Origin of the sequence: Granulicella paludicola (genome assembly GCF_025685545.1) — a bacterium.
GTDB classification, from domain to species: domain Bacteria; phylum Acidobacteriota; class Terriglobia; order Terriglobales; family Acidobacteriaceae; genus Granulicella; species Granulicella paludicola.
Window position 1 is genome coordinate 115,344 of the sequence record NZ_JAGSYC010000019.1, and the last position, 57,441, is coordinate 172,784.

The window sequence follows — 57,441 nt, forward strand, 5'->3', positions numbered from 1 at the left end:
ACGGACTCACTGTATGCGCTGGCCGATCCTCGCATGAGGCGCTAGACGACTGTGGTCGCATGAAACGCTCGTCCTTGGTACTCAAGACAACGCATTTGAGTTCCCGTATTCTTCGATCAACGTACGTTGAATCCGCGTCCAAACTCCGAGACTTATTCCATGAAACCTGCCTATCTTGTACTGCTTGCTCTTGTATCCGCTGCCGGCGTCGCCCAGAAGGCGTCGAAGCCAGTTCCTGTTCCTGAGGCCGAACCGGCGGAATCCAAAACGCAGGCGTTTGTAGACAAGCACTATCAGGTAAGCTTCACAGTGCCGCGCGGGTGGGAGGTCGCCCGCAAGGATTACCAGGTGAGCACCTTCCATCTTGACGCGCGTTCGGCTCCTCAGAAGTCGCAGCTGCGCGGGCTGGCGATGCTGGACTTCAACCCATTCGCTCGCTCGACGCTCTCGGGGGCGATCTTCTACTTCAGTGTCGAACCCAAGACGACGGACGTGGAATGTGCCGCGCAGGCGACGATACCGAGCGGAGGGGCAGCGATCGACCCGGCCGAGTTCGCCTCGACCGCTCCGGTGTCGTCAAAGGTGGAGACACCGCAAAACCATAAAGACGTTCAGGATGTTGCGGGGATCACCTTCGCCCACGGACACGACGAGCATGGGCGCGTCTGCATCGAGGCCCGCGACGAGGTCTATACCGCCTGGCACAAGCACGCGTGCTATCGATTCGACCTGGCGATCAATACCTTTTGTCCTGAAGGTAGTGGTGCTGAGCCCATCAGCCTGGAACAGGTGCGAGCGGTGGATCAGCGCATGGTCGATATTCTCTCTACCGTCACGTTTGGATGGGAGAAGTCCGCACCCCATCCCATCGCCGCGCCCCCTTTGCCAGCGCCTGAACCTGCGAAGAAAGATGCGCCGACGAGAGTCATCCCCGCGACGGCTCTTTGATGGTTACGGCGTTGCCAGTTCGACGATCCGAGCTTGTGGCAGGCCTTGTTCGATCGAGACAATCGCTATTGTAACGGGGAGCTTGAAGCGTCTCGGTCCTGCGCTGCCTGGATTCAGAAAGAGGACTTCGTCGCGCAACGCGATATCCGGTTTGTGCGAGTGTCCGCTTACGACCAGCTTCACCCCTGCGACCCGGGGCAGGATGTCGATCCAGTCCAGGGAGTGGACAAGGTACACGAAGCAACCGGCGAGTTCGACCATCTCGGTCGCAGGCAGGAGAGCGCAGTCCCCATGGATATCCACGTTGCCGCGAATGGCCGTAACGGGTGCAAGCTCCCGAAGGCGATCCAGGATCTCTGGGTTGCCGACGTCGCCGGCATGAAGAATGTGATCGACATCTGCCAAGGCAGCAAGGGCCTCAGGTCGGAGCATTCCATGAGTGTCGGAGATGACTCCTATGCGCATTAGAGGCCACCATCGTGGTTTGCGGATCGGCTGCGAGGATCGAGATAATCACGCAGGCCATCGCCAACGAAGTTGAAGGCGAGCACACAGAGAGCGACGGCGACAGCCGGGAAGAAGACGAGATAGGGAGACTCGAAGAGATGTGAGCGGGCGTCATTGAGCATCGCGCCCCAGGTTGCGGTGGGCGGTTGAACGCCGAGACCAAGGAAGCTGAGGGTAGCTTCAGCGAGCACAGCAGTAGCCATGCCGACGGCGGCCTGAACCAGCAGGGGCTGCACGATGTTGGGCAGGATATGCCGGGTCATCAGCCGCAGGTCGGAAGCGCCGAGTGAACGCGCTGCCTGCACGTACTCTCTCTCTTTCACGCTGAGAACCTGTGCGCGAACGAGCCTGGCGTAGTTCACCCAGCCTGCGAGAGCCAGGGCGAGAATGAGGTTGACAAGGCTCGGACCGAGGAACGCCACGAATGCCACGGCAAGCAGGATACCGGGCAACGCGAGGAATGCATTGGTGAGGTAAACGTTCACAACGGTATCTATCCAGCCACCGTAAAAGCCTGCGGCCATGCCGAAGGCAAGACCGAGCGCGAGCGAGAGGGCGACAACGGCGACAGCCACAGAGAGAGAGACGCGCGCGCCATAGAGTGTGCGCGAGAAGACATCGCGACCGAGCTCATCCGTGCCGAACCAATGCGACGCGGAGGGCCCAATGAGTCGTGCAGAGAGGTTAAGCTTCGCGGGATCATGCGGAGCGATCCAAGGTGCAAGCAGAGCGCACAATGTGAAGAAAAACAGCAGCGTTACTCCTGCCGCTGCAAGGCGATTATGGGACATCCATGCCTTCACGCGGGCCTGGTCTCTGGTTTGAAGGTACAGATTCGGGTTATCTTCATCTAAAGCCTGCTTTCTGTCGATCTTATTCTTGCAGGTCACGCTTCACTAACGGTAGCAAGTTTTCCATGGAGTCTGGCGGGCATGAGTTTTGAGGGTAAGCGCGTTGTGGTTTGCGGGGCGGGTGGCTTTATCGGTGGGCACCTGGTGCAACATCTGCTGGCGAACGGCGCTGCTTCGGTCCGCGCCGTCGATGTGAAGCCGCTCGGCGGGTGGTACCAGACCGCTAAGGATGCCGAGAATCTGTCGCTCGATCTGAAGGACCTGAACCACTGCCTGCGCGCCACCAAAGACACAGAGCTGGTGTTTCAGCTGGCTGCGGATATGGGTGGGATGGGTTTTATCGAGAACAACAAGGCCCTGTGCATGTTGAGCGTGTTGACGAATACGCACATGTTGATGGCGGCGCGTCAGCAGGGTGTGGAGCGGTTCTTTTATTCGTCTTCCGCATGCGTCTATAACGGCGACAAACAGACAAGCGCAGACGTGATTGCGTTGAAGGAGTCTGACGCGTACCCAGCGCTGCCGGAGGATGGCTATGGATGGGAGAAGCTTTTCTCCGAACGGATGTGTCGGCACTTCGAGGAGGACTTCGGGCTGGTAGCGCGGGTGGCTCGCTACCATAATGTGTACGGTCCGTTGGGTACCTGGGACGGCGGTCGCGAGAAAGCGCCGGCGGCGATCTGTCGCAAGGTGCTGGAGGCGAAGCACTCCGGCAGGCACGAGATCGAGATCTGGGGCGATGGACGTCAGACACGCAGCTTCATGTACATCGACGACTGCGTGAAGGGTACGATCGATATCGCGGCGAGCGAGATAGACGAACCGATCAACCTGGGTTCGAACGAGCTGGTGACGATCAACGGGCTCGTCGATATGGTGGAAGAGATCGCGGGTGTCAAGCTCGTGCGCAGCTATAACCTGAGTGCTCCGAAGGGAGTGAACGGTCGTAACTCTGATAACACCTTGATCCTGGAGAAGCTGGGTTGGGAGCCTTCCATTCGGCTGCGCGAAGGCATGGAAAAGACCTACCACTGGATCGAGCAGCAGATGCTCTCTGGAGCAAAGGGGAAGTAGCAGGGCGTTACCGCTCTAAAGCATCATGACAACCCTCTCTCTCGATCCCGGGCAGCGCACGATTCTTGGAGTGCGTTTTTTTCTCGGCACGGCAGCTGAAGCGGTAGAACGCTCTGCCGCGGGTGGGCTGGTGCTGATACCGGCTGCGCCAGCTCTGGTGGAGATTGCAACGAACCGCGTATATCGCGAGGCGCTCCTGGCCGGGGACATCGTCCTCACCGACTCGGCGTTCATGGTGCTGCTGTGGAACCGGTTTGAGCAGGACCGGATCCGAAGAGTGTCGGGGCTTACGTATATGCGCGAACTACTGCAGCTGGAGTGCTTTCGCGTAGCAGGGCAGACGCTATGGATCATGCCCAGCGAACGTTCGGTGTCGCGGACGTCGCGCTGGTTGGGAAGACAGGGCATCGAGGTGCCATCGACGCACCTGTACGTCGCGCCGATGTATCCCTCCGGGGAATCAGTCGTTGTGGCCGATCCAGCGCTGCTGGCACGGATCGAGCAGCTGCGTCCGCGACATATTCTTCTGGGCATTGGTGGCGGCACACAGGAGCCGCTCGGAGCCTATCTGAAGAAAAATCTAAGCTATCTGCCAGCTATCCACTGCGTGGGCGCGGCGATCGGCTTCCTGACTGGCGAGCAGGTTGCTATTCCGGTTTGGGCGGATCGCTTCTATTTGGGCTGGCTGCTACGAACGCTGCATCAGCCGAGACGCTTTGCTCCGCGCTACTGGGAGGCGCGGAAGCTGTACGGTCTGTTGAAGCGATGGCGCGATCGGCTGCCAGAGCTGCGAAGTTGAGCCTAGAGCGGAGAAGTTATATCGGCACCGCATCATCTTTCCCTGATCGGTGTCTACACACATATGAAACCTAGCTGGGTGATCTGCCTCTTCTTCGCGTTGTTGTCGCTGGGGTCGACCTTGCCGGTGGCGCGGGGTCAGCAGACCTCAGTGGCCGAGCAGTATCTATTCAATGCATTGAACGCAGAGCGGGTGCAGCGACATCTGAAGCCGGTGCGCTGGGATGCAGCGCTGTATCGCGCTGCTACGTACCATGCGGACGAGATGGCGGAGCGCGGCACGATCTCGCACCAGTTCAGCGGCGAACCGGAGTTGTCAGCTCGCGGTGCCCGAGCGGGCGCGCACTTCAGCGTCATCTCGGAGAATGTGGCGATGGCGCCGAACGCGGTGGAGATCCACGATATGTGGATGAAGTCGCCGCATCATCGGGACAACATCCTGGACGGAACGGTCAACCGGGCGGCCATCCGCGTGGTGCGACGGGATGGCGAGTTGTTTGCGGTGGAGGACTTCGATCACGTGGTTGTGGAACTGTCACTTGCGGAGCAGGAGGAGCGCGTCGCGCTGCTGGTTCAGGACGCAGCGACGATTGAGATCCTGCCAACGAGCGAGGACGCACGCCGCACCTGTGAGATGGACAGTGGGTACGCTGGCAGACGGCGACCCTGGTTTGTGATGCGGTTCACCGCAGGCGAACTGGACCACCTGCCGAATGCACTGGTGGACAAGCTGGGCTCCGGTAAATATCGGGAGGCCATTGTGGGGGCATGTCCGGCAAGTGGGACGAAGAACTTCTCGGCGTACAACGTGGCGGTGCTGCTGTATCCGTAGAGGCCGCCCGGCGTTCTCGGATCAGGCCGTGACGGGAGTGACGCCCGCTTCGGCAAGCTCTTCGGCGCTGGCTGGCCTGGTGGGTTCCATCTGCAACATATTGTTGAAGCGGTTGAAGTAGTTGAAGAGCCCGACAGCGGCCATGAGCTCGATGACTTCGCCTTCGGAATAGAAGCGCTTGAGGTCAGAGAGGTCTTCTTCGGAGTAGTGCAGGGAATCCGAGGTCATGATTTCGGCCATGTGCAGCGCGACCCTTTCGGCCTCGCTGAAAAGGCTGCTGTCGCGCCACTTGGTGAGGGCTTCGATCTGCTCCGGGGTTGTGCCGAGGCGAAGGCTGATGGCCGTATGACTCGCAAGGCAGTAGGACGTGCAGTTGAGCTGCGAGGTGCGAACGACCAAGAGCTCCTTCAGGCGAGGGGGGAGCGTGCCGGTGTTGAGCACTGCGTGCATATGCGCTGTAGCGGTCTTGAAGATCTCTGGACGATGCGCGAGGGTGCGGAAGAAGTAAGGTACATTGCCGCGGTCCTGTAGAAACTGGTCGTAGACATCGCGAAGTTCGGGTGCGACCTCGGAGCGGTTTAGGCGGCTAATGCGTGGCATCGTGTGCTTCCTCCCTGTGTGCTGGTAATGATAAACGCTAGCGTGTTCCACAGAGGAACTGCGAGGGCCTTTGACCCATGGGCGATGGTTTGGTATAAAAGATCAAGAGCGAAGTCGTGCGGCCCTAGAAGAAGTCGATACGGGCGGCCACTTTAATCGAAAGCGTTTCCCACGCGATCCTGAGTAGCTCAATGGCAGAGCATTCGGCTGTTAACCGAAGGGTTGTAGGTTCGAGTCCTACCTCAGGAGCCATAAACACCATAGAAATGAATAAGTTGCAGGAGCCACCCGAGAGGCGGCTTTTTTCGTTTTGGTCAGGTGGCTGTTTTGGTGGCTGTTGAGGAAATTGGGTGGCTGCGCTTTGCCGATCTGTTCAATTTGGATAATCTTGCTCGCGCGTGGGGTCGCGCACAGGTAGGGATTGGATTTTCACCCATCTCGCCAACCGCGCTGCCTGTTTAGAGTGTCTCTCGATGTTCGTCCGCTGGATAGCAGCTAATTGCTTTTGCGAGATTCAATATCCCAGTCCAATGGATCACGATCTAGCCAGTCAGTCCTTAATCTTCTAGATTTGACCACGTTCAAATAGTTATTGACGTCCATGACTCGAACGCGCATGATTTGACCATGGTCAAAAACGAGTTGGCAACGGACAAAGGCGAGCAAACCCGCAAACAAATTTTTTCGAGCGCTCTCGAGCTCTTCCGGGAGCGCGGATTTGATGCCACCACCATGCAAGCCATCGCAGCTCATGCCGGCGTCGTGAAGAGCGCCGCCTACTACTACTTCCCCAGCAAAGAAGCTTTGATCCAGGCTTATTACGAGAATGTTCAGACCGCGCAGGAGCGTCTTTGCGGCGAACTCTTCAATACGACCAGAGATCTGAAGACTCGTTTGGTCACAGCTCTGCATTCAAAGTTTGACTTGACCAAGGATGATCGCAACCTGCTCGGAGTGGTTTTCAGGTATACCGGGGAGCCCCACCATCCACTCTCCTGCCTCGGTCCTGGCACCGCCGAGATTCGCCGTCGTAGCACCCAGGTGTTCCAGGACGCCATCGCAGAGGAAAAGCTCCCTCAGGACCTTCGTGTCCTGCTTCCGCTTGCACTCTGGGCGTTGCAGATGGGACTGCTGGTGATGTTTCTCTACGACGACTCCGAAAACCAGCAACGAACACGCCGAATGGCGGATGGTGCCCTGAACCTGACATTGAAGCTGCTTGGGCTCGCAAAACTTGCCATCCTGAAGCCCATCCGGAAGGCGGTTCTCGAGTTGTTGCAACAAGCTGAACTGCTCCCAGGTGATGCCCTATGATCCGAATCGACGAAACCACCCTCATCCATGCCCCGATTGAGCGCTGCTTCGATCTCTCCCGAAGTGTTGAAGTTCACTTACTCGCAAACGTTCACTCCGGAGAACAAGCCATGGCCCTCGGCGGTATTACGTCCGGCCTTGTGGGGCTATCACAGGAGGTGACGTGGCGGGCGAAACACTTCGGCGTCTGGCAGACCCTGACCAGCAAGACGACCGCTATGGAGCCGCCTCGATATTTTCAGGTAACGATGGTCCGAGGGATCTTCCGCTTCATGCAGGCCGACCACCTTTTCCGCTCCGTCGAGCCTGGTATCACCGAGATGACCGATCGCTTCTGTATCGCGGCCCCTCTTCCGGTGCTTGGTCCGATTGCCGAGGCTATCTTCCTGCGCCGCTACATGCTTGCTCTTCTGCGTGAGCGAAACGCTGTCATCAGGCAGGTGGCCGAATCCTCAGACTGGCAGCGGTATCTGCAGAGCGAGCCGGATCAGGAAAGGTGCTCATCCTTATGAAAATCGTCATTGCAGGTGGAAGCGGACAGGTTGGCACCATTCTTGCTCGACACTTTCACAACGAGGGCAACCGAGTCTTAGTCCTGAGCCGGCACGTACAGAAAACGCCATGGCAAACGCTTCACTGGGACGGTGCAACACTGGGGCCTTGGCTTGCGGACGTAGACGATAGCGATGTCTGGATCAATCTTGCAGGCAGAAGTGTGAATTGCCGCTATAACAAGCGGAACCGTAGCGACATTTTAAACTCACGCGTTCTGTCCACGGCGGTTCTCCATGAAGCGATCACGCGGCTTGAGAGGCCGCCTGAAGTCTGGCTCAACGCCAGCACCGCGACTATTTATCGTCATGCGCTTGATCTCTCGATGGATGAAGCCAGTGGAGAATTGGGAGGAAACGAGCCGGGAGCACCGGATACGTGGAACTTCTCCATCGGAGTCGCAAAAGCCTGGGAAGAGGCGTTCTTCTCCATCAAGACTCCAGGGACGCGTCAGGTGGCTCTGCGAAGTGCCATGACCTTCAGTCCCGACCGCGGGGGCGTCTTCGATGTCTTCTCGAAACTGGTTCGTCACGGCCTAGGTGGTACGAATCTACCCGGAACACAGTTTGTTTCCTGGATCCATGAGGTCGACTTTATCCGGACAGTCGAATTCTTGATCGCCAATCCGGCCATTTCAGGACCTGTAAACGTTGCGTCTCCTCTTCCACTTCCAAACTCGCAGTTTCTCCGTATTCTGCGCGAAGCGTGGGGGGCTCGCTTCGGTGTGCCGACGCTACCGTGGATGCTCGAGATCGGTACGTTCCTGCTCCGCACCGAATCCGAGTTAGTTCTGAAGAGCCGCCGCGTTGTGCCGGGTCGACTACTTGATGCAGGGTTTACATTCCGCTATCCAACATGGCACCAGGCTGCGCTGGACCTCGTTGCCCGCTCGCGGAGGTATGCCCTGTGACCGCAACGTCTGGTCTATACATTGAGATCGACATCCAAGCTGACATCGATCTAGTTTGGCGCCTCAGCCAGGATCCGGCTTCGCATTAGCGCTGGGACCTGCGCTTCAGCGAGATTGAGTACCTCCCGCGACCGAATCCTAACGAACCGCAACGTTTTCTCTATCAGACACGCATAGGCTTCGGTCTTGCTGTCGCCGGCACCGGCGAGAGCATGGGGCAGCGGGACTCTCCAGGAGGAGCTCGAACATCTTCGCTGCGATTTGCGTCGGACGATTGGAAGTCGCTCATCACAACTGGGTCCGGTTATTGGCGCTACCTTCCTAACACGCGTGGCGTACGTTTCCTTACCTGGTACGACTACGAGGTGCGCTTTGGCACTCTGGGGCGCTGGGTCGACCGCCTGCTCTTCCGGCCCCTGATGGGCTGGGCAACTGCCTGGAGCTTCGACCGGCTTCGCCTTTGGGCTGAAACCGGACAGACACCCGAGTCCACGCTCAGGCTCTCCCTTATCCATGGTGTGGCCCGCATCAGCCTGGCGGCCATCTGGTTCTGGCATGGGCTTGTGCCAAAGCTTCTGTTTCACCACGTTGACGAACAGGCAATGCTCGTTCAGGCTGGTTTGTCGATCAGGCTTCTGCCTTGGCTGGGGGCACTTGAGATCGTGTTTGCCTTGATCATCTTGGGCGGTTGGCGTTGGCGCTACATCTTCCCAGGCAATATCGTGATCATGGCTTTAGCCACACTCGGTGTAGCTCATTATTCCCCGGAGTACATCCAGGCAGCTTTCAATCCTGTAACGCTAAACCTCTCCGTCATCTCGCTCTCCATTGCGGGCTGGCTTTCTTCACCCATGCTGGCCTCAGCGAGTCGCTGCCGTCGCAAGCCGGCCAAGGAGCAACCATGATCTCCATCTACGAACGCGCTCTTGGTGCCGATTTCTTCAAGCTTCATCCCCAGATTCAACGCCGGTTCTCCCTCCATTCACAGTCGGGGGTCGGTGCAGTGGGCACCGGAACGATGGAACGGATATGGCACGGAGCTCCCTATACGTTGCCTTTTTTGTACGTCGGCACTTGGCGGAGCATCATGTTCCCCGAACATGGAAAAGATGTTCCATTCACGATCGAGAACTACGCCTACATTGATCCGCTCGGTCGAGAAACTGTTAGTTGGGTGCGGACCTTCTCCACTAAACGCAAGCGCCGCTTCGACGCCTACATGATCTTCAGTGAAGAACGCGGCTGCATCATCGACTACCTCGGCACACACCAGCACTTGGCGGTGGATATACAGGTAAGCGTTGCTGACAATGGCGGCCTTAGGCTCCGCTCTGGAGAGCAACGCTTCTACGAAGGACCAATCGCCTTTCGCTTTCCTTGGCTCTTCACTGGTGTAGCAGATGTTTGTGAGTGGTATGACAACGATCAGGAATGCTTCTGCATCGACGTGAGTGCCAGGAACCGGATCTGGGGAGGGCTCTTCGGGTACCGTGGTCGGTTCACGGTTGATTGGGTCAAGATGGCTCCAGAGCAAGTCCCGAGCGCGATCCTGCCCAAGCGCCTCGAAGCGAGAGTGTAACGCTTCAACCCGGCCTCGAGCTTGCAAGTCCTGTTCAGGTCTTACCCATTTTTAGCCAAGACATCGAAGCGATAAGCCTTCCGAGCATGGAGGGTGAGATGTCGGCGGGAGAGCCGAAGCGGGTCGAGGAAGATAGTAAAGCGGATGGAGCCTCATCAGGATTTTGTTGCATTTTCCTGACATCTGAATATACTAAAAAGTAAGAACTTTGCTACATTTATCTGACACACTCCTATCCATGTCTACTCCAGCATTCAGCATTCCAGCCGCCATCAGGGACCGCATCTCCGCCCCGCACCCGCGCGTCTGGACTCCGGAGGACTTCGCCGACCTGGGACCCCGCACGGCGGTCGATCAGGCCCTCCATCGGCTGGTTGCTTCCCGCAGCCTGCGGCGGATTGCGCGCGGCTTCTATGACACTCCCCAAGACAATCGGCTTACCGGAAAGCCTACCTATCCAAACCCTCGCGACGTGATCGACGCGCTGGCTCGCAAGGGCAAAGTTCGGATCGTGGTCGATGGCCTCACCGCCGCCAACGATCTTGGCCTCACCGATGCAGTTCCGACGCGCATCGGTGTCCTCACTGATGGACGCTTGCGGCCCATCACCCTCGGCAACCTCACTCTCGACTTCCAGTCAGCCGCTCCCAGCCGCCTCTACTGGGCGGGCCGCCCCGCTATGCGCTTTGTGCAGGCGCTGCATTGGCTGCGCGATATGCTTCCCTCCGATGATGGAACCCTTCGCAAGCGCCTTGCCTCTATCCTCAAAGACGCGGATCATGGACAGGCCATTCAGAACGATTTGCGCGGCGGAATGTCGGCAATGCCGGAGTGGATGCGGGTCATCGTGCGCGATCTACTCCAGGAGGTTAGTGGCGGAGTACCGCAGTCTGCAAAGAAAGGGAAGCTCGCCAGACGCGCACCAGCACCGCCCCCTATCATTCAGAAGAAGAGGGTTTCACTTAACCGATGATCGAGGCTATGCAAACCGTACTAGCCGCGAGCGACGAAGAGTGCCGCGACCTTTTCGTGGGCGCCGCCGACCGGCTCCGCACAAACGAGCAGAACATCGAGAAAGACTTCTGCGTTTGCTGGACACTTGACGCGCTCTTCAATGAATTGGAGGCCGGTGGCCCACGCCTGCTCTTCAAAGGGGGCACGTCGCTTTCCAAAGGCTACGGCTTGATTGAACGCTTCTCCAAAGACATCGACATCACCGTCTTCCGGGAAGACATTGGATAGCCCACGACCTTCGAGGAACTGGAGGCTATGAGCGGGAAGAAGCGTAATGCCCGCCTGGAGGCCATCAAAGCTGCGTGTCAAGAGTACATCCTAGGCCCGATGCTAGAGCAGTTGAGCGTGCTTTTGCAGGAGACCCTAAATGCAGCAAACATGAATCCAGATCGGGCGCGAGTGGAACGCGATCCCGATGACCCCGACGGTCAAAGCTTGCTGCTCTGGTATCCCACCGTGAACTCGCCCACGAGATGCTCCATAAGGCCGAGCGGCGTACCGCGACGACCAAGACAGTGAGAGAGACAGAGGCCGAGGCTATCGCGTTTGTCGTGGGGACGACCATCGGACTCAGCACGGGCCGGGCGTCAGCCGATTACATCCACCTGTACCACGGCAACGCAGCTCTTCTCACCGAGAGCCTTGAGGTCATCCAGAGGACATCGGCGGTCATCCTGTCGGCTCTGGAATCGGCCGCGTCAGCCTCCTCGCGTGAGTCTTCATTGGCGGAGGCCAGTTGATTCATGGGCCGCCGAGCCCGCCTTTGGCGGGCTCGGCACTTCTTTAAGAGGCCCGTCTTCCCACACTGAAAGCTGCTCTCACCAAGTGAGAGCGGTCTTTTTTCTGCCCACCCGACGGTCTGAATGCACTCCATATCCGTCAGAGTTACCGAACGGGAATGAAGCCTCAGCTTACAGACAATTTCAGCCGAAAGTTCCCGTTCGGGGTATTCTTGCCCTTAACGCATTCTGTTCATGCTAAGATTCCCGTACGGGAATCTTAGAGGTGCCATGAAAATAACAGTTGAGCAAATTGGGGCACTAATTCGAGCGACTCGGAAGGGGCTCGGGGTTACTCAGAGGGAGTTGGCGTTGACCTCGGGTACGGGGTTGCGTTTCGTCGTGGACCTCGAACGGGGTAAAGAAACGTGCGAGATCGGGAAGGCTCTGACCATCCTCCAAACGCTGGGAATCAAGCTGACGCTCGTTCCGCCTTCAGCGGCAGGGAAAGGAGAATAGCGCATGGCTAAGACCCTAGATGTTTACCTGCACAGCGAGTTCGTTGGCCACCTCACTCAGGACAATGGCGGCCAGATGATCTTCCAGTACGCGGAGAGTTGGCTGGAAAGACCAGGGGCGGCTCCTCTGTCACAGTCGTTGCCACTGCGTAAAGAACGCTTCTCCCGGAACGAGTGCCGAGGATACTTTGGCGGCATCCTGCCGGAAGAGAGCAAGCGCGAGATCATCGCCCGCAATCTCGGCATCAGCGCCCGCAATGACTACGCCATGCTGGAGCAGATCGGCGGTGAGTGCGCCGGAGCCGTCACCTTCGTTTCTGTAGGCGAACCGTTGCCGGAGAGCGACTACCGTTACCGAACGCTTTCCAGCGAAGAACTCGCCGCCGTCCTCAGAGAGCTTCCCAAGCGTCCGCTGCTCGCCGGCGAAGAGGGAATCCGGCTTTCGCTTGCTGGGGCGCAAGATAAGGTTGCAGTGCGCGTTGATGGCGGCGAGATCTCGCTCCCCCTGGGTGGAGCGCCAAGCACCCATATTTTGAAACCAGGCGGAGATCGATTCGAGGGAGTGGTCGCCAACGAGGCGCTCTGTATGAAGCTCGCTGCCGCTATCGGGATTCCGACAGCGAAGGTAGAGGCGCGCAGTGTCGAAGGCATGGAGTACCTGCTGGTGGAGCGTTACGACCGCATCTACCGTGCGGACCTTGGACAAGAGCCGGTTCTTGAGCGACTGCATCAGGAGGACTTCTGTCAGGCGTTGGGGATTGTCTCGGAGATGAAGTATCAGAAGGAGGGCGGGCCGTCGCTCAAGCAATGCTTTGCTTTGCTGCGCGAGGTTTCGAGTACCCCTGTCATCGACCTCTCTCGGTTGCTCGACGAGGTGATATTCAACTATCTCGTCGGAAACAACGATGCCCACGGCAAGAACTTCTCCCTGCTCTACCGAGGCATTGGAACCGGCGATATGCGGGTCAGTTTGTCGCCTCTGTATGACAGCCTCAGTACCGTCTACTATCCCGAGGTCAGCCGGTCCATGGCGATGAAACTTGGCGGTCAATACTCATCCGAGAAGGTGATGCCACCCAACTTCGAGCAGTTTGCAGAAGAAGCGGGGCTTGCGAAACCGATGGTACGGCGTCGCGTACTGGAGGTCATGGAAAAGATACTTTCCGCGCTTCCGGCATTGGAACAAGTGGATAACACCACTGAAGCAATAGCGCGTCTCATAGTCGGGCGGTGCGATCATGCCAAGCGACTTTTACTAGGCTAGAGCTCGCAATCAAGCATCAATATGGATCATGAGCTATCCGAAAGATGAACACGACTTCAATTAGAGAGAGCAAGGTTTCTGCAAATACGGCGTTATGGCTGACACTTGGTTTACGTCCGACTTTCATCTGGGGCACTTCAATATCATTCGCTACTGCAACCGTCCGTTCGCAGACACGCGGGAGATGAACGCGGCCATCTTGGAACGTCTGAATGCGTTGGTAAAGCCAGCTGACGTGCTCTATTTCCTCGGTGACTTCTGCATGGGCGGTCCGGAGGCTGTTGCCTTCTATCGCGATCAGATCGCCTGCAAGACAATCCACTTCATAGACGGAAACCACGACAGGACGGCGCGGAAGGTACAGCAAATCTTCACTTCTTGGAGTTCTCTGGCCGAGATCAAGGTGTGCAACCAAGGAATCGTTCTCTGCCACTATGCCATGAAGGTGTGGGCGCAACACTCGCGCGGGACGTGGCAGCTCTATGGACATTCACATGGCAACCTGCCGGATGATCCGCTGTCGCTTTCGATGGACGTTGGAGTGGATAGCCACGACTTTCGCCCTTGGCACTTCGATGAGATTCAAGCGGTCATGAAGGTCAAGGCAGAAGCGAAAGCGAAGCATATTGAGGTAGGGAAGACGATGGCGGGAAAGTACGAAATGTAGGGGGCTACCGACGATGGCGAAAGTGCGAATTATCTGTATCAGCGATACACACGGACAACACGCCGGTCTCCGCTTGCCCGAGGGTGACATCCTGATTCATGCGGGTGATTTCATGACCTATGGCAATGCGCCGGGCGAGATCATCGACTTCAATGCATGGCTCGGCCGGCAACCTCATACGCACAAGATTCTCATCGCGGGAAACCATGATCGCTTGTTCGAGTCGCACTCGATGCCAGCTCGCGCCCTCATCACAAATGGCGTCTATCTGGAGGACTCTGGGGTCGAAGTGGAAGGTCTGAAGTTCTGGGGATCACCCGTGCAGCCGCCCTTCAACAACTGGGCTTTCAACGTACAGCGTGGGGCGCCGATACGCCGACATTGGGACAAAATCCCGATGGGGACAGATGTCCTGGTGACTCATGGACCGCCCTTCGGAATTCTCGATCAATCTCGCCCGATGACCGACCATTTGGGTTGCGAAGAATTGGCAGAAGTCGTTGAAAAGGTCGCGCCCAGGTTGCATCTCTTTGGGCATATCCATGGAGGACACGGGCGTGTGCGTGGTAGCAATGGATGCGAATTCGTGAATGGTTCTGTGCTGAATGAACACTACATGCTGGTGTATGAGCCGCAGGTCGTTGATTTGGAGATTCTTGGCCGATAACGGCTGTAGCGGGCTCGATTATCCATGCAAAATGAAAACTTCCCTTTCGATTTGCATGGTTTACGCGTCCATACAGAGCGATTGGTGTGCTTCCGTCTCAGAGCAAGACTTCTGTGCTGCTGCGCAGCGGGTGCAATGCCGACACGTCACCCCCCGAATGGGAACTATAGGGGAACCTGCGATTCCCCTGCGGAAACGCTTCTGGAATGAGCGGGCTACGGCCCACTACCAGCGAAAGGGCTGGTGTCTACGGGTTGCTGTGGGTGAATGTGAGTGGAATGAACGACGAAGGGGAAGAACCGGCGTTAGGTGATTGCTCTACGTAAATGCGGCGGTTACTGTGCGGGAACGTATTCAAAACACAGGGGCAGGCTTCGTTGGCCGCAGTACTCTACGCTCCAGCGTCCGTCAAGGCTCTGAGCTGCGCTTCGACCGCTGGCGCGGCACTGCGTGGCCTTGACCGACGCCTCCGCTGCGGGTGTCGCTAATTATGAGGAACATGGCTGCTCCTCGGCTCTCAAGAGAACCGAAGTGCGACTGGGGAGCCATCGAGCGGCATGGGCGGGGCCAGCGGCAGCGCAGTGAGAGGTAGACACCATCCCTAAGCCTGTCGGCTTAGGAGTGCAGATACAAAATCAAAACACGAACAGTTATCGAACAGGCTCGAACATAATCCGAAAACGTTCGAGGTCCGTTTGAGAATCGTCCGAAGAGCACCCCAAAAGGCGACCTGCCGTGCGAACACAAAACTGCACTCCGCACAGACGTTCCAAAAGACCTCTCTCTTAGCATCTTGCTTGCCCGTGACCTTCGAGCCGTCAGCAGGACTTTTGGAGATCGAGTGTCGAGGGGATCATTTGTTGAATGGGGCCGCTCTTGCCATCCCAAGGCTACGTTCTCGATAAATCGTAACCTTATAGACTCGGTCGCCAGACTTTCAATTGAAACGTTCTGAAGTGAGAGCCCTGCGACTTGTTTGCCGTGGTCGATGAAGGCTTACTTGAATTAGTGAGGACTTGTGTAGCAGGCGGGGTCATCAATAATACAGATCCACCCGTTAGTACCGAGGAGTACAGATCCAAATGATATGTCGACTCAGCGAGCCTACTAGGAAGCTCGCTGAGTCGCCACATCATGAGGGAAGGATGGCAGCTAGAAGGTCAACCTTACTGCGGCCTGCAACTGACGCTGCGTACCGGCGGACGTGATCGTGCCGAAAGCTGTTGATCCGAGAGTAAGGTTTGGAGTGCTGAACTGCGGGTGGTTCAGTACATTGAAGCCTTCCAAACGGAAATTTAGGTTCGAGTCTTTCCAGTGGGGCACTGGGAAGTTGCGTTGAATGTTGGCGTTTAGCTGGTTCTGGCCAGGAGCGTAGACCGAGCCCTTGCGCGAGTTTCCGAAGGTGAATTGCGGCTGGCCCACGAAGCACTGCGTATTGAACCACTTCGCGATGGTACGGGGAGCGCCCGCGTTGGCATCGCAGGTACGGTTAGGACGGTTCGTTTGGCCTGAGTTCGCCAGATCGCTTTCGCCGGGAGTTACAGGCGCACCACTCTGCCAGGTGTAGATAGGAGACACGACCCAGCCACCCAGGACGGCAGACGCAATTCCGTTGTTGGCGAGCAACGCATGGTTGTGACCGAAGGGTGACTCGAAAGCACCGGTTAGCGCATAACGAAGGTGGATATCGTAGTCGCTCGGGCCCCAGTTGCTGGCGTGGTCGTAGGAGTTCTGGAGAGCATCGCTGTTGCCGCAGGTGTCGCAGGTATCGAGCGAGTTGCCGAGAAGGTTGAAGCTGCGACCGTAGGTGAGCGAGTTGCGAAACTCAACTCCATGCGAGAAGCGCTTCTCCAGCTTCGCCGAAACGCCTTCATACTGCGAGGCGTTCCAATCGCCGATCTGGTTGACTGCCGACTGCGTTACTGCGGAGAGCGGTCGACGAGACTGAACGGTCGTCGCGTTTAGGACGAGCGGCTGATTGACGTTCGAGGCGCCGAGCAGATGGATAGCGTGATTGCCAACGTAGTTGACCTCTACGAGCATGTTGCTTGGAAGCTGCTTCTGCACGGAGAGACTCCACTCCTGCACATAGCCTGTGCGCATATGCGTATTCCAGCTCGTAAGGCCACCTGTGTAGGTGGGTAGCAGTACAAACGAGGCCGGAGTAACCGGAACAGGACGAGGGATTGTCTGCGTGGCGGACAGATAGAACGCGGTGCTGGTGTTGATCTGATCGCTCGACTGGTTGATGGCTCCGTAGTTATTGTAGGGCGGATTGTTGGAGAGGCGGCTCGTAATGCCGGAGCCTTGATCCTGGGCGTAGAAGATGCCATACGACGAACGGACGGTCATGTCCTTCACGTGAGGCACTCGATACGCGAGACCCACGCGGGGAGCAATGTTATTCGTGTCGGTGTAGATAAGGGCTCGCGGCAGCCGCGTGTCGAGACCCGCCTTGATGTACTGCAGGTACAGCGGCGAGTTGACGTCTGTGACGAAGTTCCCCAAGCCGTTATTGGTGTCGTAGAAAGGCGTGAAGACCTCGTACCGAAGACCGTAGTTCAGCGTCAGGTTTGGAGTGACGGTCCATTGATCATTTGCGTAACCACCGTAATACCAGCCGCGCTCCTGGCTATGGAGAGTGGTCCCAGTCCCTACGCTGTTGGCATAGCCGAGCAGAAAATCGGCGACGGCACTGCCCGATGTCGTCCTCGTAGCCGATGTGGTGGGTAATTGGGTGAAGGCGCCGGTAAAGGTGAGAGAGCCCCTTCCGTTGGAGGCTGCCGACGTGTTGGGGCGAATCCAGAGAACCTCACCACCAAACTTCCAGAGATGCGAGCCATGGGACCAACTGACGTTATCTGCCCAATCCCATACGCCAGACGTCTTGCTGAGAGGCGAGTTGCCGACAGCCTCCGAGCCGAGGGAGCCAAAGTTAGTCACGTTGAAGATCGGAATTCCTTCCGTGATGGCCGCGTCGAGCAGGCCCGGGATGTACGAATTCAACGGTAGCGTACCCTGCCCATGGTCATTGACCGTGGTCCAGGAGAAGCGCAGATCGTTGAGCAGGTTTGAGGTGATGATGCGGGTGTAACCCAGCCCCAGCCCCTTTGAATCGACGCGGCTGTTGCCTGGATCCTGCGCACCCGGAAGGCCAACGCCAGTAAACGTGTTATTCAGCGTTTCTCCGTAGCGCACAAAAGCGCTATTCCTGGCATTGAGCACCCAATCGAGACGACCGATGCCGTTCTTCGTATCGGCGAGGCTGGGGATGTTGTAGTCGTAGTAATGGGTGAAGCCGTCTGCACTGACGTCGTTCGCATGGGGATACAGATTTACCAGTTGCTGACCAAGCGCGTTGATGCTGGTCGGTAGTATTTTGTTCCCGGCAAATTGAGCGCGCGTGTACGTCGTGCCGACCAGCGTCGTTGTGCTCGGATCGTAGATCGGATATTTGGATTGCGAGAAGTCTCCCGTGCGCTCAAGGTCCGAGGGCACAACACCTTTGTTGAAGGTCGAGGCTTTAGTGTGGACGCCTTCATATGCGGCGAAGTAAAAAAGCTTGTCCTTGATGATGTGGCCGCCGAGACTGCCACCGTACTGATTCTGCACGAGCTGAGGCTTACGCGGAGCGGACACGGGGTTGTAGAAGTATGTCTTGGCGTCGGCTGCGTCATTACGGATGAAGTCGTAGGCGGAGCCGTGATATTTGTTCGTGCCGCTCTTGGTGATCGCGTTGACTACAGCGCCAGCGGAGGCACCGAACTCAGCCGAGTAGTTCGAGGTCTGGACGGTGAACTCCTGCAGGGCGTCAAGCGGTGGTCGCACCATGTCTCTCTGCTCGTTATCGAGGCCACGGAGATAGTTCACGTTGCGTGCACCGTCAAGAAGAAAGGCGTTTTGCAGGCCGTTGTTTCCGTAGGCCACAAAGCTATTGTCGCGTCCTCCATTCTCCGGCACGACGCCGGGGATGTAGTTGGCGGCCTGGATATAATTGCGGCCGTTGAGGGGAATGTCCGTAAGTTCCTTGGCTTCGATGACCTGCTGCACGGTCTGTGACTTGTCTTCGATCAGCGGCGTCTCGCCGGTGATGGTCACCGAGTCAGTAGACGCACCAATCTGCAACGCAGGGGTAAGGGTGACGGTAGCGCCCACCTGCACATCGACGGCAACCTGCTGGAAGGTCTTGAACCCTTGCAGACTGACCTCTATGTTGTATCGGCCTGGAGGCACTTGGGGAACATTCGCAATGCCGTCCGTGTTGCTCTTCAGCTGGCGGATCTGTGCGCCTGTGTCTGTGCCGGTGACGGTTACAACGACATCGGGAAGGACCGCGCCCGTGGTGTCTGTGACGCGGATGCTGATTGAACCCGTCGAGTTCTGGGCGTAGCTGGTGCTGGCGCTGATCGTAATCATTCCGACAAACATGAGAAGTTCAACGCTGATTCGTAGGATCAATTTTATATTTTTCATGGGTTTTCCTTGCGAAACGTATGCGGCCTGAAAGTTGAATCAATTGACTGATTGGGAGCTAGTAGTTATTTCCCGGCCCGACTTTGGGAGGGTTGTTGAGGGAGATGGGATCGCCGAGGGCACGCTGCATCTTCGTGAGTCGTGAGACCATGTCGCTCTTGACTGTGGCATAGGCCGGGTCATCCACGAGGTCGTGCATCTCCCACGGATCGTTCTCGATATCGAATAGCTGGTAGCGGCGAATCGGAATGTAGAAGATGAGCTTGTGCTTTTCCGTGCGTAGGCTCCGCTGCAGCACATTCAGCCACCCGAACATAGCGTCATAGGGCGGCTGCGCGTCTTCGCTTAGCAGTAGAGGCCTCAGGCTATAGAACTCCACGTGTGGAGGAACAGGGAGACCGGCGAGCTCACACGTGGTGGCATACAGGCAGTGCTGGTAGACCATCTTGTCAATTCGTTTGCCCGGCGTGATTCCGGGCCCGCGAAGGATGAGCGGCATCCGCATGGAGCATTCATACTGGTTCTGCTTTCCCATGAGTCCGTGCTCGCCAACAGCGAGTCCGTGATCCGCAGTGAAAACGACGTACGTATTATCGGCATGGCCGGAATGTTCGAGCTCGTCTAATACTCGGCCAACCTGCGCATCCATATGCGAGATGATTGCGTAGTATTCCTTGCGGTGCGTCTTGACGGCAAGCTCGGTTCGCGGGAAAGGTGCAAGCTCCTCGTCGCGCGTGTGGAAGTCACCCTGATCGAAGGGGTGCTGTGGCAGGTAGTTGGGGGGCAGCTCAATCTTGTCGACGTCATATAGAGCCTGGAATTCCTCTGGTGCCTGGCGAGGATCATGGGGCGCGTTGAATGCCATGTAGGCGAAGAAGGGCTGCTTGGGAGAGCCTCGTTGAGACCGGAGAAAAGCGATCGCGGAGTCGGCGTAGACCTCCGAGGAATGCTTCGTTCCGGTATCGGCGGGATCGAGCCAAAGCTTCTTGTCGAGCCAGTGACCTTTGAGGCTGCGATCGGTGGGACTCCAAGTGTTGTCGGGTGCTGGGCGATGGTACATGTTCGGCGTCGAATTCAGAAAGCCTGGCGCTACCGTGGCCATATCGGAGAAGGATCGTGACAGGGAGACGGCATCGAGGTGCCACTTGCCGGTGATGAAACTTTTGTATCCTGCCTCCCGGAAGGTCTGTCCCCATGTTGGAATGCTGGCGGCCTGGTCGCCCGGCAACGCTTTTTCCGCTTTGAATGGCGATAGCCCGGTGTGCAGCATGGTTCGGCTGGCGACGCAGACCGCACCGGTCCACGAACCCGAGTGGAAGCAGTGCGTAAAGTGGCTGCCGCTTTTTACAAGCCGGTCAAGGTTCGGCGTATGCACCTCCGGATTGTTGATTGAGTTGATGGTCCGAAACATCAGATCGTCGGCGACGATGATAAGGAAGTTTGGCCGACGAGCTCCCGATGTTGGGGGGGGAGCGACTCCCCGCGCCTGGGCGGCAACCGCCGCTGCTGCCGAAAGCCCGATGAAATTTCTGCGATTCATAAGAGTCCTGTTCACTTCAGTTGAGAGTGGTTCGATTCAGTTTGAAAAAAAGGGAGGCAGGAGAGACACCGCATAGGAACAGCGGCGCACCTCTTTCGTAAGGGGAATACAGGATTTTCACGGTGTGACACCCGTGAAAACCACGAATTCAGGCACACTCTGGCGATAGGCGAGAGCGCAACGATTCAGATTAGGCGGGGTGATGGATGTACGCTGGACCGGCTGGAAAGCCTATCTCTATCGACAACGCGCGCATCCACGGGTACACACCTGGCAGCGACAGCTGCAGCGGGTGAGACATGTGGAGACGCGGCGGGTAACCATGTTGTCTAGCTTGGCGGAGCTGCTGTTCTTTGTCAACCGCTTCTGACCGTGAGCCACTCGAAGCGACGATCAAGAAGAGCGGGCACGGGCACATCGGGACAACTTGAACGCTATAGTGTGAAGGTGTTACAAACAGGCGGTGAATTCAGTGTCTGTAGAGCCAGTCAGCGATCAAAACGTCGTTCAACTGCGTCGCGTTCTGGCGAGTCGAACGTTCGCGAAAGCTCCGCGTCTCTGCTCTCTGCTGGAGTTCATCGTCCTTCACTCCGTTGAAGGACACCACTCGGAACTGAGCGAGCAGCAGATTGGCATCCATGTCTTTGGCAAGGTTCCTGGATACAACTCGTCAGAGGACACGATCGTCCGAGGCACCGCACGGCATCTTCGCCAGCGGCTTGACCAGTACTACGCAACCGAAGGCGTAAACGACCAGATCAGGATAGACATTCCTCGGGGTGGCTATGTGGCGGTCTTCTCGGAGATTTCAGTGGGGAGCGCTCTCCGGTCGAATACACAGTCGGTTTCCTCTTTGGACGGAACCCATCGCTCCGCCTTTGCGGAAGACTCGGATCGCAGATCCCCATTCATGCGCAAGATACGGCTGCTTGAATCTGCGACCATCGTCCTGTTGCTGGCAGTCGTTGGACTCGCCATCGCCTACGTTCAGCAGAGGCACGCAACAGCAGATGTCGTCGCCCCACTTGGCCCTCAGCCTCTATGGCATGCAATTTTTCCGGGGAGTCTCAAGACGCTTATCGTGCCGGGGGATGCGAGTCTGGATACCTTCATTGCATGGGAGCAGCGCGGAGTTTCGCTTGAGCAATATGCGACACAGGTGTACCAGGGACAGACCACCGTTACGCGCGTCCCCACCCATCGGGACGTTCCGCTCAGTGTCCGTTCCGAGACGCCCATGGCTGATCTTGTGATGGTTGCCACCCTGGTACGCGCCTCAGAGCGCATGGGAGAACCAAAGGTAGGAAGCTCCATCGAGTTGCGCTACGCCCGTGATGTGGCAGTCGCGGACACGCACAACAATAACCTCATCCTCATCGGAGCAGAGTCGTTCGATCCGTGGGTCACGCTCTATCAGAAAGACATGGACTTCACCGAGCACTGGAACTATGCCAACGACGTCTATCGCATCGAAAACCGGGCGCCAAAATCGGGGGAACTACCCCTCTACGCATACGACAGGCGAGCCCGAGAGCCGCAGAAGTCATTCACTCACATCGCCCTCTTGAATAACTCGCAGGGAGTCGGACGTGTGTTGATCATCGAAGGCACCACCATGGGCTCCACTTACGGCGCCGTGAACTTCTTTACGAATGAGTCCCTATGGGCGCCGGTCATGCAACAAGCTATGGATAAAACCGGAAAACTTCGCAACTTTGAAGTGCTGCTGAGCGGCGACATGATTCATGGGGGAATGGGAAACACCAAAGTCATTGCAGTCCACGTTCACTAGCGTCATTCGAGATTTAGATATCCGCTACATCTGGGGAAGGCGTGGATGTGCCTGAGCAGATTGCCGGCGACATTTACGGGATCTCCGGCGATCGCCTTCGGATCCATCTCCGAAGTGTTTGTAGAAGCTGGCCTTCTACGCCCGGTGAAGGAAAGAATCGGCGTTAAAACCTGCCGCGTGGTTATTCTTCATCTCCGCCAGCACAGCCTGCTTCGTCGGTTCCAAGACACAATCCATACTCCTAAGAACGGTGAAGGGCAGGATCACCTTCCCATATTCGTGGGCTTATGTCGCTTTCATGGGATCGGCGGGTACTCTTGGTCACTTCACGAGCGCCTTTTTTCGAAAGCGTCATGTGAGTGGTAAGTGTTCAGCGCGCCGACTTTGGTTATTAATTTCCAAGTTCCAAAATGGAAATCACGCGCTATAATGGCTGTCATGCAAGGTCAAGACATAGCGCTTCTCCTTCAACTGTCGATTCAGGATGGGCCACAGATCTTCTCGAAGGACCTCGCTGCGAATCTCTGCATCTCCCCATCTGAGGTCTCCAAAGCGCAAAAACGCTGCGTGGAGTCAGGTCTTCTGTACATATCCGGTGGTGAGAAAAGGGTGAACCGCTCAGGGCTGATGGAATTTCTCGCCCACGGACTGCGCTACGCTTTCCCTGCAGTACGAGGTTCGATGGTACGTGGTGTACCTACCGGAGTGGCTGCAGAACCGTTGAGGTCCCGTTTCCTGGAGGATAAGGACCCTCCGGCCGTCTGGCCCTATCCAGACGGAAAGGTCAGAGGAATTGCACTGATCCCTTTGTACGCCGGAGCCCCAAAAGCTTCTCTAAGGGATTCCAAGCTCTATAGTGCTCTCGCGCTAGCCGATGCGATTCGTGAGGGGAGGACGCGCGAAAAGAATTTGGCTGTTGAGTTACTTAGAGAGCTTCTGCATGCCTGATCCGAATCTACCTCTCCTGGAAGACGCTGTCCGCAAGCTTGCGCCATTTTTGGAAGAGATCGTCTTCGTTGGCGGCATAACGTTGGGACTGCTCATCACCGATGAAGGTGCCGCCCCTATTCGTGCTACCACCGACGTGGACGTAATAGCGGAGATTGTCACGTACGCGGACTACATTGCGTTTTCTGACCGTCTTCGCCAGGCACATTTTACGGAAGACGATGGAGAGAACGCGCTCACCTGCCGCTGGCACCACGGCTCTTTGACGCTCGATGTGCTCGCGCTAAGAAAAGAGGTGCTGGGCTTCACAAACATTTGGTATGAGCCCGCGCTCAAGCATGCGAACGTAATCAACTTGCCCAGTGGGCGATCCATCCGAATCATCTCGGCTCCTTTCTTTCTAGGAACGAAGATGGAAGCATTTCGCGGGCGTGGAAAGATGGACTACCTCGCCAGCCACGACCTTGAGGACTTTGTCGCAGTGATCGAGGGACGAGAAAGCATACTCCGAGAAATCGAAGATTCTCCGAAGCCATTGCGTGACTATTTGGCCCAAGCTGCAAGAGACTTGCTTGCAGCATCGAAGTTCCTCGATGCACTCCCAGGCTTTGTTCTAGACGATGGCCGAGTCCCGCTGGTCCTTGAGCGTCTCCAATCGATCACGACGCTATGACTCTTTGAGGAAGGGTGCCTATGGATTTGATAACTTTTGCGAGGAAATGACTGCTAATCAGTCGGCCGCATCAGGGTCACTTTCCGCTGCCGATTCCAAATCGTCGAGAAAGCGTATGCGCGGTTCTTGTCCGCTATTGACCCGTTCCGTCTCCAAGTCTCGGACTTTGAGGTATATGTCCTCAGGATTGGTGAGGTCAATCTCTTCCGTGCGGCACAGGCTTTCAAAGATCCATCCTTCGAGATGCTCGATGTCGGCCATCTGATCGAGAATCGCGCTTGTAAATGCGGAGCGGACTTTTTGGATGAGGCACTCGCAGTAAAAGGCTTCCTCCACCGGCTCATTGAGAGCTGCATCTATCAATCTCAGCAGATCGATCATTCGTTGTGCGCACAGATTGAAGTTGTGTAGGTGCTCGTAAAGTGGGAAGCGCAGAGTGAGATCGCCGTTATCGAGGTGAGCCGTCGCGCTTTTCCAGGCATGTCTACGTTCAGCCACGACATGACTCTTTTTGAACAACTCGGCAATATGCTGCCTTGTGGCAGTAGGGGAAGAAGGGATATTTTTAGAGACAGCCATATCGTCGCCTTTCTCGGAAGGTGAGGTGTGGTCAGGGACATGTCAGTGTTCCAGCACTAACGTGTCCCGCTTGATCAGTTGTCATGGCTGCTTGCACGCAGCCTTTAGCAGAAAGGTACAAGAATATATTGACTGAGTCAATAGATAGCGCGACTGAATTTAGTCGATTTCTCTCCCAAAAGGAAGCAGCCGACTTGCGTGGCGTATCGAAGCAGGCCATAGCGGCGCTCGTGAAACGAGGGCGTCTATCTACTGTGACAATCGCTGGCCACAAGCTCGTATTGCGCTCAGAGGTCGAGGAGTTTGCTGCTCTGGCACCAGGAAGGCCACCTAAGAAGAAGGCGGCAAAGAAGAGCGCGAAGAAGCAGTCCTGATCAGACTTCTTCGACCGTAGTTTCGGTCATGCGCTCTTCAGCAAGAGATCAGAGCTCCGAAAACGCCATAATTTCCCGACACGGACGCCTCGAACTTCTCCCTTCCGTGCCATCCGCTGCAGGGTTTTAGGATGAACCCTGAGAATTGCGGCAGCTTCGTCTGTATCCAAGTAGGGTTCAGTAGCTGGCCAATCGGAACCGGCTCGCTGCGGTGGTTTCTTTTCAAACTCCATACGTTACCTCCCGGACGTCTTTGAAGCTGTTGAAGAGCGCTTGATGGACAGCAATACCTAATCCTTTCTGTCTATCACTGGTGACGGGCCTGCGGTTATAACTTTTCAGTTCTCAACTATTCCCAAAACTCATAACACCGTTCTGTTGTTGTCCTGAGAGTGCTGATTGTTCCGATTCGCGTCCAATACTTTGTATTTATCAGCTGATAACTCAAAACTATCGCCCCCCGTTAAACCCTTATTGCATCGACATTTCGAACAGCTGTAGCGTCGAAAGATGTTGACGATTCGGGCGATGACCGGTGGCCAAAATTACGCAGCGAGACACCTCGAACACAGTGACTACTACGATCGAGAGCGGACGGTGCAGGGGGAATGGCATGGTCGAGGGGCAGAGCTGCTCGGGCTCAAGGGAGCAGTCACCCATGCGCAGTTCGAGGCGATTCGCGAAGGGCTGCACCCGGACACGCAAGACTTCCTGCGTCCACGCCATAGTGTTGATCGCCTTGGAACGGACGGCTCGGTCGAGAGTAAAGCGCGTTCTTTGTATGACCTGACGCTGTCCGCGCCGAAGTCAGTATCCGTCCAGGCACTTGTGGGAGACGACGAGCGGCTTCTTGAAGCGCATCAGAAGGCCGTCACGGTGGCTCTGCAAGAGGCAGAGCAGTACGCCGGTGTTCGCGTGCGTGTCGATGAAGCAAACCACAACCGTCAGACCGGAAATCTAGTCATTGCTGCGTATACCCACGACAGCAGCCGTCAGCTCGATCCACAGCTCCATACGCACGCGGTAGCCGCGAATCTGAGTTTCGACGGCACGGAGGGACGCTGGAAGGCGCTCCAGGCGTCGGGTTTATATGAGCGACGTGCCTATTTGACCGAGGTGTATCGCAACGAGCTTGCGCGCGAGGTAAGAGCACTCGGCTATGACATCGAGAGCCAGCGGACAGCCAGAGGGGAAGACAATGGATTTGAGATCAAGGGTATTTCGAAAGAGCTGCGGGAGCGCTATTCACAACGCAGTGTGCAACGAGACGAGGCGATCCGGGAATTCGTAGAGACTCAGGGACGACAGCCGACGGACAATGAGGTCGCTGTGCTGGTGCGCGACACCCGTCCCGACAAGCTTCATGAGATCAGCACGAGCGAGGTTCGTGAGCGGCAGCTTGAACGTATCTCTCCGCAGGAAAGACAGACTCTGTCCTCACTTCGTGAGGAAGCAATCGAAAAGGCCCAATCCAGAACTCTGGGGCAGGGCATTGCCTCTTCGTCGCTGCAACATGCAGAAGAACACCTTTTCGAGCGAAAGACAGTAGCGAAGGACCACGAGCTCCTCACGGAAGCTCTGCGCCACGGCAGAGGTTTGATCGAACTTAGAGGGTTGAAAGGCTCCTATGAGCTAGAGGTTTCAAACGGAAGCCTTCTGAAGTCGGGAGGAAACGTCGCCACGCAGTTCAGCCTGGAGCGAGAGCGGACTCTGGTCTCGGCTGTGAACAATGGAATCGGCCAGTACACAAGACTTGGTGGACAGGAGACCTTCCAGGCGGTGGACTCTCTCCGTGACGAGCAGCGCAAAGCCGTCGAGACGATCCTCGACTCGCGTGACCTGGCAGTCAACCTGCGTGGAGCTGCCGGAACGGGGAAGACGGCAACGCTTCGCGAGATTCATCGAGGGCTCCAGGATGCCGGTCGCAAAGTTGTCGCCGTCGCCCCGACTCGAAGCGCTGTTGAGGAACTGCAGAAGGTGGGCCTCAAAGAATCCATGACTATCTCACGACTGCTAGAGGATGAGACCGCCCAGCAGGCACTCCGTGGCAGAGTCTTGATTGTTGACGAAGCAGGCATGGTCTCAGGCCGCCAGATGCAGGGCATACTCGAACTGGCGCAACGTCAGGACGCCCGCATCCTTTTTTCTGGAGACACGAGACAGATACAGAGCGTGGAATCTTCCGATGCTCTACGCATCCTCGAGCGTGAATCGAAGATGACGAGCGTCTCGCTTACGGGGATCCAGCGTCAGTCCAATCCCGAGTATCGTCAGGCCATTCAGACGTTTCGGGAATCTCCTGATGTGGGTTTCGCGAAGCTCGAAGAGCTTGGTGCTTTTCGCGAGGTTCCGTTTCTTGAACGAGCCCAGACCGTGGCCGGCCTGTACCGAGACATGACCTCAGATATGAACAAGAGTGTTCTGGTCGTCGCCGCCACACATGAAGAGATTGGTCGAGTCACTCATGCCATCCGCGAAGAGTTGAAACAGCGTGGAGTTCTCGGACGGGAGGAGACGCTCCAGCGGCACATCCCACTGCAGTGGACCGAGGCACAGAAGAAAGACATCGCGAACTATCAGGAGGGACAGGTGCTGACATTCCATCGATCCTCACGCGGAATCGAAAAGCACGAGTCTCTCACCGTAACGTCTACAAATGGCTACACCATCGTGACGCAGAATAATCATGGGGAAGAGAAGACCGTCGATCTTGGCCAGTCGAGGTCATTCTCGGTCTATGAAAGTAAGGACATCGACATCGCCAACGGAGACAAGCTGCTTCTGACAGCGAATCGCAGAGACGATGGCTTCCGAGCCACGAACGGCGAACTGGTAATGGTGAAAGAAGTCGGCAGCGGCGTTGTGCAACTGGAAGATGGTCGCACGCTGCCCGCAGATTATCGTGAGTTCACGCACGGCTATGCTGTGACCGCGCATCGCAGTCAGGGGAAAACGGTCGACAACGTCATCATCTCCGCAGACGCAATGAAGCAGGAACTCTTCTACGTCTCCGCGTCGCGTGGCCGTGAAAGTATCGCCATCGTCACGTCCAACATGGAACAGCTTCGAGAGTCGGTAGGTGTTTCCATGGCACGTACGTCTGCGATGGAGCTCGCAAACGAAATCACCCAGGCAGTTCCGCCCATAGAGAAGGGCGTGGCTGCGGCGGTGGAGGCGGTCGTGCCAGAGATTGAGATCAACCTCGGAGAGATGCTCGGTCTCGGCTTCTAACGTAAGAATCAAAGTCGCCATCTGTTTTTGCGTTATGAAACAGAGTGGACTCTCAAGAGTTCCTCAAACTTCGCTTCGTGTCTTGAGCGTTCCTTTCGGTTCCTCATCGCTCCGTGCGGGCTTTGAGTGAGACACACACGCCTCCAAAATACCTATGGACATTGAGTATTAGTCCCATCAGAGTGTGTTCAGTGCTCGTCTCGAAGATGTTCGATGACGGGTCGATCTCTCATTGCGTATGGAGAATTGAGATGGATTCCCACTCTAGCCCTAGCCAATCGCCAATCGTCACGGCAGACCTCTTTGATCTGCCTCCGAAGCCACCACGTTCCAAACTCGAACCGCACCGTGAACTGATTCGCCGCCTGCGACGCGGCGGACACACCTATCGCGACATCGCTGCATTGTTCCTAATGAAGATGGGATTTCATGTCGCTCCGAGCACGATCCACTCGTTCGTCAAAGTCCGTGCTCAGCACAAAAAGATAGCGCAGTTCGAACTCCCTTCACCCATAACAGTTGCTGCATCGGATTCGGGTGCCGTACGAGCGTTACAAGCCAAGCCTCAACCCGAGAAGTCGCAGCGGCCACGCTTCGTATTTCGTGAGAATGAACCGCTCACGCTCACCAACAGCGGAGGTGGCAAATGACAAGCAAGCGAGTGATCTTCACGATGGGCGGTAAGGGTGGTGTTGGGAAGACTGGCGCGATCGTTGCTCTGGCAGAGTGGTTTGCCGCGAACCAAGTCTCTGTCACGCTTCTCGATCTCGATACTGAAAACAAGCAGCGCGGATCTCTCAAGCATTTCTTCAACGGCTCAGTCACCAAGGTGAACATACATACCCCGGCAGGCCTGGATGCCTTTGTTGATCATCTGGATAGTGGGGCGGAGATCATTCTTGCGGACATGGGCGCAGGTGCTGGCCAGGTCGCAGCCGAATGGTTTGAAGCGATGTATGACGACGTTGCCGCACTGGGTGTTCGTTTTACGGCGGTCGGAGTCGTCACTCCCGACCCTGCCAGCGTGGAAAGCGTCCTTGCGTGGGCCAGTCATCTCCAGGATCGCGTCGATTACGTCATCGTTGAAAACTCTGCGAGTGCCCTCTCGGACTTCACATACTGGAAGAGCACGGAACAGGCAAAACGTTTTCGAGACGCTTTTTCACCAACGATCCTGCAGATGGAGTTTCGGCTGGCAGAGCTCGAGAATCCGCTTCGCCAGCACGGCGTCAGGCTGGGTGACATCGCAGAACGGAAGACGGCAGTCAGTGAACTGAAGCGTGCTTCGCTTGTCATGCGGGCTCAGAGCTATCGACGCCGGCTATTCGCGGAGTTCGACCGCACCAAGGAGGTCTTCCTGCCATGAGAGACGTTCTTGTAAATGAGACAGCCGAGACTTCAAGCCTTTTTGACTCGCTGGCCCGCCTGGTGCCGGAGGGGTTGCAGACAGAGTATTACCGCGTGGTCGCGCACGCTCAGACTTTGAGCCCGGATGACGAGATGTTGCGTGTACTAGAGGCGATGGGTGTTCTTGCACTCATCGTTCGCCAGACGCCTGCTGACATCGCAGAGCAGCGCGAGAAGATCAAAGGACTTTTGGATCAACACCTGCAAACCACCCGGCAGACCCAACGCAGCATCATCGAGTTGGGTAAGGACATCGACAGTCGTCTCTCCTGTCTTCCCTCGGAGATCGAGATGGGGCTGAATCCAACGCGGATTGCTGGACTTCTTGGGGAGTCTCTACGACAGCATCTGGCCTCCACTGGAATGAAAGAGACGGTTGCCAGCCTTGAACAGGCCGTCACTCTGATGCAAAAGACTCAGCAACACCTCAATTCCGCGTTGAGGGAGGTTGGTGATCCATCCTACGGGATAGCCGCCAAGGTGGAGGATACAAACCGCAGGATCAGCCAGAGCGTTGAGGCTCGTTCTGCCCGCGTCGACGAGTTCCTTCATGAGTTGCGCACAGATCTCTTGAGAGTTTGGATCCCGGTAATCGCTGGTGCATGCCTTGTGCTCGGACTCATCCTCGGAACGTCCTTGCACGCGTGGCGTGATTCTTCACAGCCAACAGTCATGACGGTACCTGCTCAGGTTCCAGATAGTTCTCTCCTGCCTCCAGATTCAATAGAGCAGCCACCGGCGAAAGTCCTTCATCACGGAACCAGATAGCGTCCACGCGTTTGGCCGACAAACGTCCTCGCGCAAATTCAGTCGCAACAAAGCCACGTCTCGCGATTATTTTGACGCACACATATTTACCGACAGTCTAGAGAAGTTGCCGAAAGCTTTGGGGCATGACGTTTCGCACCAGAGCGCGTGTAAGCCCGAATAGGCAATGCCTGCGCTTGGGAAGAACATTGCCCCTTTATCAGACCATGTGATTGACCGGAGCATGGGATACGGATTGGGTTTGTAAGCACGAAGAGCTATTCATAACAGGAGCGAACCATGCAGGCATTCAACGGCGCACAGAAGAAACCACCCTCAAGAGCCACGATACCAGCCGAGGCAAAGTTGCTGGTCAGTCGGGAGGAGGCAGCCCAACTACTCTCTATCAGCCAACGTGGGCTCGACTACCTAATAGCGAACCGACGCTTACCGACTCGAAGGATTGGCGGAAGGGTGCTGGTCCCTATGTCTGAACTGCGTAAGTATGCGCGCGGAGATCATCCTGAAAACATCGTGGCCTAGTGAGCTTTGTATCCGATCATTTGCGACAAAAAGCCTCCTAAACGACGCAGGTCATGCGGTGAACATCGCACCATGCGGCGATTGGAGCTATCAATCACCGCAGGTGGTGCGGCGAATGTACATATCTGAGCTAACGGATTGGCCCATCTACATCGTTTGAAATGGGAACGAGCTTTAGTCAGGACGGTAACCGTGTAGACGGTCGACGAGTGACCAAGAACCCGATTGCGGATTCAAGCAACGTGGGCCAGCCAGGTGACCGAAGGACTGTAATTGGTTACTAGCTTGCGAAGCCCAAGCGTTGGGCTCTGCTACGATTTTCGTCATGGTATCGCGGTCGTTCGGTGGAGTGTCTTCTATCCTTCTATGGCAAGGTGATGTGTGGGGCGCAACGTTTGCTCCGCTGTCGCTCATAGCCGTGTTAGTTTGCGTTACAGCCATTGGGGCTGCCCAAAGTGCTGCCTCTCGAGGCGACGCTGTCGCGTCAGTGCAGCTTCATCAAGCAGTTCTTGCGGCAAAGCGGGGCGATAGCAGTCAGGCGCTGCGGCTCGCGGAGGCCTTAATCGCATCGCATCCGAAGTATTCTCCTGCGCTAAAGTTTGAGGGATCTGTGCTTGAGCAGATGGGGAGGGATAACGAAGCGGAAAGAGCCTATGAAGCAGCTCTGCAGCTTGCCCCGAAGGACGTCGAGTTGCAGTACAAAGTTGGCGTCGCTCGGTTGCTCGCAGGCGATACCCAGGAAGCCATCGCACTCTTCCAGCAACGTTTACTGCAGGTTCCTCGCGATGGAGACACGCTCTTCTATCTGGCTCAGGCCTATCACTTACAGGATGAAAACGATCTCGCCCTTAAGACGATTCAACGGGATTTGAGCGTTCAGCCCGATAGCGTGATGGTCTGGCAAAAATATGGCGAACTCCTCTGCAGCTCGGGCGATAATGCAACAGCTCTCATTTGGCTCACGAAGGCACAGCACGCCGATCCGACGTTGGATCGCATCGATTTTGACTTGGGTGTGGCAAGTCTACGGAACGAAGATCTCGAGAGTGCGGCGCAATATGCCGCGAAAGCTGTTTCGCTTCGCTCTGGGGATTTGAGAGCCGAAGCCCTTTTGGCGGAAGTGGACGTGAAGCTGTCAAAGTGGCAGGAGGCCGAGGGTCCCTTTCTGCGAGTCCTAGCGGTGAAGCCGAAAGATCCCGCGTCATTGCTTGGACTCGGCCACTGTCAACTGGCGTTGAAGAACTATCAAGCAGCGGTGGAAACGCTCACTCGTTTGCTACAGCTAGATCAGACGATCATCCTTGCACACTTCTATCTGTCTCGTGCGTATGCAGGGCTAGGGCGCATGGCAGATGCCGACCACGAGGCGGAGCTGCACAGCAGGCTGGTGGAACAGGCTGGTTCCGTAGTGCCGACGGATGAGCGCGACGCGGAGAAGGCGACCCTAGTGCAGGCGCGTCAGCTTCTGCTGGACAACCATGAGTCTGAAGCTATTGAACTCTTCCGGCAACGCGCCAAAGGACCTACGGCAACCCCAGGCGCTCCGTACATGCTTGCAGGAGTGGTGTATCTATACATGGGCAGATCAGAGGACGCTGAACGGCTGCTCAAAAAAGCGCTCGCGATTGAGCCAACCGTCCGCGAAGCTCACACGTATCTGGGCCTGCTCGCTCTGCAACAAGGCGATTTGGAGGATGCCGAGCGCGACTTTAGGCAGGAGCTTGTGGCGCAGCCGAATTCCCAGTTGGCCGTGGCTGAGTTAGGGGAGGTCCGTTACCGCCAACAGCGCTGGGAGGATGCAGCGGAGCAATTTGTGAAGTCGAGAACGGTACAGCCCGCGCTGCTCTACATGCTGAGCGACTCCTACTTCCATCTAGGGAAGGTGAAGGAGGCTGACCTCACAGCCGAACTGGCTGTAGGGTATGCGAAGGACGATCTGACCAGCGTCCAGCGTGTCGTGGATCTCTTGAACCGCAATCAGCAGACGGAGCTGGCGCAGCGACTCTCTCTCCAGTTAGCGCGGTAGAGGTTCTCCGACCCGAACGATGCGGATGAAGTGATCTGTGAAGTCACCGTGCATGCTCGCGATGGTGACCTTCTGCATATGGCAAGTAGCACAATGGGATGTCGCCTTCGGGCAGAGACTGAGTGGGTGAGTTGCTGTTACGTTCTTCGAATCATGGCAGGCGAGGCACTTGTTGTCATACGAGACCATGTCTCGATTCAGCGGCTGATGAGGATCGTGGCAGGCAACGCATGTGAGGCGCTCGTCCTTTGTGGCGCGCCAGCATTTGCTCTCTTCCAGGCGATACGGCTGAAATCGAACGACAGCTGTCTCTGCTCCTTGACCATTCGATAGACTCGCGTCCGCGAACGATCGATGGCACGAGCCGCAGAAATCGATAGAGTCCGATGGCGAGAGCCTCGCAGGATTGAAAATGGCGACCTTGCTGTCTGGGGTAACAGCGTTTCCTGCATGAGTTGCCGAACTCATCGTATTCGAATGGTCTCGACCTGGTCCGTGGCAAGCTTCGCATCCTATGCCCGGCTCGGCGTGCAGAGGATCCAACCCGGCAGATGTAGTTGCATGCACCGTGTGACAGTTGAAGCAGGAGCGCGCGTCCTGAGGGCTTAGCTGCTGGCCGATGGCTTCTTGCAAAGACGAGGCGTGGGAGGGAGGAAGTCCGGTGGTGATATCGAGAGCCGCAATCCTGGTGTAGTAGCTGAGTTGGCTTTGATACCAACGCCCGTTCGCTGGATAGAGGAAGGTTCGCCCAAGATCTCCGGCACCGAACACCCAGCCAAGAGTCTGGGACGATTTGTGAAGGCCATCAGAAACCTGAAACTCCAACCCGGTTGTTTTTTTTGCGAGGGTATACGCAATTGCTGAAGTGTTGAGGGTTGAACTGAGATGTCCTGCGGGGAAATCGTCAGCGCCGGCGACCGTGGCGGCGCGCTGCATCGAGGTCGCCCGCTCGGTTTGCGTATGGCATTGGAGACAAGTCTTTGAACCTGCGTAGGCCCTGAGTGGAGAGGTAGACTTCGTCGGCCACCACAACTCCGTCTCGAGCCGCTCCTGTGTCGTCACCTGCGTGGAGCGCTCGATCGTGGATTGGGCGTGCAGAGGCTGCGACAGGAAGCTGATGCACAGGAGACCCAGCACAGCAGTGCAGGACGCCCTGCTCGAGAACAGCTTCAGATTCCATCGCAATGACCGTGTCCAGTTCGCGAGGCAGTTGCGTGCCATACATAGTCGTTTTTCGAAATAGTTGACAACCATAAGACTGCTCGTATTGAATTACTTCGATTTTCAAAATGCAAATAGACAAACGTTAGTCTTTAACGAAATGTCTCCAGCATGCATACGTTTGCAGGGAGAAGTATGACACGGATTTGGAACGCAATCAGGGTTTTCGCGATCGGGTTTGCTTGTGCGTTGAGCATGAGCGTAGCAAATGGACAGGCCACGAACTCGGGTGATATCCGTGGCATCGTGACCGATTCCACAGGCGCGCTTGTATCGGGCGTTACGGTCACCGTGACCAACGTCGATACGGGAATTGTCAAAGTCCTTGAAACGAACAACGATGGGCTTTATGACACGTCTTCCATCGTCGTAGGCACGTACAGCCTAAGTTTCGCGAGAGATGGCTTTAAGACATTCACGCGTTCCAAAGTGTCCTTGCAGGTGGGCACTTCCACGGTCAATGCGGCTCTCGAGGTCGGCGCGACCGGCGATACGGTCGTCGTCAACACGGACATTCCGCTTCTAGATACAGAGACGGGAACTCAGAAGACGACGTTTGAAGCGAAGTCGCTACAAATCCTACCGAACGTCGGCCAGGACTGGGAGAACTTTGCGATTCTCATTCCCGGGTCTGCAGGCGTTGCCGGTGGCGTAAATCCGGGCCAGCAGATCTCCGCCAACGGAAACCTGCCGTACAGCAACGTCCTTGCTGACGGCGCGTCCGTAACCCTTGGAACCAGCTCGAATGCAGACGTGAACGTGTTTGAGACCGTGCAGGAGGTGCAGGTCTCCACCTCAGCCTTCTCCGCACAATACGGTATCGGCGGTATCATCTTCAACCAGATCACCAAGGGCGGGACGAGCCAGTTCCACGGCTCCGCGTATGAGTACTTCCAAAGCAGCCAATTCAACGCAAACAGCTACCAGTTCAACGGCACAGCCGTGCAGCTTCCGAAGCTTCGCTACAACAACTTCGGCGCTTCGGTTGGTGGACCTATCGCCATCCCGTTCACTGGTCTGCGCAAAAAGGCGTTCTTCTTCTTCGATTACGATCAGATCGTCAGCCACAGTAACACCAGCGCGACGAATGATATTCCGACAACCGATGTGCTGGGCGGCAACTTCAACGGTCAGAACATGCAAACCATTTACGATCCAACGACGCAGACGATCGGGCACGATGCGAACGGAAATGCGTATCCCATTCGCCAGTCGTTTGCAAGTGAGTATGGTTCAAACATCGTTCCAACCGCCCTGTTCGATAAGGTCGCTGCAAACTTCAAGAACTTCTTTCCGACGCCGAGCAACCACATTGCCGGAGGCCAGTTCCTTCCCGGTACGGGTATCGATGGCGAAGGCATAAACCACAAGAACTTCAACGCCCAAGTCCCTCAATCCAGCCCCGAAAGGCGTTACTTCGGACGGATCGACTATGACGTCAATGCCAAGAACCGCATTACGGGTTCTGTTACAGAGGGAGACACTCCGGGATTCTCGCCAGCGACGGTCGCTTTTGCTCCGGTGGGAACCAGCAGCTCGGACGTGTCGCGGCTAAACCTCCAGATCACCGATGTCTTCACGATCACTCCGCACCTTATCAATGAGGCGCGCTTCGGGTTTACCTATCAGGGCAACTTCTTTGGCGATGGAACGCTCGGCAAGGGCTATCCTCAACAGCTGGGCTGGCAGTTCGCGAAGGCGGATGAGATCCCCGGCGTCCAGTTCATCACAAACTATCCGTACGCTTGGATACAACCCAGCTCCAATCAGTTCATCTACAAAGAAAACGTGTTCGACCCATCGGATGTGGTCACGCTCGTGAAGGGTAAGCATGTCCTGCACTTCGGTGGTGAAGTCGGCATCTATCGCAATGACAACACTCCATATGCTGCTATCAACCCAGGCACGTTCCAGTTTTCAGGACAATACACCCAGCATTGGTCTCTGAATGCGCAAGGTGTGGCTACGCCGGATACAAATACAGGAGCCGACTTCGCAGACTTCCTTCTGGGTGATGCGTTGAATTGGAGCGCACAGAATGGCGGCGAATATGGTGCTCGGTTGAAGGATCCTCAAGTTTTCGTTCAGGACGATTACAAGCTTCGTCCGAACCTGACCTTGAACCTCGGAATTCGCTATCAGGTGCGCCTAGGTATCAGTGAGGTGAAGGGCAACGAGGGCGTCTACGATCCTACGGTCCTGAATCCCGCAAACAATACGCCCGGTGCCTACTGGTACGGCGTGACCCATGCCAATGGACGAACGGCGCTTGAAACCAACAAGTACACCAGTGTTCTTCCGCGCGTAGGTTTCGCCTATCTGCCTCACCCGAACATGACGATCCGTGGTGGCTTCGGTATCTATGCCTACAACCTTAGCCTCGACACCTACGGCGGAGGTCTTGGCAACGTCAACACTTTCTCGGGAAACTATAACGATCCCACGAATGGAGTGATTCCCGGTATTAAGTTCGATGGACCCGGCACGGAGAACGCCACCGGCACACCTTTGCCGTATGTATCTCCGGGGACAAGTCCAACCCGCTTCAACGGGCAGAATGCGACGTACACCCAATACAACACTCCTGACCCCAAGATCTATCAATACAACCTCGGCGTTCAGCAGACCATTGGGACAAATATGGATTTCGAGCTGTCGTTTGTCGGTAGCCACGGGTTCAATTTGAACTTCCCCACGGACATCAACCAAGTCCCTACGGCAAGTTTGTCTGTCAATGATGCGAATGCGCGCCCGAATTCCAACTATCAGCAGATCAACGGGAGTACGAACAACGCCATCTCGAACTACAACTCGCTTCAGGCGCAGGTCAACAGGCGTCTCGCGAGTGGCCTGAGCTTCAACTTCAACTACACCTGGTCTCACTTCCTGGATGATCAGGATTCCTCGGGCTTCGGAAGCCGCGCGGGCCCGATCTCAAGGCAGTACGCCGACGCGCCGTCCAACTACAGCAATTCGAACTTTGACGTACGCAATGCTTTCAAGGGACGCATCGTCTATGAGCTTCCTGTGGGCCGAGGTCGTCAGTTTTTCAATCACAATATATTGGTGGACGAAATCCTCGGAGGATATCAGGTCTCGAGCACCATGCAACTGCAGAGCGGCAATCCATTCTCTATCTTTGCCACGAACCAGAACACCTATGCTGAACCAGGCAGCGGCAGCAGTCCGTTTGTTAACTACTCAGGACTTCCGCTTTACACTGCAGGAACACGCAGCATCCATGAGTTCTATAACCCGTCTGCGTTCACCTTGCCGGCGAACGGAACCTTCGGAAACGTAAGACGCAACTCTGTGTACGGTCCGGGCCTGGAATATGTCAACATCTCGGCGGGTAAGAAGTTCGATATCCACGGAAATGTGAAGTTACAGGTTCGGCTCGATGCAACGAATGCTTTCAACCATCCGAGCTTTGGGAATCCCAGCGGCAATCTGAACAACGGTCCAGGGCAACAACCCGGACAGGTGTTCACGCAGACGGGCAGCTTCAATACTGCCAACCAGATCACGTCAGTGACTGTCGGTGGACGCAATCTGCAGGGCGGTTTGCGTCTGGAGTTCTAGCTTATCCATAACCCGGAGAGGACGGCAAACCTGCCGTCCTCTTTTCTCTTTAGCTCCTGCGACAGAAGCAACTGGAAACCGCAAGTATAAAGTGAAAATGCGATGAGACGTAACCTGATGCAGCGTCGCGACCTTCTTCTATGTTGCCTCGCTATTGCTTTTTGCGGATACGGCAGGCTGGCATCCCAGACCCCCCCCCGCCAGTCCGCCGCAAAGACGCATTCTCCAAGTGTGCCGATCGTCTTCGAAAACATCATCAGCAAGTCTCGCGTCGGTTTCACTCAGAAGAGCAGCACCAGCCCGCACAGATACTCCATCGAGACGATGACGGGTGGTGTCGCCCTGTTCGACTATGACAACGATGGCTACCTCGACATCTTCTTCACAAACGGGGCATCGATTCCCTCGTTGGAAAAAACAGACGCAAGTTTTGCCAATCGTCTATTCCATAACAATGGCGACGGCACATTTACGGACGTGACTGACAAAGCCGGAGTGGGTGGGCTTGGCTACTCCATGGGGGTAGCAGCAGGGGATTACGATAACGACGGTTTCGAAGACCTCTATGTGACTGGTGTAAACCACAATCAGTTACTGCACAACAATGGAAATGGCACGTTCACTGACGTCACCGCGAAGGCAGGTGTTTCCGGCATCCTTCCTGCCTCGGGTAAATCGTGGGCAGTCACCGCTGGATGGTTTGATTACAACAACGATGGCCTGCTCGATCTGCTGGTGATCAACTACCTCGATTACGACATCAGGACTGCCGCCAGTTGCAGTCAGAACAAGATCGTCACCTATTGCTCTCCCGATGACTTCAAAGGTGTGCCGAATATTCTTTACAAGAACAATGGGGATGGGACCTTTACCGACGTCTCGCTTCCGTCCCGCGTGGGCCAGTTCACAAATAAGGGCATGGGGGTTGCGTTTGCAGACTATGACGATGACGGTTTTACGGACGTCTTCGTCTCAAATGACACCTTCCCAAACCTGCTGCTGCACAACAACGGAGACGGTACGTTTACCGACGCCGCACTCAATGCCGGCGTCGCCTATAACGAGATGGGGAAAACGGTCGCGGGCATGGGCACTGAGTTTCGCGATCTTGATAACGATGGCAAGCCTGACATCTTTCACGCTGCGATGTTCGGCGATGCTTTTCCGCTGTATCAAAACCTTGGCAATGCTGAGTTTCAAGACAGCACGAGTGCTTCGGGTCTCACTGCCCCCACGGTTCGCAGCACTGCGTGGGGAGTCGGGGCCTTCGACTTCGATAATGATGGATTGAAAGACCTATTCACGGCGGACTCCGCCATCCTCGACAACTCCATGGAGATCGAACACCGACCATATCAGCTTCCAGACCATATCTACCGCAATCTTGGTCACCTAACATTCGCAGAGGTAAGCGCGTCAGCTGGTCCTGCTTTCAAGATCGCGGCAGCTCACCGTGGCGCAGCCTTCGGAGACCTTAATAATGACGGGAAGATCGACGCGGTTGTTACCGTTCTCAATGCTTCACCCGAGATACTTATCAACCGCACAGCCTCCGGCAATCACTGGATCATTCTGAAGCTTGTCGGCGTGCAGGACAATCGCGATGGCCTTGGTGCGAAAGTGAAGATCACCACCTCGCACGGAAGTCAGTACAACGAAGCCACTACCGCCGTTGGCTACAACTCCTCCAGCGATAAGCGAGTTTCTTTCGGTTTAGGAGACTCGACCATCATCGACAAAATCGAGCTTGCATGGCCTACAGGGGGGAAGCAGATACTCACCCAAGTTAAAGCTGACCAGGTGCTCACGGTCGTCGAAAACGCAAAATAGAAGTGTGAGGTTTTCATGTTTAGATCGGACACTGTTGCATTCGTTGCCGTACTTGCTCTGATGAGCTCTTCCGTCGGGATGGCACAATCCAAAGCAGGAGTTGATGTCTGGCTCACAACGGCAGATCGGACGTCGCTGTTTGCCGAGCAGAGCCAGCGCCTTCAGTTCGAAAAAGCGGCGCCCGGCCGTAGCCCGGAGATTCAAGTAGATGATTCGGAGCGCTTCCAGACGATGGATGGGTTTGGTTTCGCGCTAACAGGTGGAAGTGCAGAGCTATTGATGCGAATGTCTCCGGAGAAGCGAACTGCCCTGTTCAAGGAGTTGTTTGCCACCGGGAAGGGAAGTATCGGTGTCTCCTACCTACGCGTGAGCATCGGTGCCTCCGATATGAACGAGACGGTGTTCACCTACGATGATCTTCCTGCAGGCCAGACGGACCCAACGCTTTCGAAGTTTTCGCTCGGCTCTGACTACAAGGATGTCATCCCGGTATTGAAGGAGATCCTGGCGATCAATCCGAAGGTATCTATCCTTGCGAGTCCATGGTCGGCGCCCTCATGGATGAAGACGAACGGTTTACCGAAGGCCGGCAGTCTCAAGCCGGAATGGTATGAGGCCTACGCGCAATACTTCGTCCTCTATCTGCAAGCGATGGCAGCGGAACACATTCCGATCCGAGCGATCACTATGCAGAATGAGCCTGAGAATCCCCACAACACCCCCAGCATGGTGATGCATGCCGAGGAGGAAGCGGCATTCCTTGGGAGCGCCCTCGGGCCTGCGCTCAGAAAAGCCGGTCTAAAGACCGACGTGATTCTCTGGGACCATAATTGCGATGATCCTCGCTACCCGCTCACAATTCTCGCGAACTCCGCGGCAAACCGGTATGCGAAGGGTTCTGGCTTCCATCTCTATGCCGGATCGATCGATGCGCTCACCAAAGTTCACGATCAGTATCCAGCAAAGGACATCTACTTTACCGAGCAGATGGTGATCCAACCGAATCGTGATCAACCGCTGCATATTGCTGAAGCCGTCAGTCGTCTTACCATCGCAGCGCCGCGTAACTGGAGCCGAAATGTCCTTCTATGGAACCTCGCGTCCGATCCGCAAAACGGCCCGCATACGAGCGACGGTGGTTGTCCGATCTGCCAGGGCGCTATCACGCTTGCGGGTGATGAGGTCGCGCGCAACCTTGCCTATTACACGATCGCGCACGCTTCCAAGTTTGTTCCGCCCGACTCGATAAGGATTGGCTCTACAAGTTCTCTTTCAGACACGCTACCTGAAGTCGCATTCGCCACGCCCATGCACGCAACTGTGCTGCTGGTGGCAAATACTGGCAAGGTCCTGCAGACATTCCATGTCGGCTTTCATGGCAAAGTGTTTGTTGCGACGCTCGGGGCTGGAGACGTTGGAACCTATATCTGGTGAGGCGGTCTTGAGGTGTTCCCGCTAGCGCAGAGATCGTCAAGTGTCCCTTCAGACTTCATCTACTGGAAGAGCTCGGAACGAGCGAAGCGATTTCCTGGTCTGACAAACAGCCACCAAAACAGCCACTAAGGCACAAAGCCGGGAAATGTCGATTGGCGTCTTCCGGCAAAATGTTGATTCTAAAGGAGAAAGTGGTGGACGCGGTAGGGATCGAACCTACGACCAGTCGATTAAGAGTGGGCGTTTCGTCTCTTCGCTGAACCTCGCCGACTTTGGCGCGGATACCTATTTGAGCCCTTTCAGCTCCTGGCAAAATTCGTCATCAGAAGGTAAAACTAAAAGAATGGGACACGCCGAAGGGTATTGGCTCGTAACGCTTCGTTAGTATGTACCGTCTACCCTCGTCGAACTCGTGCAAATTTGAGTGGCTTTCTGCAGGTTGGATGACAGGGTATTCTCGGATGGCCCCACCTTGATCGGAATTCTGATCAATCATTTGAGGCGAGAGACTAGAGGTCGAGTGGCACTCAGTGCTCGACGTTTGCCAGGATCATTTGCCAGACGATGGGGAGATGCCAGTCAACATGCTTGCGATCGGTCTAAACGAAGATCAAGTCTGCAATCAATCGGATGTTTCAGCGCGGTGCCAATTCTGTGTGGTGTCGAATAGTATAGCGACGAGCCTCTATGGTGACGAGTTGAAGATGACGGTGTTAGATCACCTACGTCGCCGGCACAGGCCTTCACCAGCGCGAAGGCAATATCCTGTTGGCATGACCAAGTTTTCTCTCCGTTTGCTTGCGGGGTTGTGGGCCTCTTGCATCGCGGCCGCTGCAATCATCAGGGATCACAGAATCGGAGCCAGGCTGGGTGCAAAGGGGTTCCATCACTGCGGAGCGTTCCTTCTCTTGGGGCTGCTCCTGTTCCTTAGCTTTGACGGACCTCGCAACCGCCTATTCGCCTCCCAAAATTTTCTAAGATACGCAGGACGTACCTGAGTATTTCCACGGGCCTAACGGCGGAAGGGAAGTGTTGATGCGTCATAAACAATCAGGCTGGTCGACACTGCGGGCACGACACTCCGGTCTGCCCTTGCAGAAAGAGAGAGAGCAATATTTAGAACATCTAGCGCGACTTGGACGCAGCCGCTTTTTACTGGAAGCAACTGCTCGCTACCAGATCCACGTGATTCGGATCATGGAATTGACTGAAATGCGTACTGTCTCGATCGAAGAAATCAAACTAGCCGGTCAATCCTGGGCCGCAGATGTAAGCCCAAATCGAAAATGCTACGTGACGAGAGGGAGGCCCGGAACATTTATCAGAATTGCCAAACAATGGCTGGCTTTCCATGGCCACTTGGCTCGTAATCCTCTCCCCCCGCATTGGAGTCAAGTCAACCAATACGCCAAGGCTTTGTCCATTCAAGGTCTCGCCGCCTCTACCATCCATACTTACAAACGCAAGGTAGAGGCGTTCCTTCGTTGGGTAGCCTCCCAAAAACTTTCCTTAGAAACCCTAACCATTTCGAGCGTCAAAGACTATTTGGCGATCGGGCGCATCTCCGGAAAGAAGCCAGCCACTCTCGCGTGCCGCACCGTCAGCCTTCGTTCTTTCTTCGAATACACCGCGACGCAGGGATGGTCCCGCACAGATATCGCTCATCGGATACGAAGTCCAAGAGTATACCGGTATCAAGGCCCGCCGCGGGGCCCGGCATGGAAGGATGTGCTGAGGCTCATTCTTGGTTCGCGAGAGGCTACCTCTACGAATAAGAGAACACACGCTATCCTCTTGCTCCTTTCGTTTTACGGTTTGCGCGTGAGTGAAGTTGCGCGTCTACAACTGATGGACTTTGATTGGAAAAGCGGGTATTTCACTGTTCATCGATCGAAACAAGGAGGTATTCAATACTTCCCGATACGTCGTGACATGGGCGATGCGGTTATTCGCTACATAAGAGACGAACGCCCTAAGACGACGTGCCGACGTCTATTCGTGAATGTGGGGAAGCCTTTCGGCCCTCACAATACGTATCAGATTTACAGGTTTGTCCGCGCGGTAATGGAGCGGGTTGGCATCAAGGCGCCGAACCTGGGACCCCACGCGCTTCGCCACGCATGCGCAACTCGACTTCTAAGTCAGGGCTCGTCGCTCCAGGAGATCGCGGATTTTCTCGGACATCGGGATCTTCAGGCAGTTGGCATCTACGCTCGCCATGACGAACGGCTGCTTCGCCGCGTCGCTGCCTCAACTCTCACAGCGGTCTTATGAAACTTCAGCATGGTATTCAGAGATACATCGACGATAAGCGCGCTGCCGGTTTGAACTTTTCTGCCGACAGCGAATGGTTGGCTTCCTTCATTAGGCATGTAGGCGACATAGCATGCGGAAGCGTCAGTCTGCAGCAGGTGGTGACGTTTTTGGAGAGCCCCAGAAAGTCACCGAGTACTTGGGAGCGCAAACGCTATTTACTGGCCCGCCTCTCCCGATTCCTCGTACTGAACGAAATCTCGGAGCCATTCCCGCTTCCTGCCCCTAGGCGACCTCCGCCGCGTAAGGTCTTTCCCTATATCTATACACAGGGCGAAATTCGTCAGTTACTTTCCGCAGCCGTGGAGGCGGAATGTCCTTCGAAGGGCGTCTGCTTGGCCGCCGGGCACGTGATGAGAACCTATTTGCTTCTTCTCTACGGCACCGGAATCTCTGTCAGTGAAGGTCGGAACCTGATACGCAGCGATATCGACTTCAAGCTCAAAACCCTCGTCATCAGAAACAGCCGCGGGAAACCTTCCAGAAAGATTCCCTTTGGTCTCGACTTGTGTCTAATTCTTAGCAGCTACGATAGGATCTACAATTCAAAGCTCAGCGAAAAAGGCGGGCGGTTCTTCAATGGCCAAGGCGGTCAACGTCTCAATCGATATCACTTCGAGCGGTGTTTTCGAAATTTATGCCTAACCGCGAAGATTACCAGACGGGACGGCACTCCCTCCCCCCTCAAAATGCGTTACTTGCGAGATTCCTTCGCTGTCCACCGTTTGACAACTTGGATAAAGAAAGGCGTCGACCTCAACCGGATGATTCCGGCGCTTTCTGCCTATATGGGTTTTGTGTGGCTGGGTGGCAGTGCTCGCTACCTGCGATTCACTCCGGAATATTATCGATCCCAGCTGAATAAGCTGCGCCCGGACGGAGGGAAGCAACCTTGGAGGATCGATCCCCGTACGGTTGATTTCCTCCTAAATATATAAGTGCCTCGCCTGTTCATTCAAAACGGATGAAGGTCGCAGACACAGACTCCTTTGGCGGGTTATCAACTTTCAAAACGGAACTTATCTGAGACTTCCGGTGAGGGCCGGCTCTCTGTGTCTGTCGAATGCGGATACCGGTTGCGCGGACACCCGTCACAAGTGTGATTTCCCCCGAGATGTTGGTGCTTGTCTTGTCGGAGACAGTACAGGTAGCCATCGCCGACAATGGCCAAGGTATCAGCGCGGCCACATTACTGCGGCTCTTTGAGCCGTTTTTTTCAACTAAAGACTCAACGGGAAATGGCCTGGGGCTGTGGGTATGCAAGCAGATCATTGAAAAACATGGCGGCTCAATCTTGGTTCGTTCTCGCACATGCGAGCAGCACGGAACAGCATTTTCCATTGTTCTGCCAGTGTCAGCTCAATGATTCCATTTCGGATTGCCACAACCCACACAACGTCGTAAAACCTTTCTTCAGGACTCAATACGCGCATGATCGCCGAGGTGCGTTTCCAAGACTTCCTGTCCTCGAAACGTGACTCGGCTTGCATGCGCCAACCAGGAACGCTTGGGCGGATTGCCTCCGATTAGCCGACGTGGCGATACCTAACCAACAGCACGTAAGCTTTAGGAATGACGTTCCACACCCCTCGGACTCGCCTCGTTCGAAATATTTCTCGGCTCATCGGCTGGTTATTCGGCACATTCTGGGCGTTGCTGGGGGCTTCAGCTTTGCCGCGTCCCTATGATCGGACCGGCTACATTCTCGCCTTGGTCATCGCCCTCATATTCCTCGTGAGGCTCAGGAGACAAGAGCCGACCACCGCCGCCGCCAAGCCGCTTTTCAGAACGCCTGCCTACCTCATCGCCGTCTCAGCCGAGTTTCTCTGCATGTATGCGGCGTCGCTGCTGTTCCCTAGATTCGGCGCACAGCAGCAGGTCTACTCGGCTGTCGGTTGTATTGTCGGCCTCCACTTCATTGGCCTGTGGTGCGCGACAGGCAGCCGACGATTCCTGCGCATCACGGCCGGCATGTGCTTCGTGTCGCTGCTCTCTATGATCATGCCCTTCACCTGGCACACGATCGTTCTGCGCTATCTCCTGCTCGGAGCGGGCAACGCCATCGTCCTTTGGCTCGCCGCCAGCGGCACCGACTGAACACACTGGCCGCTGGCTGCATTGCTTACTGCAAGCCGACACATCGGTACGAACGGGATCGCTTCTTACTCTGCTCTACGGGCGCACAAAGACCATGCAGGAAGCCTTATCGCTGATTAATGGGATACGGGTATGCTTGCAACGAAGCGGGCGAAGTCTGCGTCATCGCGAGCGTCTGCGAGAGCTTGCAGTTGGCCTGCTTGCATGGGCGTTAGTTGATTGGAGCTCATGCAGCCGAATGCTTTGATCTCTTCTGCAAAACGCGCGGGCGCATCGGGCAGGCTGTCGCGGCCGTTCATGCGGAACGATGTCGGAGTGAGTGGGCCGAACATCAAGCCGCGTCCCAGTGCGGCCCAGTGCCCGAGATTCGGTTCTACTCCGGCCGCGCGTGCGAAGAGCAGGGCTGCGGCATGGCAGGGGAGTTCCTGCGGGCCGCCGCGCCGCGCACGATAGGCTTCTAGACCGGCTTGCAGCTCCTCGGCTGATGGCGCCGGTTGCGCACCGCTGAAGGTGTAGGCGATCCAACGTGCCTGCAGTTCAAGGACCGGGAAGTAAGGGCCGACAACACCTAGCATTCCGAGGAAAGCGAGACCGCGCAGCCGCGCCGGGAAGGTGAACTTATACAGATCAAGATGATGCTCGTCCGCGTTCAGCTCGCGGAGAATCTCTGCGAGCAGAAATGGCAGATTCACGTCATACCCTGTCCCAAACACGATGGCGTCGAAGTCTTCGCTGGTTCCGTCGGGGAAGTGGACGGTCTGACCATCGACCGACTCTATCCAGGGCTTCGTCACGATGCGGCCTTCGGCAACCAGGGGAAGGAAGAACTGGCTCTGGCTGATATTGGCTTCGAAGATGTTTTCCGATGGCCTGGAAGCTCCGAACTGCTCAGGGTTTCCCGCAGAGGCAAGGATAAACGCCCTCAAGCCTTCTCCGACGGCGGCCATTGGGAACGACTCTTCCGCGAGTGCGGCAAATCGGTTAAAGGCTACGTGGTCGGTGGGCACGCCAGAGATGAGTTTCGGCAGGATATAGCGCTGCTTGCGGTTCGTGACTACGACGCGGCTCGCACCCAGCATTGCCAGATCGCTTGCGATCTCCAGCGCACTGATGCTGCATCCCGCGACCAGTACCCGAGATCCGCGAAACGCCTCGGGACGCTTGTAGGAAAAGGCATGGCTTACACCGGCCGAGCCAGAAAAGGATTCGAGACCGGGCACTTTCGGATAAGCGGGTTTGTTGTAACGTCCGGTGGCGACAATGACCTGCTCGAATGTTTCCTCGCCGGCATCTGTGCGAACAACCCACTTGCCGTCGCTATCCTGTGACAACTCGCGTACGGGCGTTCCTAAGCGGATCGATGGGAGGAGATCGAACTGACGCGCATAACGCTCAAGGTACTCGCCCATCGCCGTATTCGTTGGATAGGTGGGCGTGGAGTCCTCATGCGGTAAGTCGCTAAAGGAAGTCATGATGCGGCTGGTGTTCGTGCGCATCAAAGGCCACACGCCGCTATGGCCCGGTTCGCCGCTCCACTGTCCGCCAAGCCGTGCGCCTTGCTCGAAAACAACCGGTTCAAGGCCCTCCGACTTGAGATAACGCGCTGCGACGATCCCACCTGGTCCTGCCCCAATGACGGCAACTCGTTGCATTCGGGAAACCCCTGCAAGTTACGATTTAGTCGTACCGCCTAACTATACGAAGGGAACACCGTTCCTACAAGGCGACTACGGCCATGTAGCACCGCCATCAACTTGAAAGCTCGGCAAGTACCGATAAATGGGATGAGCAGGTCCTCCGAAGGAGGAGCAGGCTGATGTCATGAAGAAGCGGATGCAACATCTCATCGAGGAAGTACCCCGGAAGCGTGGCCAGGTAGTGCTGACGATCGGCATAGACCTTGGTGACGTTTGGACCCATTACTGCACTCTCAACCAGCAAGGTGAAGTGATTGATCGAGCTCGCTTCAGGACGACGCCGAAGGCCATCGACAAGTGGTTCACCGACGTGCCGCATGCTCGAGTGGCGATCCAGGCCGGCTTGCATTCGATCTGGATTAGCGAACAGCTCAAGCAACTAGGCCATGAGGTGATCGTAGCGAACGTGCGCGAACTGCGAGCGATCTCACACAGCGACCGCAAGAGCGACGATGTAGATGCGGAGAAGCTGGCGCGTTACGCGCGACTCGATCCTGAGATCCTGCGACCGATCCCCCACCGTACCATCCGACAGCAGGAAGCTCTCACCCTGATCCGCGCTCGGGAGCTTCTGGTTCGACTGCGGACTGCGGCCATCAAAGCGGTACGTGGCTTGACGAAGGCTTGCGGCCATCGCATGCCCGCTTCGTCCATCACTTGCTTCGCGCAGCGAGGCCACGCTGTGTTGCCGCGGGGCTGAGGTTGGCGCTTGGTCCGATCCTCGCCCGGATCGCGGAGATGACACTCAAGATCAAGCAGTATGACCGAGTCATCCAACGTCTGACTCAGACCGAGTACGCCGAGACCCAGGCCATGATGACGATTCATGGAGTCGGCCACATCACCGCTTTGACCTTCGTTCTGACGCTCGGGGATAAGTCAAGATTCGGTCGAAGTCGAGACGTCTGCTGCTACCTTGGGCTACGACCAAAACGCAGTCAGCCGGGCGAACGCGACCCGGCATCACCAAGGCGGGCAACGCTTATCTTCGAAGTCTGCTGATCGAGTGCGCCAACCACATCCTGCGACCTCATGGTCGAGACTCTGCACTTCGACAGTGGGACCTGCACCTGGCTGCCAGAGATGGTAAGCAGGCGAAGAACAAGTCCGTCGTCGCGGTCGCCCGCAAGCTGGCCGTCTTGCTTCACCACCTCTGGACGACACAGCAGCCGTACATCCCGTTCTATCAGCAGGCCGCCTAAAGATGACCCTTTCACCCGTTGCGATGACACCTCGTTCCGATGACTGCGTGAGCGTTTTGGTCTCACAAGACCGTCTGATGAATAGAAGCATAGACTCTCCTCTCGGACCCCAACCGGCACCGAGTCCAGACCTCATCCGACTCATCAGAGTGCGGATACAAACCCAGTGGACAGCAACGTCAAGCGTAACAACAACAGTAAAAGCACAGTCGCTGATAAGGAAAACATTGACAGCTGGGACCTGCTCATACAAAACGCCCTTCTCGTCATCTGCGATATGGATGAGTGCATAAATCGCAAATGCGCTTATCAAGGCGAATGGGATTGGAAACGTGCATTGGCCTGATACCAGTAATTGATGCGTCAGGGGCGAGCTATTGCTACCGTACTCTGGATCCAGCCGCCGGCTCTGCTTAGGGGCGCAGGCGAGCTTGCCGTTCACTGCGCGTCGTTCGCAGCACGAAGGATAAATCGATGGCTCCTAGGATCGATCTGAACGTGGAGATAGAGCCAGTGGTCAGGGAAATTGTTGGTGATGGACAACGGCAGAACGGCCGGCGCACCTGGCGCGCCTGCCGCAGTGGGCAGGGTTTCTATGGTGATGCTCCGCACCCCACCGGAGCAAAGTCCATGGGCCCCGCCCATGAGGAGAAGCGTGCCGTCCTGCCGCGGGCTAAGCGTCGTTTCGCTTGTCCAATCACCCGATTTGCTCCTTTCCGGGCCTAAACAGTTTGCAAAACGTATCACGACAATCCGCACGGAAATCGGGCAATCATTGCGAATTTTCGTCGGTATCAGCGCTATCGCGCGGGCATTGAGATTCAGGGCCAGCAGTGAAATGGTTACAACGCATCGCAAACATTTGCTCATGACGTTAAGAACTCCGTGGTTCGCAGTCAAAGTCCAACCCACTCTAATGGGCTCAACCCTACTTCTTTCTCAATGTTGTTTTCTAAGTGTCGGCTCTCATAGATTCGTGACGACTGCTTACGTCCAGCCAGCTATCGGTTGGCGCCAAATCGCCAAGTCACTCATCGAGCCGTGATCGACAAAGGGAATTATCTCCTGCCAGGGAAGCTCTTTGGCTGAGTTCAGCCATTCGTCTACTTTCATGATCTCGCTTCGTTCACTCTGAAAAGAGAAATATCCCCTCTGGACACCGCTAAAGAGAAAAGAAAAGCCTAGACAAGCGAGAGAGAATCTCTGCGGAACTTTCCTTCCCGCAACGCCGTCCCATAGATCAGGTGCGCTAGAGCGCACGTATGCGGGAAACAAACCTCGCTGAGGTGAGCGAAGCGGGACAGTGTTTACGTTTTAGACCGGGGAGATGGTTTACAAGCCCCTTGCAGAGGAAGTGGCTCTGGTTCAGAGTCATGGCTGGCTAGGCCCGGTCTTAGTAAGATATCCCGCCGTCGAAGCGTTGGGAATGTGGGAATCCCGAAGGGATTTCCACTCCTCGGCATTTCCAACGCTGTTTGAGGGTGGTTCAAGGGCGAAACGACGTGTCATCTCGGTTCCAGATCAGAATGCCAGGCTGGTGGAATCAGAGGTAGCCGACCCGCACCCATGGGAAAAATGAAACGAAATCATAGCTTGCTCGGTCTTAAGTCTTAAGATTTTGAAGCGTCAGTGAGGCCTAATAATGAATGCGTGGAAGCAGATAGTTGCAGGCGCTGTTGCTGCAGTAACTGTTAGTGCGGGTGCGCAGGTGCCTGCGACTCCATCCGTGGCGGAGTTGGCGTTTAAGGATGGAAAGACGCATTTTCGGTCGGGCGAGCCCATGATGTTAGAGGTAACGTATCGCGCAGGAAGAGAAGGATGCTTCCTAGTGTCGGATACCACACCTTCCCCGATGGATGTGGTAGAGGTGACGCCGACAGACGGCACATTCCGGTGGATGCAGGGGAATGGCAACGGATCGGATGCTTCGGGTTGGGGAAAGCTGCAGGGGAACAAGTCAGCCGTTATGCGGCTGACGCTAAACGATCTATACCGTTTCGATGAGAAGGGCACGTACACAGTACGGGTACGAACGAGCCATCTGCGCTGCGGCGAGTTTGGAAAAGCGAAGCCGGAGGAACTAACGACGAATGCGGTTTCATTCGATGTGGAGCCGTTTGCAGTTGCCGATGAGAGGGCACTCGCCGAGTCTCTGGAACAGCAGATTCGAGCGTCGAAAAATGAACGCGAAGCGGACAGGCTCGCGAAGGAATTGGAGTATCTTCCGGGCGACGATGCAACACGTGCAAAACTTTCGTTGACGCTGAATGAGAAGACGTTTTACCCGTTCGGTGTTGACTTAGGGGATTCGCTATGGATCGCTCGCAATCGCGAGATGGTGGTGAAAACGCTGGAACAAGCCATTGCCGATCCGGCACAGGTGGACGGGGCTAGCTTCATCCCAATGGTGCTAGAGCTGAAGCGCAATCAGACGAAGCCTAGCGTGCAGTGTTGTATAGCGCAAGGGGCCAAGGAGCCTGACAATGTAGCGGCACAGTATATGCATGAGGTGGCGCTTTCCTTGCCTCAACGGACTGGAGAATCGCGGATCAGAGCGGCGCTGTCGGTGTTCGAGGCGGACGCGCGCGCAGCAGAGACTAACCCTGCGCTTACTGCGGACTATCAAAAGGCGCGGGAGATTGTTGTCACTCACTTCGACGAGATCAATGAGTACTCCGTGGAGACTGTACTGCGGGTCTATGGGAAGTATCTGGAAGACCGGAGACTTGTGCCTGATCTACAGAGGCTAATTGATCACAGCAGTGGAATCTTCACGAATAACCGCGTAGAGGCGATGAAGCAGCTTCAGAAGATTGAGCCTCAGGGTTTAGACCTGGATCTGGTGCAAGAGGCTTGTACTGACCACCCGGCGATGATTAAGGATGTGCGTGATCTAACAGCGACGGAGACTCTGCCTCATGTGGATGAGTGCCTTGGAACACGGCTGAGGCAGATTCTTGCGCAGCCTGTCGGAACGCGCATGGATCTGAGGTTGGATCGGACGATGGAATACATCGCAAGGTTTTCGGACGGCTCGCTGGCTCCTGAGGTGCTGAAGGCTTACGTTGGCCGTGATCCTAGTGACAGGCGATGGAGCCAGACAGCACGTGGTGCGGCGCTATGTTATCTGATGCGTTGGGACACGAAAGATGCATCGCCACTGCTGGCAGAGGTGATGCCAGATGGTGTAAAGCCAGATCAGTTTGTGTTGTTTAGCGTGGTGGCACCGGCGATGCCTTCCGCAGTGGGGCTGCGCACGTATTTCAGACAATGGATTGAGACGCATGGATCGGATGCAGGGCAGGTGGTGTACTTGCTAAGCCAAATAGGAAATGCGAAGGACAGAGAGTTTCTAAAACAGCGTTTGGAAGTGCTGCATGAAAAGGGTGAATCGGGGTTCAGTAAAGAGGACGGTCGGCTAGAAGTCGAGCTAGTAACGGCACAGATACGCGGACGAACTTGGGACTTTTCCGGTGATAGAGGGAAAGAAATTTCGCGGTCAGAGTGCGAGACGGCAGAGTGCAAAACTTATTTTCGAGTGGAGTAGTGCCGTGCATTAGCGTTGCGCCCTGGCGCTCCGCTTATCTAGAGGGACTACCGTCCATCTTGATGAAGACATTTCCGATTTCGGTCGTGAAAGCAGTTTCAAGATTCGGCCCACCAAAGTGGTCTGTTCTCCTTAGATTGTTCGTGGGATGGATTAAACTGTAATCTCCATCCCACGAGCGTTTATTTACGCGCGTAGGCTGGGCCTAAATCGCAGGTCGCTAACATCAAGTTCGCCCACTTCTAGATTGCAAAAGAAGACTTTGTAGAAATTCTCTTCGATCTTCTCGAAGCCGATGGCATCACCTCGGAACACCTTGCGGATGAAGACACGGCTCTTGTGCGAGCTAATATCGCCCGCATCGTTCACTCGCTGCGTCTGGAAGCTGCTCGGATATGTATACGCCTTTGTGTAACGGGGCAATAACCTCGTGCTTGGGACATACAGGCTTCCAGGCGTTTCCTGATTCAACGCCTCATGAGGTCGCTCGTGGTTATACACGCGACGGAATTCGTCGAATCGTTTCTGTTGAGCACGAATCGTCTTGGCCGACGGATTCGCCGTGTCTTGCTTCAACGTTTGATGCATCCTTACGTGGCGACCGTTCTGCTGAGGCTTGCCGGGTTGAATGCGTTAACGAATGATGCCGAGTCTCTGCCACTCTAATGACAACCGCGATAAGACAAGTATGCCTGTTCCCGAAAATGGCGATCCATTGTCCGTGCGTATGCGCTAGGTAACTCCAAACTCCCGCATCGCCGCTTCACAGATAGGACGGACATGTGCAGTGTCCATGCGCGTTATTGCCTGGCAGCGTATTAGATAACGACTGAAGGAATCGGTAATGGTGAACGGATCACAACGCTGACCATCACCAGTCCGAAACCATCCCTTGAAATCCATGCTCCACATCTGGTTCGGAGCCGTCACTTGAGAGAAAGGCTGCGAATAGGTCGTGGTGCGTCTTCGCTTGCGGACAGGGTTCGTCAAACCTGACTTCCGAAGTATCTCGCCGATCGTGCTTGCGGCTGGCCACGTTGCGTTCGGCTTCATCCGTTCCAGTCGTGCTTTGAGCTTGCGCGCTCCCCAAGACAGAAACCGCTTGCGAAGAGCAAGCACCTCGTTCATCACTTCATCGGGCGTTGCGTGTGAACAGCCGTGCGGTCTACGCGATAGATCCAGCAGACCTTCCGGGCCGACTTCGTTATAACGTCTGATCAACTTGTAAGCGGTTGGGCGGGATATGCCGTACTTGTGGCATAAGTCCGTCACTGACATCTCTTCCTTCTGATAGCTCGACAAAAACTGTAAGCGTTGGTCCACAACGCGACTCTCTTCCCAAGGCATAAACGCATTTTCTTGCGTCACGTCCTTTGTAAAAGAGCCACGCTGCCCGTATCTGTAAACCTTGTCTCCGGTACCTACTGAGGGCGCTGCCCTGGCGCGGCGCAAGAGGTCTCCCCATAATTTTTCTGCGAAAAATCACTGCGCTGCGCTTGCCCTGACGGGTGGGCGATACCCCTCCTCATTGCGCCTTGCCGCCCCGCCGTAGCGGGGATGTACGCATGGAACCAGCTTGGACGCCGTGTGAAGAAGGGAGAGAAGGGCATCCGCATTCTTGCTCCCATCATCGGCATCAAGCGCGAGCGGGACGAAGAGGCCGAGAAGGACATCACCAAGCAGAACACCCGCGTTCTTGTCGGATTCAGAAACGCCTACGTCTTCGATGTCTCGCAGACCGAAGGCGCGGAGCTTCCCGCCATGCGCGAAGTCTCTAGCGATGTGGGCGAGAACTATGACCGTCTCGTTTCCTTCATCAAGCTGCAGGGCATCGAGCTTGTCTTTACCGACAAGATCGCACCCGCTCTCGGTATGAGCTACGGCGGACGCATTGCCATCCTGCCCGGACAATCGAAGGCCGAAACCTTCGCTACGCTTGTCCATGAGCTAGGCCACGAGATGTTGCACAAGGCCGAGCGTCGCACGACCACCACTAAGACCGTGCGTGAGACGGAAGCCGAGGCCATCGCCTTTGTTGTGGGCAAGGCGGTAGGACTTGAGGCTGGAACCGCCAGCGCCGACTACATCAACCTCTATCATGGCAACGCCTCGCTACTGGCCGAAAGCCTTGAGGTCATCAAAGACGCATCCGCCGTCATCCTTGCTGCCTTGCAGCCACCGATCGCAGTAGAGGCAGAGATGCCCGATGCAGAACTGGCGAAGGTGGCCTAATGCAAACCATCCTTCGCACCCTCAAACAGGCCGGAGGTTGGCGCCACGGCCTTTACCTCAAGATCGAGAACCCGCCCTATAAGGCGTTGGTCATCGAAGCCACGGACGAATCAGGTCCATGCGGTCTCCCCGCTATCTCTGTCTGCCACTACGGCGAACAGAATGGCGATGCCATGCGCGACCCGGAGATGTGTTTCGAGCTTGGCATGGCAGGAGGGGCGCACCTTAACCCCTTCTACTACCGCCAGGACTATCTCGGAATCGAGCAGTGGAGTCGCACCATCATCCGCGACCAGTACGTTTACCTCGTCAGCTTGCACCAGCAGCATGAACGATTCGCCAAGGTGTGGGACAACAACCTGCGTTTGCAGGGCTTCGCCGAAGCCTTCGAGCAGCAGCAGACCCCACGCGCCTAACCTTTTCCGCCCCGGAGCGGATGGGACGCGCGTCTGCTCCACAACCTTAGTGCAATGCAACCGCGCTCGAAAGGAGCCATCACCATGAATACTGCTATCGTCAACGCCACCGAATACCGCGACCTTCCTTTAGCCATGCTTGCCGAATCCCCGACCAACCCCCGCCGTACCTTTGAGGGCGATGCCCCGAAAGAGCTTTCCGAAGGCATTCGCATCCAGGGCGTTCTCTCGCCCTTGCTTGTGCGGCCTGTTGCCGAACAGGGCTTTGAGATCGTCTTCGGCGCACGGCGTTACCGCGCCGCGCAGATGGCCGAAGTCGCAACCGTTCCTGTTCGCATCAAGCGTCTCACCGATGCCGAGGCGTTCGAGGCGCAGTTGGTCGAAAAACCTCTGCAAGAATCCACGTAAGAATTGCCGCGACTGTTACCGGATCAAGTGCATCATTGATCCGGTTGTAGGGTATCGGGTCAATAACGCATCCACCTCAACGTCCTCGCGAGCACGGGTTCGACTGGTAGGAAAGAAGCACTCTAAGTCTGCCAGGCCATATCGACCAAAACTAGGACGTTCAAACTCTGTTGACAGCATCTGCCTACGTTGGCAGCTCAAAGTTTGCAGCCTTCTCCACCCGACGGATGAAGACGGACGGACGAATATCCAGAGCCGTACAGATGTCAAATATTGAACGCAGAGACGGATTGGTCTTGCCGCGTTCTATCAGGCTGATGAAAGCGCGTTCGTATCCCGCTTTTGCTGCTAATGCGTCTTGGCTCATCTTCTGCTCGGCGCGCCGTTTGCGTAATAGCTCACCGAAGGCGACAGACGGGTCGGTTCTCGAATTGTCTCGCCTAGATGAGGTCACGTCTCACTTTGGCATCGCAAGTATATGACGCGCTGCGTATAATAATTGCGGAAGCGATTGTTGGGCACGAACTCTTACATCGGATCCACGGATTGGTGTCGAATGAGCTCTGAAGCAACCGCGTTACTACAACCCGGAATAGCCCAAATTGAGGCCGAACGACACGATCAAGATCGTGTGGCCGCTTTTCTTCAGACCGGAAATATAGAGCGATCTGATGAAGAATTGCTCTGCGATGCGGGGACGGGCTCGAGGAACTCCCTTGCGATCCTTTTCCAGAGACATGGGCCTGCAGTCTTCAACACCGCTCTTCGAATTTTGCAAGACGCCTCGGAGGCGGATGATCTACGCCAAGAAGTCTTCCTTTACCTTTTTCAAAAGGCGTCGCTGTTTGACGCGCAGAAAGGCTCGGCGATCTCTTGGATCATTCAGGTCACGTACCATCGAGCGATTAATCGTCGCAAATCCCTCATCTCACGCGGTCATTACAAGACAGACCAATTCGATGAGGAACTCGTCCCCTCCGATGTTGGAGTGCCATCTACAGACGCCATCGATGGGCGCGCCATGTTGAAACGTCTCCGGTCGACGCTTTCGGGAGATCAATGCTTAACTCTGGAAATGCATTTTTTTGAGGGGTACACACTACGCGAGATTGCAGAGAAGAGCGGACAGAGCCTTGGAAATGTTCGGAACCACTACTACCGAGGGATGGAACGTCTGCGTTCCGGGCTCTTCTCAGAAAAGCACGACTGAAGTGAGAGAAATGGTAGAGAATTGCTCCCAAGGGGGCCGAAGCTCGTGAACCGTCAACTACACATCGAGTTGGAAGCGATGACGGCTCTCCATGAATCTGAGTTGACCCAGGAAGACTGGGCGCTTCTGCAGATTCACTTGGCATACTGCCCAGAATGCAGTGAGAAGTTTGAGCAATACCAACAGATACTCTCCCAGATCGTTCCGGCGATGGCTGAAAGCGCTGCCCGCGAGACCTTGGAACTTCCCATTGAGTCCGCTGCAAGCTTTGAGGCCGCAGAGCGCAGACTCATGCAAAGTCTCCCCGCTCAAGAGCCGTCAAAGGCGAGTGAACCTAGCCGAGTGGTTCCCTGGAAAGTCGTGAGCCTGGCGCTGGCGGCCTGTTTATTTGGACTAGCCGCTATGGTGGGCGCGCACCATCTTAGCGAGCGAAAACATGATGTATCGGCGACAGGGCAGAGCGGACCTCCAGTGCCTAGCATCCGGCACTCGGAACCCGATCCGTTGCAGGCGCAACTCGCAAGTGCTCAAGAAAAGCTTGGGGCACTCGAGCGACAGGCCCAAACCTCAGCAAATGAAGTGGCTCAATCACGACTCGCGCAGAAGAATGCCGAACAGCAGCTGCTGGACGAGGAGTCTAAACGCGAGCAGATCGATACAGAGAGAGAACAACTGAAACAGCAACTTGCTGCCGTCCAGACGGAGGAAACGAAGCTCCGAGATCAAGTTGCCTCGGCCACGTCTGGTGCTCTCCAACAAGCGACGCAAAGAGAAGCCCTGGAGAACAAGGTTCATCTGTTGAGCGTCGAGCTCACGGAGAAGGAAACCGCACTCGATGCGAATCAGCGCATGCTCGCGTTGGACAAGGACTTCCTTGCCCACGATAGGGATATCCGAGACCTCATTGGAGCTCGGAATCTGTATATCGCGGACATCTTCGATACTGGAGAGAATGGGAAGACCGCCAAGCCGTTTGGCAGGATTTTCTATACGAAGGACCGCTCTCTTGTGTTCTATGGCTTTGATCTTGACAAGCAGAGCGGTGTCTCCCAAGCTGCTTCCTTCCAGGTGTGGGGAAGCGGGAGCGACAAGCAGCCTGTGAGCC

At 55.9% G+C, this 57,441-nt stretch carries 50 protein-coding genes, 1 tRNA gene and 4 pseudogenes (1 of these 55 cut by a window edge); 41 read left to right on the forward strand and 14 right to left on the reverse strand.

Annotation, left to right across the window (positions count from 1 at the left end):
- Positions 1 to 45, forward strand: the final stretch of a protein-coding gene (locus tag OHL14_RS02990) for an ABC transporter permease (protein WP_263377826.1). 894 nt of this gene lie to the left of the window's left edge; only the last 45 of its 939 coding nucleotides appear in the window; its start codon lies beyond the left edge, outside the window; it ends in the stop codon at positions 43 to 45.
- 114 nt (positions 46 to 159) lie between these two features.
- The gene (locus OHL14_RS02995; protein WP_263377827.1) at positions 160 to 948 is read left to right on the forward strand and encodes a hypothetical protein; all 789 of its coding nucleotides are present in this window, start codon (positions 160 to 162) and stop codon (positions 946 to 948) included.
- A 3-nt stretch (positions 949 to 951) separates the two neighbouring features.
- Here OHL14_RS02995 and OHL14_RS03000 read toward each other — a convergent pair whose 3' ends face one another.
- Both OHL14_RS03000 and OHL14_RS03005 read right to left on the reverse strand, forming a co-directional pair.
- Positions 952 to 1,413, reverse strand: a complete 462-nt coding sequence (locus OHL14_RS03000; RefSeq protein ID WP_263377828.1) for a metallophosphoesterase family protein — start codon at positions 1,411 to 1,413, stop codon at positions 952 to 954.
- Entirely contained in the window at positions 1,413 to 2,246 is an 834-nt protein-coding gene (locus OHL14_RS03005; protein ID WP_263377829.1) for an ABC transporter permease, read from the reverse strand. The genes OHL14_RS03000 and OHL14_RS03005 overlap by 1 nt, the downstream gene beginning before the upstream one ends.
- Positions 2,247 to 2,387: 141 nt before the next feature.
- Here OHL14_RS03005 and OHL14_RS03010 point away from each other — a divergent pair, with 141 nt between their 5' ends.
- The 3 genes from OHL14_RS03010 (at position 2,388) to OHL14_RS03020 (ending at position 5,010) form a co-directional block, all read left to right on the forward strand.
- A complete protein-coding gene (locus OHL14_RS03010; protein WP_263377830.1) occupies positions 2,388 to 3,380 on the forward strand; it encodes an NAD-dependent epimerase/dehydratase family protein in 993 nt (330 codons plus the stop codon).
- A gap of 25 nt (positions 3,381 to 3,405) precedes the next feature.
- The gene (locus tag OHL14_RS03015; RefSeq protein ID WP_263377831.1) at positions 3,406 to 4,179 is read left to right on the forward strand and encodes a WecB/TagA/CpsF family glycosyltransferase; all 774 of its coding nucleotides are present in this window, start codon (positions 3,406 to 3,408) and stop codon (positions 4,177 to 4,179) included.
- 63 nt (positions 4,180 to 4,242) lie between these two features.
- Positions 4,243 to 5,010, forward strand: a complete 768-nt coding sequence (locus tag OHL14_RS03020; protein ID WP_263377832.1) for a CAP domain-containing protein — start codon at positions 4,243 to 4,245, stop codon at positions 5,008 to 5,010.
- A 21-nt stretch (positions 5,011 to 5,031) separates the two neighbouring features.
- Here OHL14_RS03020 and OHL14_RS03025 read toward each other — a convergent pair whose 3' ends face one another.
- Positions 5,032 to 5,610: a carboxymuconolactone decarboxylase family protein gene (locus OHL14_RS03025; RefSeq protein ID WP_263377833.1), complete on the reverse strand. Its 579-nt coding sequence runs from the start codon at positions 5,608 to 5,610 to the stop codon at positions 5,032 to 5,034.
- A 177-nt stretch (positions 5,611 to 5,787) separates the two neighbouring features.
- Here OHL14_RS03025 and OHL14_RS03030 point away from each other — a divergent pair.
- The 12 genes and pseudogenes from OHL14_RS03030 to OHL14_RS03085 all read left to right on the forward strand — a co-directional run bounded on the left by OHL14_RS03030 (position 5,788) and on the right by OHL14_RS03085 (position 14,814).
- Positions 5,788 to 5,862: transfer RNA gene (locus tag OHL14_RS03030), tRNA-Asn, on the forward strand.
- Positions 5,863 to 6,237: 375 nt separating this feature from the next.
- Positions 6,238 to 6,924 (forward strand): TetR/AcrR family transcriptional regulator, encoded by a 687-nt coding sequence (locus OHL14_RS03035; protein WP_263377834.1) that lies wholly within the window; start codon positions 6,238 to 6,240, stop codon positions 6,922 to 6,924.
- Positions 6,921 to 7,436, forward strand: coding sequence for an SRPBCC family protein (locus tag OHL14_RS03040; protein ID WP_263377835.1), 516 nt, complete (start codon positions 6,921 to 6,923; stop codon positions 7,434 to 7,436). Before OHL14_RS03035 ends, OHL14_RS03040 begins: the two co-directional genes overlap by 4 nt.
- Positions 7,433 to 8,386 carry a TIGR01777 family oxidoreductase gene (locus OHL14_RS03045; protein ID WP_263377836.1) on the forward strand — a complete coding sequence of 318 codons (954 nt, stop codon included), beginning with the start codon at positions 7,433 to 7,435 and terminating at the stop codon, positions 8,384 to 8,386. Before OHL14_RS03040 ends, OHL14_RS03045 begins: the two co-directional genes overlap by 4 nt.
- Positions 8,387 to 8,598: 212 nt before the next feature.
- A complete protein-coding gene (locus tag OHL14_RS03050) occupies positions 8,599 to 9,291 on the forward strand; it encodes a DoxX-like family protein (protein WP_263377837.1) in 693 nt (230 codons plus the stop codon).
- Positions 9,288 to 9,965 (forward strand): DUF4166 domain-containing protein, encoded by a 678-nt coding sequence (locus tag OHL14_RS03055; RefSeq protein WP_263377838.1) that lies wholly within the window; start codon positions 9,288 to 9,290, stop codon positions 9,963 to 9,965. Before OHL14_RS03050 ends, OHL14_RS03055 begins: the two co-directional genes overlap by 4 nt.
- Before the next feature lie 238 nt (positions 9,966 to 10,203).
- Positions 10,204 to 10,938, forward strand: coding sequence for a DUF6088 family protein (locus tag OHL14_RS03060; protein ID WP_263377839.1), 735 nt, complete (start codon positions 10,204 to 10,206; stop codon positions 10,936 to 10,938).
- Positions 10,939 to 10,946: 8 nt separating this feature from the next.
- Complete coding sequence (locus OHL14_RS20150) at positions 10,947 to 11,207, forward strand: nucleotidyl transferase AbiEii/AbiGii toxin family protein (protein ID WP_396270800.1); 261 nt, start codon at positions 10,947 to 10,949, stop codon at positions 11,205 to 11,207.
- Positions 11,208 to 11,437: 230 nt separating this feature from the next.
- A pseudogene (locus tag OHL14_RS03070) lies at positions 11,438 to 11,719 on the forward strand (DUF1738 domain-containing protein); the annotation flags it as partial.
- Positions 11,720 to 12,220: 501 nt separating this feature from the next.
- Positions 12,221 to 13,480, forward strand: a complete 1,260-nt coding sequence (locus OHL14_RS03075; protein WP_263377841.1) for a type II toxin-antitoxin system HipA family toxin — start codon at positions 12,221 to 12,223, stop codon at positions 13,478 to 13,480.
- A gap of 94 nt (positions 13,481 to 13,574) precedes the next feature.
- Positions 13,575 to 14,147 carry a metallophosphoesterase gene (locus OHL14_RS03080; RefSeq protein WP_263377842.1) on the forward strand — a complete coding sequence of 191 codons (573 nt, stop codon included), beginning with the start codon at positions 13,575 to 13,577 and terminating at the stop codon, positions 14,145 to 14,147.
- Positions 14,148 to 14,160: 13 nt separating this feature from the next.
- The gene (locus OHL14_RS03085; RefSeq protein ID WP_263377843.1) at positions 14,161 to 14,814 is read left to right on the forward strand and encodes a metallophosphatase domain-containing protein; all 654 of its coding nucleotides are present in this window, start codon (positions 14,161 to 14,163) and stop codon (positions 14,812 to 14,814) included.
- Positions 14,815 to 15,966: 1,152 nt separating this feature from the next.
- Here the strand turns inward: OHL14_RS03085 and OHL14_RS03090 are convergent.
- Together OHL14_RS03090 and OHL14_RS03095 are read right to left on the reverse strand one after the other, a co-directional pair.
- Positions 15,967 to 19,287 carry a TonB-dependent receptor gene (locus OHL14_RS03090; protein ID WP_263377844.1) on the reverse strand — a complete coding sequence of 1,107 codons (3,321 nt, stop codon included), beginning with the start codon at positions 19,285 to 19,287 and terminating at the stop codon, positions 15,967 to 15,969.
- A 58-nt stretch (positions 19,288 to 19,345) separates the two neighbouring features.
- On the reverse strand, positions 19,346 to 20,827 hold the full coding sequence (locus OHL14_RS03095; RefSeq protein ID WP_263377845.1) for a sulfatase-like hydrolase/transferase: 1,482 nt from the start codon (positions 20,825 to 20,827) through the stop codon (positions 19,346 to 19,348).
- A gap of 463 nt (positions 20,828 to 21,290) precedes the next feature.
- On the opposite strand from OHL14_RS03095, the gene OHL14_RS03100 reads away from it, so the two are divergent.
- Entirely contained in the window at positions 21,291 to 22,619 is a 1,329-nt protein-coding gene (locus OHL14_RS03100; protein WP_263377846.1) for a hypothetical protein, read from the forward strand.
- Positions 22,620 to 22,754: 135 nt separating this feature from the next.
- Here OHL14_RS03100 and OHL14_RS20155 read toward each other — a convergent pair.
- Positions 22,755 to 22,892: pseudogene (locus OHL14_RS20155) on the reverse strand (hypothetical protein); the annotation flags it as partial.
- Positions 22,893 to 23,616: 724 nt separating this feature from the next.
- Between OHL14_RS20155 and OHL14_RS03105 the strand changes: the two are divergent.
- The gene (locus OHL14_RS03105; protein ID WP_263377847.1) at positions 23,617 to 24,240 is read left to right on the forward strand and encodes a hypothetical protein; all 624 of its coding nucleotides are present in this window, start codon (positions 23,617 to 23,619) and stop codon (positions 24,238 to 24,240) included.
- Between the two features lie 57 nt (positions 24,241 to 24,297).
- Here the strand turns inward: OHL14_RS03105 and OHL14_RS03110 are convergent, their stop codons facing one another.
- Complete coding sequence (locus OHL14_RS03110; protein WP_263377848.1) at positions 24,298 to 24,819, reverse strand: hypothetical protein; 522 nt, start codon at positions 24,817 to 24,819, stop codon at positions 24,298 to 24,300.
- Positions 24,820 to 24,902: 83 nt separating this feature from the next.
- On the opposite strand from OHL14_RS03110, the gene OHL14_RS20160 reads away from it, so the two are divergent.
- Entirely contained in the window at positions 24,903 to 25,193 is a 291-nt protein-coding gene (locus tag OHL14_RS20160; protein WP_396270788.1) for a helix-turn-helix domain-containing protein, read from the forward strand.
- 26 nt (positions 25,194 to 25,219) lie between these two features.
- On the opposite strand, the gene OHL14_RS20165 is transcribed toward OHL14_RS20160, so the two are convergent.
- On the reverse strand, positions 25,220 to 25,426 hold the full coding sequence (locus tag OHL14_RS20165) for a helix-turn-helix domain-containing protein (protein ID WP_396270790.1): 207 nt from the start codon (positions 25,424 to 25,426) through the stop codon (positions 25,220 to 25,222).
- Positions 25,427 to 25,703: 277 nt separating this feature from the next.
- Here OHL14_RS20165 and mobF point away from each other — a divergent pair, with 277 nt between their 5' ends.
- From mobF to OHL14_RS03135, 6 genes are all read left to right on the forward strand, one after another.
- Positions 25,704 to 28,424 carry a MobF family relaxase gene (gene mobF, locus OHL14_RS03115; protein WP_263377849.1) on the forward strand — a complete coding sequence of 907 codons (2,721 nt, stop codon included), beginning with the start codon at positions 25,704 to 25,706 and terminating at the stop codon, positions 28,422 to 28,424.
- A 251-nt stretch (positions 28,425 to 28,675) separates the two neighbouring features.
- Positions 28,676 to 29,074, forward strand: a complete 399-nt coding sequence (locus OHL14_RS03120; protein WP_263377850.1) for a hypothetical protein — start codon at positions 28,676 to 28,678, stop codon at positions 29,072 to 29,074.
- Positions 29,071 to 29,790 (forward strand): nucleotide-binding protein, encoded by a 720-nt coding sequence (locus tag OHL14_RS03125; protein WP_263377851.1) that lies wholly within the window; start codon positions 29,071 to 29,073, stop codon positions 29,788 to 29,790. Before OHL14_RS03120 ends, OHL14_RS03125 begins: the two co-directional genes overlap by 4 nt.
- Positions 29,787 to 30,599: a hypothetical protein gene (locus OHL14_RS03130; protein WP_263377852.1), complete on the forward strand. Its 813-nt coding sequence runs from the start codon at positions 29,787 to 29,789 to the stop codon at positions 30,597 to 30,599. The genes OHL14_RS03125 and OHL14_RS03130 overlap by 4 nt, the downstream gene beginning before the upstream one ends.
- A gap of 279 nt (positions 30,600 to 30,878) precedes the next feature.
- Positions 30,879 to 31,121 carry a helix-turn-helix domain-containing protein gene (locus OHL14_RS20170; RefSeq protein WP_396270793.1) on the forward strand — a complete coding sequence of 81 codons (243 nt, stop codon included), beginning with the start codon at positions 30,879 to 30,881 and terminating at the stop codon, positions 31,119 to 31,121.
- Between the two features lie 418 nt (positions 31,122 to 31,539).
- Positions 31,540 to 33,147 carry a tetratricopeptide repeat protein gene (locus tag OHL14_RS03135; protein ID WP_396270802.1) on the forward strand — a complete coding sequence of 536 codons (1,608 nt, stop codon included), beginning with the start codon at positions 31,540 to 31,542 and terminating at the stop codon, positions 33,145 to 33,147.
- Here the strand turns inward: OHL14_RS03135 and OHL14_RS03140 are convergent.
- A complete protein-coding gene (locus OHL14_RS03140) occupies positions 33,136 to 34,332 on the reverse strand; it encodes a cytochrome c3 family protein (RefSeq protein WP_263377854.1) in 1,197 nt (398 codons plus the stop codon). The two genes, OHL14_RS03135 and OHL14_RS03140, sit on opposite strands and share 12 nt — an antisense overlap.
- 231 nt (positions 34,333 to 34,563) lie before the next feature.
- Here OHL14_RS03140 and OHL14_RS03145 point away from each other — a divergent pair, with 231 nt between their 5' ends.
- From OHL14_RS03145 to OHL14_RS03175, 7 genes are all read left to right on the forward strand, one after another.
- The gene (locus OHL14_RS03145; protein ID WP_263377855.1) at positions 34,564 to 37,950 is read left to right on the forward strand and encodes a TonB-dependent receptor; all 3,387 of its coding nucleotides are present in this window, start codon (positions 34,564 to 34,566) and stop codon (positions 37,948 to 37,950) included.
- Between the two features lie 231 nt (positions 37,951 to 38,181).
- Positions 38,182 to 39,780 carry a CRTAC1 family protein gene (locus OHL14_RS03150; protein WP_263377856.1) on the forward strand — a complete coding sequence of 533 codons (1,599 nt, stop codon included), beginning with the start codon at positions 38,182 to 38,184 and terminating at the stop codon, positions 39,778 to 39,780.
- A 78-nt stretch (positions 39,781 to 39,858) separates the two neighbouring features.
- Positions 39,859 to 41,214 carry a glycoside hydrolase family 30 protein gene (locus tag OHL14_RS03155; protein WP_263377857.1) on the forward strand — a complete coding sequence of 452 codons (1,356 nt, stop codon included), beginning with the start codon at positions 39,859 to 39,861 and terminating at the stop codon, positions 41,212 to 41,214.
- Positions 41,215 to 42,249: 1,035 nt separating this feature from the next.
- On the forward strand, positions 42,250 to 43,488 hold the full coding sequence (locus OHL14_RS03160; protein WP_263377858.1) for a site-specific integrase: 1,239 nt from the start codon (positions 42,250 to 42,252) through the stop codon (positions 43,486 to 43,488).
- Positions 43,485 to 44,465 (forward strand): tyrosine-type recombinase/integrase, encoded by a 981-nt coding sequence (locus OHL14_RS03165; RefSeq protein WP_263377859.1) that lies wholly within the window; start codon positions 43,485 to 43,487, stop codon positions 44,463 to 44,465. The genes OHL14_RS03160 and OHL14_RS03165 overlap by 4 nt, the downstream gene beginning before the upstream one ends.
- A gap of 176 nt (positions 44,466 to 44,641) precedes the next feature.
- Positions 44,642 to 44,893, forward strand: coding sequence for an ATP-binding protein (locus OHL14_RS03170; RefSeq protein ID WP_263377876.1), 252 nt, complete (start codon positions 44,642 to 44,644; stop codon positions 44,891 to 44,893).
- Between the two features lie 206 nt (positions 44,894 to 45,099).
- Positions 45,100 to 45,624 carry a hypothetical protein gene (locus OHL14_RS03175; RefSeq protein ID WP_263377860.1) on the forward strand — a complete coding sequence of 175 codons (525 nt, stop codon included), beginning with the start codon at positions 45,100 to 45,102 and terminating at the stop codon, positions 45,622 to 45,624.
- Positions 45,625 to 45,740: 116 nt separating this feature from the next.
- Here OHL14_RS03175 and OHL14_RS03180 read toward each other — a convergent pair whose 3' ends face one another.
- Positions 45,741 to 47,276 carry a flavin-containing monooxygenase gene (locus OHL14_RS03180; RefSeq protein ID WP_263377861.1) on the reverse strand — a complete coding sequence of 512 codons (1,536 nt, stop codon included), beginning with the start codon at positions 47,274 to 47,276 and terminating at the stop codon, positions 45,741 to 45,743.
- Between the two features lie 169 nt (positions 47,277 to 47,445).
- Between OHL14_RS03180 and OHL14_RS03185 the strand changes: the two genes are divergently transcribed.
- Together OHL14_RS03185 and OHL14_RS20175 are read left to right on the forward strand one after the other, a co-directional pair.
- Positions 47,446 to 48,021: an IS110 family transposase gene (locus tag OHL14_RS03185; RefSeq protein WP_263377862.1), complete on the forward strand. Its 576-nt coding sequence runs from the start codon at positions 47,446 to 47,448 to the stop codon at positions 48,019 to 48,021.
- A gap of 116 nt (positions 48,022 to 48,137) precedes the next feature.
- Positions 48,138 to 48,523, forward strand: a pseudogene (locus OHL14_RS20175) (transposase).
- Between the two features lie 438 nt (positions 48,524 to 48,961).
- On the opposite strand, the gene OHL14_RS03195 reads toward OHL14_RS20175, so the two are convergent.
- Entirely contained in the window at positions 48,962 to 49,393 is a 432-nt protein-coding gene (locus OHL14_RS03195) for a hypothetical protein (protein WP_263377864.1), read from the reverse strand.
- A 982-nt stretch (positions 49,394 to 50,375) separates the two neighbouring features.
- On the opposite strand from OHL14_RS03195, the gene OHL14_RS03200 reads away from it, so the two are divergent.
- Complete coding sequence (locus tag OHL14_RS03200; protein WP_263377865.1) at positions 50,376 to 52,070, forward strand: hypothetical protein; 1,695 nt, start codon at positions 50,376 to 50,378, stop codon at positions 52,068 to 52,070.
- Between the two features lie 186 nt (positions 52,071 to 52,256).
- Here the strand turns inward: OHL14_RS03200 and OHL14_RS03205 are convergent, their stop codons facing one another.
- Together OHL14_RS03205 and OHL14_RS03210 are read right to left on the reverse strand one after the other, a co-directional pair.
- Positions 52,257 to 52,700 (reverse strand): transposase, encoded by a 444-nt coding sequence (locus tag OHL14_RS03205; RefSeq protein WP_263377877.1) that lies wholly within the window; start codon positions 52,698 to 52,700, stop codon positions 52,257 to 52,259.
- A gap of 102 nt (positions 52,701 to 52,802) precedes the next feature.
- Entirely contained in the window at positions 52,803 to 53,522 is a 720-nt protein-coding gene (locus OHL14_RS03210; RefSeq protein WP_263377866.1) for a helix-turn-helix domain-containing protein, read from the reverse strand.
- 81 nt (positions 53,523 to 53,603) lie between these two features.
- Between OHL14_RS03210 and OHL14_RS03215 the strand changes: the two are divergent.
- The 3 genes and pseudogenes from OHL14_RS03215 to OHL14_RS03225 form a co-directional block, all read left to right on the forward strand.
- Positions 53,604 to 54,302, forward strand: a pseudogene (locus tag OHL14_RS03215) (DUF1738 domain-containing protein); the annotation flags it as partial.
- A complete protein-coding gene (locus OHL14_RS03220; protein WP_263377867.1) occupies positions 54,302 to 54,718 on the forward strand; it encodes a DUF6908 domain-containing protein in 417 nt (138 codons plus the stop codon). The pseudogene OHL14_RS03215 and the gene OHL14_RS03220, both read left to right, overlap by 1 nt.
- Before the next feature lie 84 nt (positions 54,719 to 54,802).
- The gene (locus OHL14_RS03225; RefSeq protein WP_263377868.1) at positions 54,803 to 55,126 is read left to right on the forward strand and encodes a ParB N-terminal domain-containing protein; all 324 of its coding nucleotides are present in this window, start codon (positions 54,803 to 54,805) and stop codon (positions 55,124 to 55,126) included.
- A 184-nt stretch (positions 55,127 to 55,310) separates the two neighbouring features.
- Here the strand turns inward: OHL14_RS03225 and OHL14_RS03230 are convergent, their stop codons facing one another.
- Positions 55,311 to 55,580, reverse strand: a complete 270-nt coding sequence (locus OHL14_RS03230; RefSeq protein WP_263377869.1) for a helix-turn-helix domain-containing protein — start codon at positions 55,578 to 55,580, stop codon at positions 55,311 to 55,313.
- A gap of 102 nt (positions 55,581 to 55,682) precedes the next feature.
- Between OHL14_RS03230 and OHL14_RS03235 the strand changes: the two genes are divergently transcribed.
- Both OHL14_RS03235 and OHL14_RS03240 read left to right on the forward strand, forming a co-directional pair.
- Entirely contained in the window at positions 55,683 to 56,336 is a 654-nt protein-coding gene (locus OHL14_RS03235) for an RNA polymerase sigma factor (protein WP_263377870.1), read from the forward strand.
- Positions 56,337 to 56,381: 45 nt separating this feature from the next.
- The coding region (locus tag OHL14_RS03240; RefSeq protein ID WP_263377871.1) for a hypothetical protein at positions 56,382 to 57,441 on the forward strand (1,060 nt) is incomplete at its 3' end.

Coding starts and splice junctions, on each gene's coding strand:
- OHL14_RS20150 (WP_396270800.1), top strand. CDS start 10,947: ATGCAAACCGTACTAGCCGCGAGCGACGAAGAGTGCCGCGACCTTTTC.
- OHL14_RS03095 (WP_263377845.1), bottom strand. CDS start 20,827: ATGAATCGCAGAAATTTCATCGGGCTTTCGGCAGCAGCGGCGGTTGCC.
- OHL14_RS03025 (WP_263377833.1), bottom strand. CDS start 5,610: ATGCCACGCATTAGCCGCCTAAACCGCTCCGAGGTCGCACCCGAACTT.
- OHL14_RS03130 (WP_263377852.1), top strand. CDS start 29,787: ATGAGAGACGTTCTTGTAAATGAGACAGCCGAGACTTCAAGCCTTTTT.
- OHL14_RS03075 (WP_263377841.1), top strand. CDS start 12,221: ATGGCTAAGACCCTAGATGTTTACCTGCACAGCGAGTTCGTTGGCCAC.
- OHL14_RS03010 (WP_263377830.1), top strand. CDS start 2,388: ATGAGTTTTGAGGGTAAGCGCGTTGTGGTTTGCGGGGCGGGTGGCTTT.
- OHL14_RS03050 (WP_263377837.1), top strand. CDS start 8,599: ATGGGGCAGCGGGACTCTCCAGGAGGAGCTCGAACATCTTCGCTGCGA.
- OHL14_RS20170 (WP_396270793.1), top strand. CDS start 30,879: ATGCAGGCATTCAACGGCGCACAGAAGAAACCACCCTCAAGAGCCACG.
- OHL14_RS03015 (WP_263377831.1), top strand. CDS start 3,406: ATGACAACCCTCTCTCTCGATCCCGGGCAGCGCACGATTCTTGGAGTG.
- OHL14_RS03185 (WP_263377862.1), top strand. CDS start 47,446: ATGAAGAAGCGGATGCAACATCTCATCGAGGAAGTACCCCGGAAGCGT.
- OHL14_RS03165 (WP_263377859.1), top strand. CDS start 43,485: ATGAAACTTCAGCATGGTATTCAGAGATACATCGACGATAAGCGCGCT.
- OHL14_RS03235 (WP_263377870.1), top strand. CDS start 55,683: ATGAGCTCTGAAGCAACCGCGTTACTACAACCCGGAATAGCCCAAATT.
- OHL14_RS20160 (WP_396270788.1), top strand. CDS start 24,903: ATGGCTGCTTGCACGCAGCCTTTAGCAGAAAGGTACAAGAATATATTG.
- OHL14_RS03200 (WP_263377865.1), top strand. CDS start 50,376: ATGGATGTGGTAGAGGTGACGCCGACAGACGGCACATTCCGGTGGATG.
- OHL14_RS03195 (WP_263377864.1), bottom strand. CDS start 49,393: ATGAGCAAATGTTTGCGATGCGTTGTAACCATTTCACTGCTGGCCCTG.
- OHL14_RS03080 (WP_263377842.1), top strand. CDS start 13,575: ATGGCTGACACTTGGTTTACGTCCGACTTTCATCTGGGGCACTTCAAT.
- OHL14_RS20165 (WP_396270790.1), bottom strand. CDS start 25,426: ATGGAGTTTGAAAAGAAACCACCGCAGCGAGCCGGTTCCGATTGGCCA.
- OHL14_RS03120 (WP_263377850.1), top strand. CDS start 28,676: ATGGATTCCCACTCTAGCCCTAGCCAATCGCCAATCGTCACGGCAGAC.
- OHL14_RS03085 (WP_263377843.1), top strand. CDS start 14,161: ATGGCGAAAGTGCGAATTATCTGTATCAGCGATACACACGGACAACAC.
- OHL14_RS03060 (WP_263377839.1), top strand. CDS start 10,204: ATGTCTACTCCAGCATTCAGCATTCCAGCCGCCATCAGGGACCGCATC.
- OHL14_RS03000 (WP_263377828.1), bottom strand. CDS start 1,413: ATGCGCATAGGAGTCATCTCCGACACTCATGGAATGCTCCGACCTGAG.
- OHL14_RS03180 (WP_263377861.1), bottom strand. CDS start 47,276: ATGCAACGAGTTGCCGTCATTGGGGCAGGACCAGGTGGGATCGTCGCA.
- OHL14_RS03145 (WP_263377855.1), top strand. CDS start 34,564: ATGAGCGTAGCAAATGGACAGGCCACGAACTCGGGTGATATCCGTGGC.
- OHL14_RS03155 (WP_263377857.1), top strand. CDS start 39,859: ATGGCACAATCCAAAGCAGGAGTTGATGTCTGGCTCACAACGGCAGAT.
- OHL14_RS03225 (WP_263377868.1), top strand. CDS start 54,803: ATGAATACTGCTATCGTCAACGCCACCGAATACCGCGACCTTCCTTTA.
- OHL14_RS03040 (WP_263377835.1), top strand. CDS start 6,921: ATGATCCGAATCGACGAAACCACCCTCATCCATGCCCCGATTGAGCGC.
- OHL14_RS03055 (WP_263377838.1), top strand. CDS start 9,288: ATGATCTCCATCTACGAACGCGCTCTTGGTGCCGATTTCTTCAAGCTT.
- OHL14_RS03160 (WP_263377858.1), top strand. CDS start 42,250: ATGCGTCATAAACAATCAGGCTGGTCGACACTGCGGGCACGACACTCC.
- OHL14_RS03035 (WP_263377834.1), top strand. CDS start 6,238: ATGGTCAAAAACGAGTTGGCAACGGACAAAGGCGAGCAAACCCGCAAA.
- OHL14_RS03125 (WP_263377851.1), top strand. CDS start 29,071: ATGACAAGCAAGCGAGTGATCTTCACGATGGGCGGTAAGGGTGGTGTT.
- OHL14_RS03170 (WP_263377876.1), top strand. CDS start 44,642: ATGTTGGTGCTTGTCTTGTCGGAGACAGTACAGGTAGCCATCGCCGAC.
- mobF (WP_263377849.1), top strand. CDS start 25,704: ATGTTGACGATTCGGGCGATGACCGGTGGCCAAAATTACGCAGCGAGA.
- OHL14_RS03020 (WP_263377832.1), top strand. CDS start 4,243: ATGAAACCTAGCTGGGTGATCTGCCTCTTCTTCGCGTTGTTGTCGCTG.
- OHL14_RS03110 (WP_263377848.1), bottom strand. CDS start 24,819: ATGGCTGTCTCTAAAAATATCCCTTCTTCCCCTACTGCCACAAGGCAG.
- OHL14_RS03220 (WP_263377867.1), top strand. CDS start 54,302: ATGCAAACCATCCTTCGCACCCTCAAACAGGCCGGAGGTTGGCGCCAC.
- OHL14_RS02995 (WP_263377827.1), top strand. CDS start 160: ATGAAACCTGCCTATCTTGTACTGCTTGCTCTTGTATCCGCTGCCGGC.
- OHL14_RS03175 (WP_263377860.1), top strand. CDS start 45,100: ATGACGTTCCACACCCCTCGGACTCGCCTCGTTCGAAATATTTCTCGG.
- OHL14_RS03045 (WP_263377836.1), top strand. CDS start 7,433: ATGAAAATCGTCATTGCAGGTGGAAGCGGACAGGTTGGCACCATTCTT.
- OHL14_RS03090 (WP_263377844.1), bottom strand. CDS start 19,287: ATGAAAAATATAAAATTGATCCTACGAATCAGCGTTGAACTTCTCATG.
- OHL14_RS03005 (WP_263377829.1), bottom strand. CDS start 2,246: ATGTCCCATAATCGCCTTGCAGCGGCAGGAGTAACGCTGCTGTTTTTC.